At 55.2% G+C, this 57,671-nt stretch carries 49 protein-coding genes (1 of these 49 running past the window's edge); 27 read left to right on the top strand and 22 right to left on the bottom strand.

Translation table 11 applies throughout. From position 1 onward, the window contains the following. The 3 genes in view from CLV58_RS21245 to CLV58_RS21235 are tightly spaced (at most 7 nt apart) and all read left to right on the top strand, a layout consistent with a single transcriptional unit that may run on beyond the window. Positions 1-1,968: the 3' portion of an ATP-binding protein gene (locus CLV58_RS21245; protein WP_106139847.1), read on the top strand. It extends 282 nt beyond the left edge of the window; only the last 1,968 of its 2,250 coding nucleotides appear in the window; its start codon lies beyond the left edge, outside the window; it ends in the stop codon at positions 1,966-1,968. Next, the gene (locus CLV58_RS21240; protein ID WP_106139846.1) at positions 1,961-2,377 is read left to right on the top strand and encodes a response regulator; all 417 of its coding nucleotides are present in this window, start codon (positions 1,961-1,963) and stop codon (positions 2,375-2,377) included. Before CLV58_RS21245 ends, CLV58_RS21240 begins: the two co-directional genes overlap by 8 nt. A gap of 7 nt (positions 2,378-2,384) precedes the next feature. Beyond that, complete coding sequence (locus CLV58_RS21235; RefSeq protein WP_170108752.1) at positions 2,385-2,969, top strand: biliverdin-producing heme oxygenase; 585 nt, start codon at positions 2,385-2,387, stop codon at positions 2,967-2,969. A gap of 10 nt (positions 2,970-2,979) precedes the next feature. Here the strand turns inward: CLV58_RS21235 and CLV58_RS21230 are convergent, their stop codons facing one another. Next, a complete protein-coding gene (locus CLV58_RS21230) occupies positions 2,980-4,548 on the bottom strand; it encodes a sensor histidine kinase (RefSeq protein ID WP_106139844.1) in 1,569 nt (522 codons plus the stop codon). A gap of 167 nt (positions 4,549-4,715) precedes the next feature. Here CLV58_RS21230 and CLV58_RS21225 point away from each other — a divergent pair, with 167 nt between their 5' ends. From CLV58_RS21225 to CLV58_RS21195, 7 genes are all read left to right on the top strand, one after another. Beyond that, on the top strand, positions 4,716-5,651 hold the full coding sequence (locus tag CLV58_RS21225) for a glycosyltransferase family 2 protein (protein ID WP_106139843.1): 936 nt from the start codon (positions 4,716-4,718) through the stop codon (positions 5,649-5,651). Positions 5,652-5,742: 91 nt separating this feature from the next. Then, on the top strand, positions 5,743-6,504 hold the full coding sequence (locus CLV58_RS21220; RefSeq protein WP_106139842.1) for a class I SAM-dependent DNA methyltransferase: 762 nt from the start codon (positions 5,743-5,745) through the stop codon (positions 6,502-6,504). A gap of 146 nt (positions 6,505-6,650) precedes the next feature. Continuing rightward, on the top strand, positions 6,651-7,244 hold the full coding sequence (locus tag CLV58_RS21215) for a riboflavin synthase (protein WP_106139841.1): 594 nt from the start codon (positions 6,651-6,653) through the stop codon (positions 7,242-7,244). A 75-nt stretch (positions 7,245-7,319) separates the two neighbouring features. Then, the gene (locus CLV58_RS21210; RefSeq protein ID WP_106139840.1) at positions 7,320-8,096 is read left to right on the top strand and encodes a PASTA domain-containing protein; all 777 of its coding nucleotides are present in this window, start codon (positions 7,320-7,322) and stop codon (positions 8,094-8,096) included. A 36-nt stretch (positions 8,097-8,132) separates the two neighbouring features. After that, the gene (locus CLV58_RS21205; protein WP_106139839.1) at positions 8,133-9,965 is read left to right on the top strand and encodes a T9SS type A sorting domain-containing protein; all 1,833 of its coding nucleotides are present in this window, start codon (positions 8,133-8,135) and stop codon (positions 9,963-9,965) included. Between the two features lie 137 nt (positions 9,966-10,102). Further along, positions 10,103-11,659 carry an ATP-binding protein gene (locus CLV58_RS21200; protein WP_146141496.1) on the top strand — a complete coding sequence of 519 codons (1,557 nt, stop codon included), beginning with the start codon at positions 10,103-10,105 and terminating at the stop codon, positions 11,657-11,659. Positions 11,660-11,776: 117 nt separating this feature from the next. Further along, positions 11,777-12,070 (top strand): rhodanese-like domain-containing protein, encoded by a 294-nt coding sequence (locus tag CLV58_RS21195; RefSeq protein ID WP_106139838.1) that lies wholly within the window; start codon positions 11,777-11,779, stop codon positions 12,068-12,070. Between the two features lie 99 nt (positions 12,071-12,169). Here CLV58_RS21195 and miaA read toward each other — a convergent pair whose 3' ends face one another. Then, positions 12,170-13,081, bottom strand: coding sequence for a tRNA (adenosine(37)-N6)-dimethylallyltransferase MiaA (miaA, locus tag CLV58_RS21190; RefSeq protein WP_106139837.1), 912 nt, complete (start codon positions 13,079-13,081; stop codon positions 12,170-12,172). Positions 13,082-13,231: 150 nt separating this feature from the next. Here miaA and CLV58_RS21185 point away from each other — a divergent pair, with 150 nt between their 5' ends. Next, positions 13,232-13,786: a hypothetical protein gene (locus CLV58_RS21185; RefSeq protein WP_106139836.1), complete on the top strand. Its 555-nt coding sequence runs from the start codon at positions 13,232-13,234 to the stop codon at positions 13,784-13,786. Between the two features lie 71 nt (positions 13,787-13,857). On the opposite strand, the gene CLV58_RS21180 is transcribed toward CLV58_RS21185, so the two are convergent. After that, the gene (locus CLV58_RS21180) at positions 13,858-14,631 is read right to left on the bottom strand and encodes an outer membrane beta-barrel protein (protein ID WP_106139835.1); all 774 of its coding nucleotides are present in this window, start codon (positions 14,629-14,631) and stop codon (positions 13,858-13,860) included. A 216-nt stretch (positions 14,632-14,847) separates the two neighbouring features. Between CLV58_RS21180 and lysM the strand changes: the two genes are divergently transcribed. The 7 genes from lysM to CLV58_RS21145 all read left to right on the top strand — a co-directional run bounded on the left by lysM (position 14,848) and on the right by CLV58_RS21145 (position 22,755). Beyond that, on the top strand, positions 14,848-15,315 hold the full coding sequence (gene lysM / locus CLV58_RS21175) for a peptidoglycan-binding protein LysM (protein WP_106139834.1): 468 nt from the start codon (positions 14,848-14,850) through the stop codon (positions 15,313-15,315). A 114-nt stretch (positions 15,316-15,429) separates the two neighbouring features. Then, entirely contained in the window at positions 15,430-16,794 is a 1,365-nt protein-coding gene (locus tag CLV58_RS21170) for an OmpA family protein (RefSeq protein ID WP_106139833.1), read from the top strand. A gap of 191 nt (positions 16,795-16,985) precedes the next feature. After that, positions 16,986-17,873 (top strand): S1 family peptidase, encoded by an 888-nt coding sequence (locus tag CLV58_RS21165; RefSeq protein ID WP_106139832.1) that lies wholly within the window; start codon positions 16,986-16,988, stop codon positions 17,871-17,873. Positions 17,874-17,924: 51 nt separating this feature from the next. Continuing rightward, the gene (locus tag CLV58_RS21160) at positions 17,925-19,004 is read left to right on the top strand and encodes a M20 family metallo-hydrolase (protein WP_106139831.1); all 1,080 of its coding nucleotides are present in this window, start codon (positions 17,925-17,927) and stop codon (positions 19,002-19,004) included. Positions 19,005-19,226: 222 nt separating this feature from the next. Further along, positions 19,227-21,176, top strand: coding sequence for a glycoside hydrolase family 88 protein (locus CLV58_RS21155; RefSeq protein ID WP_106139830.1), 1,950 nt, complete (start codon positions 19,227-19,229; stop codon positions 21,174-21,176). A gap of 102 nt (positions 21,177-21,278) precedes the next feature. Then, complete coding sequence (locus tag CLV58_RS21150) at positions 21,279-21,533, top strand: hypothetical protein (RefSeq protein WP_106139829.1); 255 nt, start codon at positions 21,279-21,281, stop codon at positions 21,531-21,533. A 241-nt stretch (positions 21,534-21,774) separates the two neighbouring features. Then, positions 21,775-22,755 carry a type I phosphomannose isomerase catalytic subunit gene (locus CLV58_RS21145; RefSeq protein WP_106139828.1) on the top strand — a complete coding sequence of 327 codons (981 nt, stop codon included), beginning with the start codon at positions 21,775-21,777 and terminating at the stop codon, positions 22,753-22,755. A gap of 87 nt (positions 22,756-22,842) precedes the next feature. On the opposite strand, the gene CLV58_RS21140 is transcribed toward CLV58_RS21145, so the two are convergent. After that, positions 22,843-24,165: an FG-GAP repeat domain-containing protein gene (locus CLV58_RS21140; protein ID WP_170108751.1), complete on the bottom strand. Its 1,323-nt coding sequence runs from the start codon at positions 24,163-24,165 to the stop codon at positions 22,843-22,845. A gap of 328 nt (positions 24,166-24,493) precedes the next feature. On the opposite strand from CLV58_RS21140, the gene CLV58_RS21135 reads away from it, so the two are divergent. Together CLV58_RS21135 and CLV58_RS21130 are read left to right on the top strand one after the other, a co-directional pair. Continuing rightward, positions 24,494-25,966 carry a gluconokinase gene (locus CLV58_RS21135; RefSeq protein ID WP_106139826.1) on the top strand — a complete coding sequence of 491 codons (1,473 nt, stop codon included), beginning with the start codon at positions 24,494-24,496 and terminating at the stop codon, positions 25,964-25,966. Between the two features lie 574 nt (positions 25,967-26,540). Then, complete coding sequence (locus tag CLV58_RS21130) at positions 26,541-26,846, top strand: hypothetical protein (protein ID WP_106139825.1); 306 nt, start codon at positions 26,541-26,543, stop codon at positions 26,844-26,846. A gap of 50 nt (positions 26,847-26,896) precedes the next feature. Here the strand turns inward: CLV58_RS21130 and CLV58_RS21125 are convergent, their stop codons facing one another. After that, the gene (locus tag CLV58_RS21125; RefSeq protein WP_106139824.1) at positions 26,897-28,864 is read right to left on the bottom strand and encodes a KUP/HAK/KT family potassium transporter; all 1,968 of its coding nucleotides are present in this window, start codon (positions 28,862-28,864) and stop codon (positions 26,897-26,899) included. 396 nt (positions 28,865-29,260) lie between these two features. Here CLV58_RS21125 and CLV58_RS21120 point away from each other — a divergent pair, with 396 nt between their 5' ends. After that, a complete protein-coding gene (locus CLV58_RS21120) occupies positions 29,261-30,028 on the top strand; it encodes an HpcH/HpaI aldolase family protein (RefSeq protein WP_106139823.1) in 768 nt (255 codons plus the stop codon). A 403-nt stretch (positions 30,029-30,431) separates the two neighbouring features. Further along, a complete protein-coding gene (locus CLV58_RS21115; protein ID WP_425443542.1) occupies positions 30,432-32,447 on the top strand; it encodes a hypothetical protein in 2,016 nt (671 codons plus the stop codon). Between the two features lie 332 nt (positions 32,448-32,779). Here CLV58_RS21115 and CLV58_RS21110 read toward each other — a convergent pair whose 3' ends face one another. Continuing rightward, positions 32,780-33,793, bottom strand: a complete 1,014-nt coding sequence (locus tag CLV58_RS21110; protein WP_106139821.1) for a transglutaminase domain-containing protein — start codon at positions 33,791-33,793, stop codon at positions 32,780-32,782. A 51-nt stretch (positions 33,794-33,844) separates the two neighbouring features. Between CLV58_RS21110 and CLV58_RS21105 the strand changes: the two genes are divergently transcribed. Further along, on the top strand, positions 33,845-34,333 hold the full coding sequence (locus CLV58_RS21105; RefSeq protein ID WP_245882404.1) for a PPC domain-containing DNA-binding protein: 489 nt from the start codon (positions 33,845-33,847) through the stop codon (positions 34,331-34,333). Here the strand turns inward: CLV58_RS21105 and CLV58_RS21100 are convergent. The 3 genes from CLV58_RS21100 to CLV58_RS21090 form a co-directional block, all read right to left on the bottom strand. Further along, entirely contained in the window at positions 34,330-34,923 is a 594-nt protein-coding gene (locus CLV58_RS21100; protein ID WP_106139820.1) for a bifunctional nuclease family protein, read from the bottom strand. The two genes, CLV58_RS21105 and CLV58_RS21100, sit on opposite strands and share 4 nt — an antisense overlap. A gap of 93 nt (positions 34,924-35,016) precedes the next feature. Then, positions 35,017-35,979 carry an electron transfer flavoprotein subunit alpha/FixB family protein gene (locus CLV58_RS21095; protein WP_106139819.1) on the bottom strand — a complete coding sequence of 321 codons (963 nt, stop codon included), beginning with the start codon at positions 35,977-35,979 and terminating at the stop codon, positions 35,017-35,019. Positions 35,980-36,111: 132 nt separating this feature from the next. Beyond that, positions 36,112-36,849, bottom strand: a complete 738-nt coding sequence (locus CLV58_RS21090) for an electron transfer flavoprotein subunit beta/FixA family protein (RefSeq protein ID WP_106139818.1) — start codon at positions 36,847-36,849, stop codon at positions 36,112-36,114. A 147-nt stretch (positions 36,850-36,996) separates the two neighbouring features. On the opposite strand from CLV58_RS21090, the gene CLV58_RS21085 reads away from it, so the two are divergent. Continuing rightward, positions 36,997-37,326 (top strand): enzyme of heme biosynthesis, encoded by a 330-nt coding sequence (locus CLV58_RS21085; protein WP_106139817.1) that lies wholly within the window; start codon positions 36,997-36,999, stop codon positions 37,324-37,326. Position 37,327: 1 nt separating this feature from the next. On the opposite strand, the gene CLV58_RS21080 is transcribed toward CLV58_RS21085, so the two are convergent. Next, a complete protein-coding gene (locus CLV58_RS21080; RefSeq protein ID WP_106139816.1) occupies positions 37,328-38,137 on the bottom strand; it encodes a hypothetical protein in 810 nt (269 codons plus the stop codon). A gap of 186 nt (positions 38,138-38,323) precedes the next feature. Between CLV58_RS21080 and CLV58_RS21075 the strand changes: the two genes are divergently transcribed. Next, on the top strand, positions 38,324-39,331 hold the full coding sequence (locus CLV58_RS21075) for an autotransporter outer membrane beta-barrel domain-containing protein (RefSeq protein ID WP_106139815.1): 1,008 nt from the start codon (positions 38,324-38,326) through the stop codon (positions 39,329-39,331). A 238-nt stretch (positions 39,332-39,569) separates the two neighbouring features. Here the strand turns inward: CLV58_RS21075 and CLV58_RS21070 are convergent, their stop codons facing one another. From CLV58_RS21070 to CLV58_RS21035, 8 genes are all read right to left on the bottom strand, one after another. Beyond that, the gene (locus tag CLV58_RS21070; RefSeq protein WP_106139878.1) at positions 39,570-40,772 is read right to left on the bottom strand and encodes an NRAMP family divalent metal transporter; all 1,203 of its coding nucleotides are present in this window, start codon (positions 40,770-40,772) and stop codon (positions 39,570-39,572) included. An 89-nt stretch (positions 40,773-40,861) separates the two neighbouring features. Further along, positions 40,862-41,449, bottom strand: a complete 588-nt coding sequence (locus CLV58_RS21065; RefSeq protein ID WP_245882403.1) for an HD domain-containing protein — start codon at positions 41,447-41,449, stop codon at positions 40,862-40,864. A 76-nt stretch (positions 41,450-41,525) separates the two neighbouring features. Continuing rightward, complete coding sequence (locus CLV58_RS21060; protein ID WP_106139814.1) at positions 41,526-42,095, bottom strand: Crp/Fnr family transcriptional regulator; 570 nt, start codon at positions 42,093-42,095, stop codon at positions 41,526-41,528. Between the two features lie 57 nt (positions 42,096-42,152). Then, the gene (locus tag CLV58_RS21055) at positions 42,153-42,344 is read right to left on the bottom strand and encodes a hypothetical protein (RefSeq protein ID WP_106139813.1); all 192 of its coding nucleotides are present in this window, start codon (positions 42,342-42,344) and stop codon (positions 42,153-42,155) included. Between the two features lie 68 nt (positions 42,345-42,412). Further along, positions 42,413-42,784: a hypothetical protein gene (locus tag CLV58_RS21050; protein ID WP_106139812.1), complete on the bottom strand. Its 372-nt coding sequence runs from the start codon at positions 42,782-42,784 to the stop codon at positions 42,413-42,415. A 155-nt stretch (positions 42,785-42,939) separates the two neighbouring features. Further along, positions 42,940-44,568, bottom strand: coding sequence for a carboxylesterase/lipase family protein (locus tag CLV58_RS21045; RefSeq protein ID WP_106139811.1), 1,629 nt, complete (start codon positions 44,566-44,568; stop codon positions 42,940-42,942). 31 nt (positions 44,569-44,599) lie between these two features. Further along, a complete protein-coding gene (locus tag CLV58_RS21040) occupies positions 44,600-46,156 on the bottom strand; it encodes a carboxylesterase/lipase family protein (protein ID WP_106139876.1) in 1,557 nt (518 codons plus the stop codon). A 7-nt stretch (positions 46,157-46,163) separates the two neighbouring features. Then, positions 46,164-47,039: an alpha/beta hydrolase gene (locus tag CLV58_RS21035; protein WP_106139810.1), complete on the bottom strand. Its 876-nt coding sequence runs from the start codon at positions 47,037-47,039 to the stop codon at positions 46,164-46,166. A gap of 132 nt (positions 47,040-47,171) precedes the next feature. On the opposite strand from CLV58_RS21035, the gene CLV58_RS21030 reads away from it, so the two are divergent. Beyond that, a complete protein-coding gene (locus tag CLV58_RS21030; RefSeq protein ID WP_106139809.1) occupies positions 47,172-47,861 on the top strand; it encodes an NUDIX hydrolase in 690 nt (229 codons plus the stop codon). Between the two features lie 57 nt (positions 47,862-47,918). Here the strand turns inward: CLV58_RS21030 and CLV58_RS21025 are convergent, their stop codons facing one another. From CLV58_RS21025 to CLV58_RS21010, 4 genes are all read right to left on the bottom strand, one after another. Further along, on the bottom strand, positions 47,919-48,398 hold the full coding sequence (locus tag CLV58_RS21025; RefSeq protein WP_106139808.1) for a Dps family protein: 480 nt from the start codon (positions 48,396-48,398) through the stop codon (positions 47,919-47,921). 129 nt (positions 48,399-48,527) lie between these two features. Next, complete coding sequence (locus CLV58_RS21020) at positions 48,528-49,418, bottom strand: 3-keto-disaccharide hydrolase (RefSeq protein WP_106139807.1); 891 nt, start codon at positions 49,416-49,418, stop codon at positions 48,528-48,530. 348 nt (positions 49,419-49,766) lie between these two features. After that, positions 49,767-53,573, bottom strand: a complete 3,807-nt coding sequence (locus CLV58_RS21015; RefSeq protein ID WP_106139806.1) for a hydantoinase B/oxoprolinase family protein — start codon at positions 53,571-53,573, stop codon at positions 49,767-49,769. Positions 53,574-53,806: 233 nt separating this feature from the next. Continuing rightward, positions 53,807-55,357 carry a S10 family peptidase gene (locus CLV58_RS21010; RefSeq protein WP_106139805.1) on the bottom strand — a complete coding sequence of 517 codons (1,551 nt, stop codon included), beginning with the start codon at positions 55,355-55,357 and terminating at the stop codon, positions 53,807-53,809. Between the two features lie 175 nt (positions 55,358-55,532). On the opposite strand from CLV58_RS21010, the gene CLV58_RS21005 reads away from it, so the two are divergent. After that, a complete protein-coding gene (locus tag CLV58_RS21005) occupies positions 55,533-57,092 on the top strand; it encodes a M81 family metallopeptidase (RefSeq protein ID WP_106139804.1) in 1,560 nt (519 codons plus the stop codon). Positions 57,093-57,671 lie beyond the last annotated feature (579 nt).

Genomic DNA, 57,671 nt, shown 5'->3' with positions numbered 1-57,671 from the left:
CGTATGTCGCTGAATGAGCAGGTCTGGAACCTGATTATGCACGAATACGACGGTATGATCGTCCTGGAGTGGGAGCCGGTCGGTGATGCGTCGATGCTGCCGTACAACCAGCAACTGGTGTCACACGCGCTCAACGAAGTGCAGGCGAGTCAGACTTTGTCGGCGCTGCTGGAAAATACCGCCCGGCGCATCAAGGAAATTATTGGATTCGATCGGGTAATGGTGTATCAGTTCGGCTCCGACTGGCACGGTATCGTGGTGGCTGAAGTAAAGGAGCCGCACCTCGAACCGTTTTTGGGGCTTCATTACCCCGCTTCCGATATTCCCCGGCAGGCTCGGGAGTTGTACAAAAAGAACCTGGTGCGGCTGATCGCCGATGTCAATAGTGAGTCGTCACCCATTCTGACGATCGCCGAATGGCCGGCCGACAAACCCCTCGACATGACGCATGCGGGTTTACGGGCCGTGTCGCCGGTACACATCGAATACCTCAAGAATATGGGGGTATCGGCCTCGATGAGTTTGTCGCTGATCTACCGGGGTGAACTTTGGGGGCTGATTTCCTGCCACCACTACACCCCCCGGTTTGTCGACTATACGGTGCGGCAAACGGCGCAGTTCGTGAGTCAGCTACTATCGTCGGCACTTGAGTTTCGGCGTGGTGAAGAAAATCACCTGCAACGCGACCGGAGTCGCGAGGTTAGCCGGGTGCTGCACGATCAGCTGGTCCTGGAGTCCGACGTGGTCAAAGCGTTGACGACGCAGTCGACCACGGTGCTTGATCTGGTCGAAGCGGGTGGCGTGGTGCTACGCTTCAACGGACAGTTTTATCAGTCGGGTAAAACGCCCAACGAACAGGAAATCGTGGCGCTGACCGATTGGCTGAAGACCGTCGACAGTGATCCGGTGTGGAATACCAACAAACTGGTCGATCATTATCCGCCGGCCCTGGAGTTTGCCAACGTGGCCAGTGGCTTGCTGGCGGTGACGCTGTCGCACGAGCTGGACGAATACATGCTCTGGTTCCGGCCGGAGCAGGTGCAGCAGGTGACGTGGGCCGGTAATCCCGAGAAGCCGGTGTCGGTCGATGCGGGTGGCCAACGGCGCATCAGTCCCCGCGAAAGCTTTGCCGCCTGGGTAGAAATCGTCCGGGCAATGGCGGATGAATGGTCGGAAACCGATGTCACGTCGGCGCTGAAACTGCGCGAGGATGTGCTGCAGGTCGTCAACAAGCAGGCCAATGAAGTGCGGCTGTTGAACAACCTGCTGAAAGAAGCATACGACGAACTCGACGCGTTCAGCTACACCGTTTCGCACGACCTGCGTACCCCGCTGTCGTCCATTCGGTGCTATTCGGAGATTCTGATCGAGGAATATGGCAAAGAGTTCGATGACGATGCACGGGGCCTGCTCCAGAAAATTATCGACTCGTCGGACCGGATGCGCTCGTTGATCCGGCATATTCTGTACTATTCCCGGATGGGGCGGCTGGAACTGAAGCGGCAGTCGGTCGACATGAGTGGCTTGCTGAAACAGGTGCGGGAGGATGTACTGCTCGACGAACGGGGCCGTACTCTGACCATCACGCTTGGCGATATGCCACCGATTCAGGGCGACCCGACCATGGTTCAGCAGGTGTTCCAGAACTTGCTGACCAACGCGGCCAAGTACACCCGCCCGGCCGACGACGCGCAGATTCAGATCAGTGGAGAAGTAACGGACGATAGCGTCGTATACCACGTCAGCGACAACGGCATCGGCTTCGATATGAAACAGGCCGATCGTATGTTCGATCTGTTCAAACGACTGGAAAACGCCCGGTCGTTCGAAGGAACGGGGGTCGGGCTTGCCGTAGTCAAACGGATTATCGACCGGCACGAGGGCAAAATATGGTTTAACTCAAAGCCGGGCGTCGAAACTACATTCTGGGTTTCGTTTCCGAATTCTGTAGCGGTTGCCAATGACTGACGTACTTTACATCGAAGACAACGCCAACGAAGCGGACGTCTTTGCCCGGTTGATGCGCAAGAAATTACAGTCGATCGACTATAAAATTGCGAACAGCGGTACGGAAATGTTGCAGTACCTGCGCGAGGCAGATGAGCAGAACGATGGGTTGCCCCGGCTGATTCTGATGGATATCAACATGAACGGCATGAACGGGTTCGACGTTATCCGGGAGCTTCGGAATAACAGTCGGACCCGGCTGGTACCGATCATTGCATTCAGCACGTCCGACAGCCCAAACGATGTTCGAAAAGCGTATCAGCTGGGTGTCAATGCCTACCTGATCAAACCCGGCGGGTATCAGTCGACCGGCGAACTACTGGAACGTACCTTCGCCTTCTGGCTGGCCGATAACATCCGCTCTTACTAATTACCCTGTGAACGAACTGGCTTCCCGACTTCGGTCGCAGACAAAGGCGCTCCATGACGCCGTCGAACAACGCCTGTATACCAAAACCATGCTGGCCGGTCAGCTAACGGCCGAGCAGTATCGCCATTTGCTGCGTATTCATTACCTGTTTCACCACGATCTGGAAGCCGCCATCGACCGGCATCCGGACTTCTTTGCCGCTTACCAGCCTGATAGTCGCCGGAAGACGCCGGCCTTACTGGCTGATCTGGTGGTTACGCAGGAAGCCCTACCCGAAGCGAAGTCGACAGGCATGCGCGACTGGTCGGTCGATGCGCTGCTGGGGGCGGCCTACGTAAGTGAAGGTTCGATGCTGGGGGTGACGCAGGTGGGACCGCTGCTCAAAACGAATCCGGCCGTGACTAGTCTGGGCGGTACCATGCACTTCTACGCTGGTTACGGAGCCGACACCGGCCGCCAGTGGAAAGCATTCAGCCAGTTGCTGAGCGACGTACCCGCCGAGCGGCATGACGCCGTGGTTGCGGGGGCGGAAGCCGCTTTCCAGCGCTACCAGCAGCTTTTTGCGGAAACGCAGGCTACTGCTGCGGTATAGCCAACGAACATCAGGCGGGTAGGTACACGTCGAACGTGCTGCCGTGACCGGGGGTACTCCGCACATCGACGGTTCCCTCGTGGCTTTCGGCAACGCGCTGGGCAACAGCGAGTCCGATACCCGTTCCTTCGTAGAACTTACGTTCGTGCAGTCGCTGAAACAAGCGGAAGAGCTTGGCCCGGTACTTCTCTACGTCGAAACCGATTCCATTATCCGAGACGGAGATCAGGTGGTAATCGCGGTTGGGCTGTAGCTTGAGCGTTGTCGGTAACGTAGCTCGGTCGATGCGCTGACTGCTGACCCGAACGTGGGGTCGCTGACCGGTAGGCTGAAATTTGAGTGCGTTGGCGATCAGATTCTGAAACAGCTGCCGCAACCGCGATGAATTGCCGGTAACGGTCGGCAACGGAGCCACGTCGATTACCGCCTTCCGGTCGTTGATCAGCATGTCCAGGTCCGTACGTACGTCGGCAACGACGGCGTTCAGGTCGATTGGCCCAAAAGAAGCCTTGTCGCTGGTAAGCCGGGAGTAGTTCATCAGATCGCGAATCATCTGTTGCATACGGTGCGCCGATACTTGCAGCCGTTTGCTCAGGTCACGCTCTCCTTCCGACAGACTGTCGGCAAATTGATTCTGTAGTAAATCGCTGAATACCTGTATCTTCCGTAGTGGTTCCTGCAAGTCGTGGGAAGCTACCTGTGCAAACTGCGCCAGATCGAGGTTCGACCGTTCGAGGTTTCGGATGGCTTCCTGTAGCGATTGATTTTGCGTTTCGGCCCGCGTCAGTACCGCGCGAACCGCCGAACTGTTGTGCAGTGTCATGACGACACTGCCGGCTGGTGTGCGGCTGATCTGCGTCGCATACCAGTTTGTTGGCGTCCCATTACCGACGAGCAGTTCGCCTTCGTACGCAGTCCCCGTGGCGACCACCGCGCTCAAGTGAGTGAACAGGGCCGGTTGGGCGGAGTGAATGGGTGACGATAAATACAGACTGCCCGGCAGCGTTGTCCCGATCCGGGACCACACGGTTTCAAACGACCGGTTCGCGAAACGGAAGGTAAAGTTGATGATCTGGCGCTGTTCGGATGAGTCAGAAAACGTTGGTTCGAGCAGACAAAGCGCGTCAGGTAGCGTATTCAGCAGATCCGTAAGCGTCAGCTGACTACCAGCGATGGTATCGGTTGTGTCCTCACAGTGGAGGTGAATCTGGTGCTCATGTCGGTCGACGTATACGCAGTACGTTCGCATAATCCCGTCGAAATCGGCGGAGGAAACCGGAAAGCGCTGCGGTTGTCCCGATTGGAAAACCGTCAGACAACGATTGAGCAACTCGTTGAAGGCTGACGGGTCGAAAAAGTCGGTGTAGCGTCTGTTGAGGAGTACCCGAGGATTGACGCCCAAAAGCCGGGCTGTCGACGAATCGACGTCGACAAATCGCAGATCGACGGATTCATTCAGCAAATCGCAGATAGTGCGTTCAGCCCGGATGGCGTAATCAATTCGGTCGGTGGCAATGTCAAGCGCACTGGAATCGGTCGTTGGGCAAGAAGAGATACGAACCTGGCTTGAATTGCCCATGCAGACGCTATGCTGATTAGTCGGAGCAGCAAACGTAGCTGCTGGAGTTTACAATAACTCGTAAACGAGATAAACGTTTTTTTACAGGCCGCATTCGCCCCATAGTGTCACGGCTGGTACCTTTGCGCCCGACTATCCGGAAAAGCAGGTGGTCGTTGAGCGTACCTATGGAGTTGACCGTCGTAATCCCCGTCTATAACAGTGAACAGACGATCGGACCGCTGATCGACCGGCTGCACGATTGCCTGTCGACCCGGTTGCTGGAAGTCATTCTGGTCAACGACGGTAGCGCCGACCGGTCCGGTCTGGTGTGCGATCAGCTTGCCGGTAAATATCCGACCGTACGGGCGATTACGCTGCGTCGGAACTTCGGTGAATTTAACGCCGTGCTGTGCGGGCTTACCTACGCACGGGGGGCCTACACGGCAATTATCGATGACGACTTCCAAAACCCGCCCGAAGCCATTCTGACGTTGCTCGACGCGGCTGTTGTGGGGCAGTACGACGTGGTGTACAGCCGGTATGCGCAGAAACAGCACCACTGGTTTCGCAATCTGGGTAGCTGGCTGGTCAACACGCTGACGACGGCATCGCTGGGCAAACCGCGTGATTTGTACCTGTCCAGTTTCAAACTGATCCGGCGCGAGGTTGTCGACGAAATCGTGCGGTATCAGGGGCCATACCCGTATATCGACGGGCTGATTTTCCGGGTCACCCGGCACGTAACGAGCGTCGTCGTACCCCACATGGCCCGCTCGGAAGGGCAGTCGGGCTACACGACCCGCAAACTGGTTGGCCTGTTTCTCAACGTGTTCATCGGCTATTCGCTCTGGCCTATTCGCCTGTTTACGGGCTTCGGGCTGGGCCTGACACTGTTGGCTGGTCTGCTGGGGCTGGTCCTGCTCATCGCCGGGCTGAGTCGCGATGCCGGCGTAGCGGGCTGGGTGCTCGTCGGCTGGATGGTCCTGCTGGGGCTGGGGGTACAACTGTTGTTTCTGGGCGTGCTTGGGGAGTACCTTGGCAAGCTGTTCATGAGTCAGAGCGGGTTACCCGCGTTTGTTATCCGGTCCGATTCGGGGGTAGACGAAAGAAGAAAGACGTGAGAAAAAAGATACGAGTTGCCCTATCCAGCAGACGCCTTTTCATCTGTCGCTTTTCACTTTCTTCTCACCTCTTTTCTCTTTCTTCCCTGCAATGATCGGTCTGACGGATGAGTATCAGAAAATGTTTCAGGTCGAACAGCAACTCTGGTGGTACCGGCAGTTGCACGAGCGCGTTGCCGCTGTGTTGACGACTCAGTTTGGTGACCGACGTGACATCCGTGTACTCGATGCGGGCTGTGGTACCGGTGGGTTGTTAAGCTATCTCCGCGATCGGGGCTACACGAACCTGACCGGTGTCGACGGGTCGGCTGATGCAGTTACCTTTTGCCATGAGCGGGGGCTAAACGTGTCGCTGCTGAACCTGAACGATTTGCCCGATCAACCGGAAACCGACCTGTTCGATGCCGTAATCTGTAACGACGTGTTCTGCTACATCGCCCCCGAACGGCTACCGATCTTGTTGCAACGGCTGGCCCGACGGCTGCGACCGGGTGGCGTATTCGTTACGAACAACAACGCGTTCGCTCTATTCCGGGGTCAGCACGATCTGGCTGTCGGGAGTGAACGCCGGTTTGTTCGGGCCGATCTGGAACCGCTGTTTCCGCCCGCTGGTCTCCGGCTGCGTCAGTCGACGTACTGGAGCCTGGTGCTGTCGATACCGATTCTGGCGGTGCGGCTGCTCCAGCGACTGGAACTGGCGCTTGGGCGCAAATCCAATGCCGCTCGTTCCGACGTGTACCTACCCAGCCGCTGGGTCAACGAAACGCTGTACCGGATCGCCCAAATGGAAAACCGACTGCTGCCCCGAACCCCCTTCGGCAGTTCCTTGTTCCTGACAGGAGAACGGCTGTAAGGATATGTGTAGGCTGGACGTCCACGTCCGGGTGCCCGTCAGGGCAACTACGTCATGCGGCAGCTTTTTGGTCGCTATCGCGCCCACCCGGACCGGGAGGTCCAGGCTACACATATGCGCAGACCGTCGAATTCAAAAACAATCCTATGTTTACTGGTATAGTTGAAACAACCGGCGTCGTGTCGGGTATTGAAGCAGAAGGAACCAACCTGACGTTTCGCATCGAAGCCGCTATCAGCGCCGAACTGAAAATCGATCAGAGCGTTAGCCATAACGGCGTTTGCCTGACCGTGACGAGCGTTGCCGACGGGAGTTACACCGTTACGGCGGTTGATGAGACACTGAAAAAAACCAATCTGGGCCTGCTGAAAACCGGCGATCTGGTGAATCTGGAACGGTGTATGCCCGCCAACGGCCGCTTCGACGGACACATCGTGCAGGGCCATGTCGATCAGACGGGTACCTGTACCAATGTGCAGGATATGGATGGAAGCTGGCTGTTCGATTTCCAGTACGATCCTGCTGTCGCCGACAACGTAACTGTCGAGAAAGGATCGATCTGTATCAACGGCGTCAGCCTGACGGTTTTTAATGCACACCCCGACGGTTTTCGGGTAACGATCATTCCGTATACGTACGAACATACCGGTTTTCGAACCCTGAAAGCGGGCGATACGGTGAACCTTGAATTCGACATCGTGGGGAAGTACATCAAAAAAATGCTGGCGGGCTATCGTTGAGGGCGGTAGTTTCTCGTTAGTTTTGAGACATACTACCCCGGCTCAACGGTCGGTATTCACGCACTGGCAACCTGAATGGCTAAAATCAGTACCCGCTCATTCATCGATCTGCTCCTTCAGGTCGGTATCATCGTCGCCGTTATCGCGGTGCTGTTTCTGGGCTTTTTCTTTGTTTACCTGCCGTATACGACCAATCACGGTCAGACGATTACCGTGCCCGACGTGTCGAAACTGAGCATGGACGAGATGCGGAACATTCTGAACGACCGCAACCTGCGTTACGAAGTTACCGACTGTACGTTTGTGGCCGGCGCGCAGCCGCTGACCATTATCGAGCAGTACCCACGAGCCAACGCGAAAGTAAAGGAAGACCGCAAAATCTACCTGAAAGTAACCAAGCGTGTTGCACCCATGGTCGCCATGCCGTCGCTGGTGGACATGATCGACCGGAGTGCCGTGCGGATGCTGGAGTCGATGGGCTTGCAGGAAGGCGAACGGACCTACGTGCCCGACGTGGCTAAAAATTCGGTGCTGCGGCAATTGTACAACGGAAAAGAAATTGCGGCTGGTACGCCCATACCCAAAGGCTCGAAGATCGATCTGGAGATCGGCGATGGGCTGGGGAATACGATGTTCGACATTCCGAACGTTGTAGGGCTGCAACTCGACGAGGCCGAAGCCGCAATTCGGGGGTCCAACCTGAAAATCGGCACGAAAATTTCTGTTGACGATCCCGAGAAGGAAGTCGGAACGGTGGTACGCCAGCGGCCCGAAGCCCGGCCCGGCGAACGCATCCGCGTCGGCGAGACGATGGACCTGTGGGTGGTGGGGCCCATCGAATCAAATCAATAGCACCTGTTCACGACCCCACCCGGTCACCGCTGTTCCATGAAGTGTCTGCTACCTGTATCCATACCGAGCTGGATTCGCGCCGGGCTCCTACTCCTGCTAATCGGGCTAAGCCTGACGACCAGCCGGGCGCAGACGCCACTGCAACTTCCCTTTTTCGAGGATTTTTCGACCGCAGCGGGCTACCCCGGTATCGATAAGCCCAGTTCGGACCGCTGGCAACCGGGCAGTGGTGTGTATATCAACAACACGATGGCGGTCAACCATCCTACGGTGGGTGTTGCTTCGTTCGACGGACTGAATGCCAACGGCAAGCCTTACGTGCAGAACAATCAGCTGGCACAGGGGTATACCGATACACTAACATCGCTACCCATCGACCTGAGTGGGCTGACTAAAGCGGATAATGCGTACCTGAGCTTCTACTGGCAGAGCCGGGGGCTGGGTGAAGCACCCGATCCCGGCGATTCGCTGACGGTACAGTTTCTTCTTCGTAGTGGCGTCTGGAAAACGGTTTGGACGCAGGAAGGCGGTACTCCCAGCAACAACTTTGCGCAGGCCTTTATTGAGGTTGATACCTCCCTTTACATGCATGCCGGGTTTGCCTTCCGGTTTCGTTCGTACGGACGAGAATCGGGTCCGTTTGACACCTGGAACATCGATTACATCTACTTAAATAAGAATCGTAACGCTGACGATCGGTTCGTGCGTGATGTGGCGATGCGGCAGGCATTGACGCCACTGCTTCGGCGCTACACCGCCATGCCGCTCTCGCAGTACGTCGTGAACCCGGCGGCTGAAATGGCCGACTCCGTACGGACGGATATCAACAATCTGTTCAACAACTTTAACTTCACCACCTTTCGCTTTACCGTGCGCGATGAGGTGTCGGGTCGGTTGTTGCAGGACACACCGCAGAATAAATCCGAACAGATCCTTTCGCTGAGCTCGCAACGCAAGGCGGCTCAACCGCTACCGATACTCAGCTTTGGCACGTCGACCTCGGCGGTGCTGCGCTATACGTTCAACGTGCTTACGACCGATGATCAGAACCCGTCGATACCGGGCGTGAACCTGCGCCAGAACGATACGCTGTCGGCCCGTACAACGCTGGCCGATTACTACGCCTACGACGACGGTACCTGGGAGTACGGGGTGCAGGTGGGGCCGCGCGAACGCTGGGCCGTACGCTTTGTGGTCAGCAAGCCGGACGTGCTGGCCGGGTTCCGAGCCTGTATCGTACCATTTCGGACCAATCAGTCCGGGCAGCTGTTCTCCATGTTCGTGTACAGTAACGCCAACGGCCGGCCGGGAAATCCGGTTTACCAGCAAACATTCACGACGCAGTACCCCGCTACCCGGAACGGTTTCGTTGACTTTATGTTTACCAAAGGCGTTGCCGTCAGCGACACGTTTTACATCGGTTATCAACAGATCAGTAGCGTCGATACGACCATCTTCCGGCTTGGCTTCGACAAGAACAGCCCGTTTGGTAATCAGTTGTTTTACAATGGAGGAGCCAGCTGGGAGCAGAACCTGAATCCGAATTCGCCGTCGCTTGCGCTCAATGGGGTCTTCATGATCCGGCCTGTCATGGGGGGGAAGATCGACACGACACCCACCGCCGAGGAGCCTGAACAACTGGAGCTACTGGCTGTTTACCCAAACCCCACAACCGGGCAAATTCGCTGGGACAATCCACGGCTTCGGCAAATCGACGTAGTCAGCAGCAGCGGGCAGCTCATCCAGCGAATCGAACCGGGGCGGGGGCAGCAAACCGCCGATCTGAGTCAGCTCCCCGGTGGTTTTTATGTGCTCAGGCTGTCGACGGACAGGCAGACGGTCACGCAGAAACTGATTCTTCAGCATTGAGTCGATTGCGCCAACGACCGGTGCAGGCGTACTCTGCACAAGGACAGACGGTCGGAAGCTGGCCGGTATACGATTGCCGGAACCGGTAGTGCCACACCTATAGGTTATGTAGTTAGCGTACTGGAATCCGCTTCGTTATGGATGCATCAAGTGCTGCCGGGCAGGCGCAACTTTTCGAATACATTATCAACAGTAATCAGACGGGAGTCTGTGTGTTCGACGCGGTACGCGACGCGGCCGGTACGTTTCTGGATTTTCGCTTCAGCTACGTCAATCCGGCGGGGGCAGCCATAATGGGTAAACACCCCGAGAAACTGATCGGAGTAAGTTACCGGACGTATTTTTCGCAGGCAGAGAGTAGTGGCCTGCTGGCCTTTTACCGAACCGTACTGGAAAGTGGGCAACCGGCGCGTCTGCTGGAAGTACCTTACTTTGCCGACGGTATCCGGGGCTGGTTCGACATCAATGTCGTAAAATATCAGGATGCTGTCGTTGTCAGTTTCGTCGACATATCGGTGCTGAAACGGACGCAGATCAGCGAACGCAAGCAGGCAACGTTTTTCAATCAGCTGCTGCAAACAACCCCCAATGCGGTAATTGCCTACGAAGCGATTCGGCAGCCGACGACCGACGGAACGCCGGGGGAAATCGTTGATTTCAAAGCGGTATTTTTCAACCCGAAATATGAGCGATTATTCGGAACGCCAGCTGCCACGATTCAGGGGCAGACGTTTCGGGCGCGGTTTGATGCGGAAGATAAATCGCTGTTCGATTACTACAAAGGTGTCGTAGAGCGTGGGGAGTCGTTTCAGCGGGAGCGGTACTACAACGTCATAAATAAATGGTTACTACTGTTAGGCGAAAAGCTGTACGACGGGTTTCTGTTGATTATCAATGACATTACGGAGCAGAAGGAAACCCAATTGGACCAGCAGCAGCTAACGAATGCCTTGCAGACGGCCAACCAGGAACTGCTTCGGTCGAACGAAAACCTGCAACAGTTTGCCTACGTCGCCAGCCACGATTTGCAGGAGCCGTTGCGCAAGATTCAGCAGTTTGGCGATCTGCTGAAAGCACGAACCGCCGGCGCTTCCGAAGAAGCCGTTGATTATCTGGAGCGCATGCAGTCGGCTGCCGGGCGAATGTCGACGCTGATCAAAGACCTGCTCAGCTACGCGCGCATCTCAACCCGTCAGGACGAAAATCAGCCGGTACCGCTGGCACAGGTTGTCGGTAATGTGCTGGATGATTTACAGGTGAGTATCGCTGAAGCGCAGGCTACTGTCCAGGTCGATGAACTCCCCACAGTTACGGGAGATGCCATGCAGTTGGGGCAGTTGTTTCAGAATCTGATCGGTAACGCGCTCAAATTTCGCCGGGCCGATACGGCGTTGCACATCCGCGTTCAGTGTCGGCTCGTCGCGGCTGCTGCTATACCCGGCACGGTCCGGATAGCTCGTCAGCCAACGGCTTACTATCAGATCGATGTAATCGACAACGGGATCGGCTTCGAAGAAAAGTACCTGGATCGTATTTTTCAGGTGTTCCAGCGGTTGCACAGCCGGCGCGAATTTAGCGGAACGGGTATCGGACTGGCCATCTGCGAAAAGGTGGTTGCCAACCACGGCGGGGCGATTACGGCAGCGAGCCAGCTAAACCACGGTACAACGTTCAGTGTATATTTGCCGGCCTGACCGACGACGTTGCCCGCGCAGCACATACCCGTTCGGGTCGTTACAAAAGTAGGGGTGGTGGGCACCTTGCCAGGAAGCACCGTGTTACCTTCCCGTCGCATCTAACCGAAAAAACCAATGGACATTACCGTACAGGAACTGAAAGAACGGCTCGACAAAGGGGAGCAACTGAACCTGATTGACGTGCGCGAGCCGAACGAATACGAAGCCGATAACATCGGTGCCAAATTGATTCCGCTGGGCGATCTGCCCTACGAACTCGATCAGCTCGACGGTTTGCAGGACGAAGAAGTAATCGTGCATTGCCGGTCGGGTGCCCGTAGTGCCCGTGCGCAGCAACTGCTGGAAGAAAACGGCTTCACCAACGTCCGCAACGTGACGGGCGGCATGCTGGCTTACCGGGCGCAGTAAGTCTTCTGGATGGCGTAGAAGAAAGAGGAAAGATGAAAGAAGAGAGACTGGTTTGCGCCAGCGTCTCTCTTCTTTCCTCTTTCCTCTTTCTTCTCTTATCTATTCTCTTTCTTCTAACAAAGCCCGAATCCCCGCTTCTTCATCCGGAGCAAACCACTGATAGTTGGCCTGATTGTGAAACCAGGTGAGCTGTCGTTTTGCGTAACGCCGGGAGTTACGCTTCAGTAGCCGAACCATCTCGTCGTAGTCGTACGTGCCGTCGAGGTACGGGAAAACCTCCTGATAGCCTACCGTTTGGAGGGCAGGCAACTGCCGATAGTCGTACAGACTACGCACCTCATCGAGCAAACCATCGCTCAGCATCTGATCCATGCGGGTGTCGATGCGGGCGTACAGTTCCGGTCGGGGGCGGTCGAGGGCTACGAGTACCGATTTGAACGGCCGGTCAGCCGGTTTGTCCTGCCGGAACGATGAGTAGGGTAAACCCGTACCCAGACACACTTCCAGCGCCCGCGTTACGCGGACCGGATTTTGCAGATCGGCCGTTTGCGCGTAGACCGGATCAAGTTGCCGTAACTGTTCCTGTAAAGGAGCCAATCCGTCCTGCTGCCACCGGAGTCGGAGTGTTTCGCGTAATGTGGCGTCGACCGGCGGCATGTCATCGAGCCCGAAGCAGACAGCGTTGATATACAGGCCCGTTCCACCCGATAAAATCACGACCCGGTGCCGGGTAAACAGCTCATTCAGTAGCGTCAGACACTCCCGCTCGTAACGCCCCGCCGTGACCGGGTCTGTGATGTGGTGCGAGCCGATAAAATGGTGCGGTATACCGTCCATTTCGGCAGGCGTCGGTTTGGCCGTGCCAATGGATAACTCCCGATACAATTGCCGGGAGTCGGCGGAGACCACTTCTGTACCAAGCTGTTGGGCTAGTCGGACGCAGAGGGCCGTTTTGCCGACGGCAGTCGGACCGGCCACGACGAGTAGTATATTGGCATCTGTAACGGGCATAGTGCAAACGGGGCCTTGGTAAGACCCGTGCAAAAATAAGGCTTTATGGGTAAGGCCGTTGGTATACCGTCGGATCGCTTACGTCCGTTCAAAACCTGTACCCGGCTGCGCTGGTTAGTTAGATAGTTGCCTATTTGACCCATATACTACATGAACGTTTGGCTACTCTTTCTGCTGCTGCACCTAAGCGGAGCAAGCGCTGTTCCCGCCCCAATCACGCAGCAGGAGTCGCCCCCGTTCCAGAAAACAGTACGATTCAATGTCTACACCTTCGTCGTGAAAGCAATCGATACCGACTCGATTCAAACCGTAACGGTGGCTGCCTACCGGGGTAGTCTGTTGCTGACCCGCTTTTCACAACCCGTAAGCGGCCGACTGACCGGGGCCGAAGTCGGCGATTTGGACGGAAACCGACTGCCCGAACTGTATCTGTACAGTACCGATACAAACGCGGGTTTGGCCGGTCGGGTGCGTGGCTGGCAGTTTCTGCCCGAACGGCTGGCCACGATTACGACGGTACAATGGGCGGCCCCCGGCGCGGGCTACATGGGTCTCGATACGCTCTGGACAACCAGACAGTCGCTGTGTCGTCAATTTCCCGTCTACACGATCAACAATAGTGACGCCCGGCCCACCGGTACAAATCGGCGTATCTGTTACCGGCTCCGTCCATCGGGGCTGAACTACCAGCTACAAGCCGAATAACGGCCGGGCCGGTTGCCCGCAGCCTTGGAAGACTACCGACAACCGGCCCGGTATGGTCAGTGCAAGGTCGATTAGAAAAGCTTCAGACCCAGTGAGAGCGAAGCGATGCCGAGATAGCCTTTGATGTCCTTGTTTTTGTAAATCCCACCGACCGGAACCGCGTATCGGGCATCGATGTCGAGGATGCGGGCCAGCGTGTAGCCGACGCCGATTTCAGCCGCGTACGTGAATGGCTTCACTTCCAGCGCCACCTGTGTGGGGTCCTGCCGGTTGGGGTTTTTTAAATCCGACGTCGTTTGCGGAAAAGCCAAACTGGTGTTGCCAATGGTCGCTGTTGTATTACGGGTAGCTTGTGCTTTCGTCGTGAACAGCAGGTTTGGTCCAACGAAAACCCGAACCCGGTCGTTGACAAATCGCTTACCGAACAGAATCGGTACGTTGACCGATTCCAGGATCGACTCGGACGTGATGGCAATGCCCGTTGGCGTGTTAGCCGGTATACCTGATGGCTGTGACGTACCGGCAAGCGCAAAGGCGAGTCCGGCCGGGATGGTCAGGTCTGCTTTCTGGTATAGCTTGTAGTTATTGTAGGTAGCCTCGACCTGCACGTAGAACGAGTTAAAGTTTTTCCGTCCCCACAGACCAAAGGAGTAGCCGGTACCGGTGCCGTTGCCTTTGTTTTCAATTTGCGGAACGGTGGCTATCGTCGAAATGGCAACTGGCGGTATGGTTGTATGGCCGTTGGTAAACGTGCCGGCCCCTTTGATGCCTCCTTCAATTGTAGACTGTGCCATGGCTGCCGAGCCAGCCAGCAGCGCCAATACTGCGAGTGTTACGTTTTTCATAAGTAGTGCGCGAAAATGAGTTATAGGATACGACTTGATTAGCTGTCAAACGTCAGAACGGCGCTATTTGTGTTGAACGACTGAAGTTTTTCGTCGAACGATAGCTTACCGATGACTCAAAAATTGAACATTCAGGAAATCGGCCGGTTGTTTATCCGTCGGTAGTTTTCGTATTTACCGGCCAGTTTTATCTGTTTCATTAAACCACCTAATACAATGGGATTACTGTCGTTCTTCAAAGGCGTAGGCGAAAAAATCTTTGATCACAAGGATGCCCCTGCCGACCCTGCTCAGGCTGAAAAAGTTGAACCTGTGAAAGCGCAGGCACTTCTTGACCACGTTAAGCGACTGGGCCTGGCTTACAAAACCCTGACGGTGAAGACCAAAGGTGATGTCGTAACCCTGACCGGTTCGGTGAAGTCGCAGGAAGACGCTGAAAAAATTGCGCTGGCTGTCGGCAACGTGGAAGGCGTAACTTCGGTCGATAACCAACTGACGGTTGATGAGCCCGCCCCAGAAGGCAAGTTCTACACTGTTAAATCGGGTGATTCGCTGTCGAAGATTGCCAAGGAAGTGTACGGTGATCCGATGAAGTACGGCGTGATCTTCGAAGCCAACAAGCCGATGCTGTCTGATCCCGATAAGATTTATCCCGATCAGGTGCTGCGCATCCCGCAGTTATAACAAAACGGCCCTGAATTGAGTAAGTAGGGAGTGAACGAACGGTAGCCCGAATGGCAATCGACTCGTTCACTCCTTTTTCGTTACAAACGATTCGTATACTTCTTCGACGTTATCATGGCCGTTCACCTCGTTTCCTACCTGAAAGATCAGTTTACGCCGGGTGTTATCGATCAGCTTAGTACTGAGCTGAGCGAACCTCCCGAACGTGTTGCCAAAATTGTGCAGGGTGTTATCCCAACCTTGCTGGGTGGGTTGACCCGTCGCGTGCAGGCATCAGGTGGTGCCAGCGCCGTATATTCATTCCTGGAAAAAGGCGACTACGGCAAAACACCCTTCGACGTAGGGCAGGTTACCGATACGCACCAGGAAACCATCGAAACAGCGTCGGCTGGGCGTGACTTTCTGGAAACCGTATTCGGCGACAAGCTAAATCAGACGACGGAACTGATCGGTACGTTTAGCGGAGCCCGCGCGGAATCGGTGCGGGTCGTGATGAGCCTGGCCGGATCGGTGCTCATGGGGGTGCTGGGTCGGCAGGAGCAGGAGAAAGGACTGACGTCGCACAGCCTCAAAACGCTGCTGGAAGGGCAGGCTACGCTGTTTCGCACCGCTCTGCCTGCCGGTCTCGCCAGTGTGGGTAGCCTGCTGGACTTCGACGAACTCGAAACACCCGCCGGCCCGCCAACGGCCGTACAGGGAGCCGATAACTTCAGCGGTACTGTCGTGAATCCGAACATACCCAAAAGTCCCGACGGTGACCGGCAACGCGAGAACGTTCGCTGGTTACGCTGGGCTATGGTGCTGATGGCCATTCTGGTGGCGGCTCTGATCGTGCAGAAATGCAGCGAAAATCAGAACAGCGTCGACGGTGTCAGTACCGACAGTACGGCGCGGGTTGAGCCGAATGCGGTTGAAGACACGTCGGCCGCTACGAAAAACAGTGTGCTGGAATCACACGGACAGGTGGCTGATTCCACCGCGCCCGGTGCGCTCGGCATACGCGACGACAAACCAGCCAATGTCGCTGATGTGATTACCCAGGTTGAACTGCCGGGTGGCCGTAAGCTGAAACTGGCAGAACGGTCGTTCAATGGTCGACTGGCTCGCTTCCTGGCCAGCAAGCCCCAGCGTCTGGACCGTACGTTCACGTTTGAAAACCTGACCTTCGACATCGGATCAGCGAAGATTACGGCGGAGTCGCAGCAGAACGTCAACGACCTGGTCGAGATCATGAAAGCCTATCCGACCATGACCATTAAAGTGGAAGGGCATACCGACAACACGGGCAATGCCGATACCAACCTCCAGCTTTCGCGCGATCGGGCAGCTTCGGTCCGTACGGCACTGGTAACGGCTGGTATTTCAGGCGACCGCGTGACAACGCAGGGATATGGTGATTCGCAGCCGCTGGCCACCAACGACAATGCCGAAGGACGTCAGCGCAATCGTCGTATCGACGTTGCTGTAACGAAGATCTAATTCGCTGTTTGCGCTACCTACCGATACGAGAATCCCCTGTCGACAGGGGATTTTTTATACCAGTTCAGGGGTTGGGGTGACTAATGCTGCGATTATGTATATGATCAGTTCTGCATTTGAGCCGGTTCAACGGCAAGCCGTGTGTATATTGCAGGCCCATTATACTCACCGATACTTATACGCGTTCTTTTATGTTTGTTGATGCCATCGAGCGCATTAAATCGTTTACCCGCCCTATCCATTCCATCGCCCGGTTACACGGGTACGGCCCTATTGTGCCAGGTAGTGCTACCCTGTTTTTTATCAACGAGTTGGGGGATGCGCTGACTTGCCGACACGTGGCGGTCAACATCGAGCGATCGGCTAAAATCAACCGGAATTACAAGCTGTACAAGGGCAAGGAAGCGGAATTCAGAAATCACCCCGACAAGGCACGGCTTCAGCGCGATCTACAGAATCAATACGGTATCAAAGACGATACGATCAAGCAGTTGCACCACGCGTATATCAACTGCGTGGAAGGGGGCGATGAACCCACGATTATCCTGCATCCCAGCGAACACATTGATCTGGCCATCGTCCGCTTTCGAAACTACGCCCGGCCACTGTACACCTCCTATGCTACGTTTTTGAAGGATAGTGTCCGCATCCGGCCCGGTCGTACGCTGTGCCGACTGGGTTTTCCCTTTCCGGAGTTTTCCAACTTCAAGTACGACGGCTACACCGACGATGCGGTCTGGACCGACGAGCCCCCCCGCTACATGTCGTTTCCCAGCGACGGAATGATTACGCGGCTGTTGCGGAACAAGGGCGGCATTACCGAGATCGAGATGAGTACGCCCGGTCTGGTAGGGCAGAGTGGCGGTCCGCTGTTCGATACCAACGGCCTGATCTATGGCTTGCAGTCGGCGACTGATCAACTGCACTTAGGGCTGGATATCGAAGACAAGGAAGTGCTCGTGAAGAACCGCCGGAGCCGGGTGTCGAACTATCCGTTTCTGCAAGTGGGCATCTGCGTGCACGTCGACCGGATCAAGGAATTCCTGCGGGCCAGCGATGTGAAATTCTATCAGGCCTGACCCGTACGGCGTTCCCGCGTATCTTTACCCCGCATTTACTAGCTACCCCGCATGCCTAGTCTGTTCACTACCGACGTCGATACGCTGGCGGCCGATGCGCTGGCGCTGCTCAAACAGCTCATCGCTACGCCTTCGTTTAGCCGCGACGAAAACCACACCGCCGATCGGCTCGAAACGTTTCTTCGGGAGCGCGACGTGCCGACGCAACGGCTGAAAAATAACGTCTGGGCCGTCAATCGTCAGTTCGATCCGGCCAAGCCAACGCTGCTGCTCAATTCCCACCATGATACGGTAAAACCCAACACCTCCTGGACGCTGGACCCTTTTTCTCCGCTGGAGCAGGACGGCAAACTGTTTGGGCTGGGCAGCAACGACGCGGGTGGTTGCCTGGTGTCGCTCATCGCAGCCTTTCTCCATTTCTACGATCGTACGGATCTGACGTATAACATCCTGCTGATTGCCAGCGCGGAAGAAGAAATATCGGGGCGCGACGGACTGGAACTGGTATTGCCGCATGTGCCAACCATCGACTTCGCTATCGTGGGCGAACCAACGGAGATGCAACTGGCCATCGCCGAGAAAGGCTTGCTGGTGCTCGACTGCACCGCCCATGGCATCAGCGGTCATGCCGCACGCGATGAGGGAGATAACGCCATTTACCACGCCCTACAGGACATCGACTGGCTACGTACGTATCAGTTTCCCAGGGTGTCGCCAACGCTGGGGCCTATCAAGATGTCGGTGACGATCATTCAGGCCGGTACGCAGCATAATGTCGTCCCGGATGCCTGTACCTTCACCGTCGACGTGCGCGTCACGGAACAATACACGCTCGAAGAAGTCATTGCCATTATCCGGACCAATATTCGTTCCGACGTAAAACCCCGGTCGATCCGGCTGACGCCATCGAGTATTCCCGTCGAACATCCTATCGTGCAGGCTGGCCTGGCTCTGGGACGGCACACGTACGGTTCACCCACCACGTCCGATCAGGCGGTGCTCAGCTGTCCCTCACTGAAGTGTGGTCCCGGTCATTCCGGTCGGTCGCACTCGGCCAACGAATTTCTGTACCTCCGCGAACTGGGCGAGGGTGTCCGGGGCTATATTCAAATGCTGGAACAGGTTGTATAGACAGGATTACAGCCGGGCCGCCGGGCGGATAGACAGGATTTTATAGCACGCGGATGACGCAGATTCTGGCGAATAAGCGCAGATTCTTTCTGTTGACAGAATCAAAATCAGTGATCATTCGCTCCATCCGTGTTATCCGCGTGCCATCGAATCCTGTAATCCTGTCCATACCACTTGTGAGAAATGAGGGTTTTTCCGCTTTCTACCAAAAGCCACATACCTATGCCCTTTCGATTACCCCGCCCGTTGCTGCTTGCTGCACTGCTAACCACTTCCATCGTGTCCGTCCGGGCACAGTCGCCTGCCGAAAAGCCCTGGTCGGTGCGGATGGCAGATGCCGTCATCAAAAAATATCCCGACTCGATTGCGGTAAAAGAAAATAAGCCCGCCGGTTGGGATTACGAACAGGGGCTGGTGCTGAATGCGATTGAGCGGGTCTGGGAGCGTACCGGCGACGGTCATTACTACGACTACATCCTGCACGACATTGACCGGTATGTCGGTAAAGACGGGCCGATTCGTACCTACCGGATGGATGAGTTCAACCTGGATAACATCACGACGGGACGGGTGTTGCTGATGCTGGCCCAGCAGACGCAGCCGGGACGCGAGAACTACAAACGAGCCGCCGACACGCTCCGTGCCCAGCTGGCGCGGCAACCCCGGACGAAGGAAGGTGGATTCTGGCACAAGCAACGCTATCCGAACCAGATGTGGCTCGACGGCCTGTTCATGGCGGAGCCGTTCTACGCCGAATACACGAAACTGTACGACCGCTCGCCCGATTCGGCCAATCGCCATTTCAACGATATTGCCCATCAGTTCGCCCTGATCGAGCAGCACCTGATCGACCCGAAAACCGGCTTACTGTACCACGGTTACGACGAGAGCCGACAGGAGAAATGGGCGAATTCAAAAACAGGTACATCGCCCAGCTTCTGGGGCCGTTCCATGGGCTGGTATGCTATGGCGCTGGTCGATGTGCTCGACTACTTCCCCGAAAACCACCCCCGCCGGGCCGATCTGCTGCGGTATTTTCAGCGGCTTATGCCTGTGCTGGTACGCTACCAGGACCCGAAAACCGGTGCCTGGTATCAGGTTACCGATCAGGCTGGTCGAAAAGAAAATTACGTAGAAGCGTCGGCGTCGAGCATGTTTGTATATGCGCTGGCGAAAGGCGTCCGGCTGGGCTATCTGCCTGCGTCCATGCTGTCGGCCGCTACGAAAGGCTATCAGGGGATTCTGAAAACGTTTGTCACGACCGATCCGGCCAGTCAGCAACCCGTACTCAACGGTACCGTCAGCGTTGGCGGACTGGGGGGCAGTCCGTACCGGGACGGTAGCTATGCCTATTACCTGAGCGAGCCGATCCGGCAGAACGATCTGAAAGGAGTGGGGCCGTTTATCATGGCGAGCGTCGAGATGGAGATGGTCGATGAATACCCGCTGGGTCGGGGAAAAACCGTCGCCGTCGATACGTACTTCAACAATGAAACCCGCAAAGGCGACAGCGGTCCGGAGCCGTTCCACTACCTCTGGAACGACCGGATGCACTCGGGCTTCTGGCTATGGGGCAAGACATTCCGGGAGCTGGGTGCTACTACCGTGACGCAGCCCAACGCACCGACGGCCCAGACGCTGAACGGTAAGGACGTGTACATCATCGTCGACCCCGATACGCCGAAGGAAACGCCCAAACCAAACTACGTTCAACCTGCTGACGTCGATGCACTGGATGCCTGGGTGCGGGCGGGGGGCGTGCTGGTGCTGATGGCCAATGACTCCGCCAATGCCGAGTTGCCCCGCTTCAACCAACTGGCGAAGCGGTTTGGTATGCAGTTTGGCTATGAGCAGGTCAACCCTGTGCAGGGTACGCGCTGGTCGGATGGAAAGTTGACAATTCCCGCCAACGACCCGATCTTTCCGCACGTCTCGACAATCTACGTCAAGGAACTATCGCCCTTAACGCTAACCGCTCCTGCCAAACCCGCCCTATTGAAAGGCAATACCGTGATTATGGCGACGGCCAAAGTAGGGAAGGGTATCGTATTTGCCATCGGTGATCCGTGGCTCTACAACGAATACACCGACGGACGTCGAATTCCAATCGAGTACCAGAATTTCCAGGCCGGGAAAGACCTGGCGACCTGGCTGCTGAAACAGACGAAGTAAGCTGTTGAAATACGGTAATGACAAGGAACTTCCCGGCTGGTGAGTTTGAATCCAGAGTAGGAAATGTGCCAGTAGATAAAACTGTTTGACCTGACCAGTAATATGCTTCCAACCAAAGATTACACCAGCATGACGCTAGACGAGTTAGCGCTGGAAGAGAAAAAAGCGAAAGGGCAGCGTATTCCGTTTGCCTTTCTCATTGGGCTCATCGTCGGTATCGCTGTATGGTCAGCTGCTCACAAAGGATTTTTGTTGCCTGTCGCTCTGATGGGTGTTGCCCTACTTGTTGGCTCCCGTCATTCAAAAAAGTTGAAGGGTATCCAAGCGGAAATTAGCCGAAGGGAGACACTCGGTTGAGCCGCGTTCCGGTCCACTCTTTAGCAGTCGGGTTCTCCCTGACTCTACAAGTCAGTAGATCGCTGAAACGAGCGCCCTAATCAGCGCTTATCTACCCAATCCGTGACATTCGTGGGCTATCAAATCCTGTCCATCCTGTAATCCTGTCTGATAAAAATCTGTAGACAGTTTAGTGGGTTTGCGGTTAATTAGCGAAGAAATAACCTGCATAACGGCTGCAAAGCCACAATCAATTCAATCAATGCTGTATCCGCTGACGTTCGATACCATTTTCAAAGACAAAATCTGGGGTGGCCAGAAGATAAAAACCGTACTGGGCAAAGACTTCGCTCCGCTGCCAAACTGCGGTGAAACCTGGGAGGTCTCCGATGTCGAAGGTAATGTGTCGGTGGTGAAAGAAGGCAACCTGAAAGGTAAGTCGCTGCGCGATCTGGTTGCTCAGTACAAAGACGAACTGGTTGGTAAGCACGTCTACGAACAATACGGCGATCGCTTCCCGCTGCTCATCAAATTCATCGACGCCAACGACGACCTGTCGATTCAGGTGCATCCCAACGATGAGCTGGCCAAACAGCGTGGCAGCGGTTACGGCAAGACTGAGATGTGGTACATCATGCAGGCCGACGAAGGCGCTAAACTCAATTCGGGCTTCAACCGGGAAGTGTCGAAAGAAGAGTACGTACAAGCCGTTGCCGACAATACCATTCAGGACATACTGAATATTGAACCAGCCAAACCCGGCGACGTCTTTTTCCTGCCTGCCGGTCGCGTACACTACATTGGTAAGGGTCTGCTGCTGGCTGAGATTCAGCAAACCTCCGACACAACGTACCGTATTTACGACTTCGATCGTGTCGATCAGACGACGGGTGAAAAGCGTGAACTGCATACCGAACTGGCAGTCGACGCGATCGACTATCACCACTACGATCAGTACAAAACGCAGTACAAATCGGAAGAAAACGCCAGCGTTAATGCCGTCAAGAGCGATTACTTCGTAACCAATGTGCTGACCTTCAACCAGGAAGTAGCGCACGACTACACCCAGATCGATTCGTTCGTTATCCTGATTTGTGTGGGTGGCGGCCTGACCATCGAAGCCGAAGGCGGTTATCACGTATCGCTGAAAATGGGGCAGTGCGCGCTGATTCCCGCGTCCGTGCAGCAGGTAACCCTCGTCCCCGACGGCGACATGACCGTGCTCGAAACCTACGTACCTTAGTGTGTAGCCCAGACGTCCACGTCTGGTAGACGCGACAGCGGCTAAAGTTAGCCTGACGGCTACCAGACCTGGAGGTCTAGGCTACAATCAATGCAACCTGTTTCGCAATAATAAAATACCCGCGCCGGGTTGTCGCCATTGATTCATCAGGTTGGCGTGGCGTGGGTGAGTGGGGCGGAAGAATGACCCCAATAGCAGGTCGAGGTCTCCGTCCTGATCGATGTCGCCGGCTTCCAGTGTCAGCCAACGCCCCCGGCTATTGTTTACGAAGGTTTGTGGTAAAAACTGTCCGTTACCTTTGTTCTCAAAATAGGCGAAACTGGCGTTTGGTTGCCGGTCGTAGTCGGGAAACTGGGCGATAGTTGCCATATCTAAATCACCGTCGTTGTCGAAATCCCGCACCAGCGTCTGCGTGGCTCCGTAGAGCGGATAAAACCAGTGCTGTTTAAAGTGAAAGTGGCCATCGTTGCGAAAAATGCGAACGCCGTGGTAGGGTTTGGCAATGATTGAATAATCAGCATTGTCGCCGTTGGTGTAGATCAGGTCAGGTGCCCCATCCTGGTCGATGTCGGCCAGTTCAATGAAGCTGGAGCCATACACTGGTGGAAAACGTAGCAGTACAGTTTTGCGAAATGTACCGTCGTGCTGATTGTAGTAGGCTGCAATCTGCTCGTCGCCCTGCGTTAGCAGCGCCAGTATATCGGGCCAGCCGTCCGCGTTCAAGTCACGAACAAGGGTCTGTCGCGCGCCCGGTACCGGATCGAGAATATGTTCCCGATAACCATTACTTGTTTGCTCGAACCAGCTTAGTTTACCCAGGTAGTGCCCAAACTGGGCGATGAGTTGATCGTCCCGTCCGTCGCGGTTCAGGTCGGCTGTCGTTACCTGCACCGGTCGGTTGAGCTGCTGAATTTGTGGCGTCACCGTTTTGCGCTGTGTATCAACCCGTCCCCAGCTACCTGTCAGTCGATCGTTTGGATTCAGCAAGCCAACCAGTAAGACGTCGAGCATTCCATTCTTCGACCGGCGCAAATCAACCGGTGGACTACTGAACTGGATGGAGTCAATACGTCGAAGCGACTGATCGAGTGCGACTAACTGCCCTCGCTGTGTACCTGCCCAGACGCGATTAACTAACGAATCGTAGCGCAACAGCGTAACCTGCGCATCAACTGACCGGGGTGACGATTCAGGTTGAAATAGCGACAGGTTTGTGCGTAAGGGGCTATGCGCCGGCTGAGCCGGGAGACTGTCCGGAGCCTGCGTCGTATAATAGTCGACAATTTTCTGCCAGTCGGTGGATGCCAGTGTTGGCTGCTCTGGAAAAATGCTGGCGTCAATAATGCGTGTTAGTTCGGCCTGATCGCTGAACTGCCCCAGCGCCTGCATCTGCTGCGTGGACTGTCCCATGCGAAGAGCCATTTGTGGCAGTACACCCAGCCGCCACGTTCTTTTGTCAAGTAAGGCAGGAGCGGGGAAAGCGTGACAACTAGTGCAGTAGGTTTGTGCCAGTTGTTGCCCCGTCAAGGTGGTTGGCTGTGGTGGGGCGGGGGGATCAGCTGTGTCGTGAGTCGAGGACGACTGGCAAGCATGATACAGAAGCGGTAACGTCAGAAGAAGAGCTGCCAGCCAGAGAAGTCGCATGGACAAAGATAGCTTGGTCGTGTTTTTTAATAAACTTCGCCAGCCGGAACGCTCGGAAAAGAGTTGTTTTACCTACTAAATAAACCCACCTATTATGGATTGTTTTGTTGGGGTCGACGTAGGGACAACCAACGTTAAGGCACTTGCGCTGTTACCATCCGACCTGAATACCATTCTGGCACACGCGTCAGCCAGCGTCGATACGATAAACCCCGAACCGGGTCAGGCTGAGCAGGATGTGACGGCGATCTGGAATGCCCTGGTAACCGTGATGGCGGATGTCAACCGGCAACTGGCAAGAGCGGGTCACACCGCTTCACATGTAGCGTTCAGCACGGCCATGCATAGTCTGCTGGCAATGGACAATGCGGGGAAGCCCATGAGCCATGCCATTCTCTGGTCTGACAACCGGGCCGAAGAACAGGCGAATGCACTACGCACCAGCCAGAAAGCACTGGGCGACGCCATCTATCAGCAAACCGGTACGCCCATTCACCCGATGATTCCGCTTTGTAAGCTGGCGTGGTTGCAACAGCACGACCCCCGGCTCTTACGTCGGGCTGCACGCTTCGGCTCGATCAAAGAGTATTTGTGGCATCGGCTGACTGGCGTGTTCGAAATCGATTTTTCGATGGCTACGGCCACAGGTCTTTTCGATCCCGCCAAACAGCAGTGGTCTCCGCAGGCTATCGCGTTTGCCGGTGTTCGCACCGATCAGTTGTCGGCCTTTGTGCCAACGACACAGCAACGGCCCCTGCAAATCAACGACGATACCGCGCAGCTTGGCTTTTCGGCGAACGTGACGCTGGTCATCGGCGCGTCGGATGGCTGTCTGGCTAACCTGGGTGCGGGCGGGATTAAACCGGGCGTGACAACCCTGACAATCGGTACCAGCGGAGCCATTCGGCAAACCGTTAAAGAACCACTCCGTGATCCCCACGGCCGTTTGTTCTGCTATTGGCTCGACAAAGACCATTACGTGGTTGGTGGCCCGACCAATAACGGTGGTAACGTGCTGGAGTGGATCGAGCAGCTGGTGCAGAAAAAAACGCAGGCCGTTCTTGACGAAGCCGAAACAATAGCGCCGGGTGCCGATGGCTTGCTGTTTCTGCCGTATCTACAGGGCGAACGCGCCCCGCTGTGGAATGCCGCAGCCCGTGGCGCTTACCTCAACATTGACTTTCAACACACACAGGCTCACTTCGTGCGGGCCGCGCTGGAGGGGGTCCTGTTCAATCTGCTTAGTATCAATCAACTGTTGACCCGGCAGATTGGACCGTCGCGGGTGATTCACGCAAACGGCGGCTTTGCCCAGTCGCGACTGTGGGTGCAGATGCTAGCCGACATGGCGGGTATTCCGGTACGACTAAATACCAGTAACGAAAGTGGGTCGATGGGCGGAATTTTGCTGATTTGCAAAGCGCTGGGACTCGCAAAATCGCTGGACGAAGCGGCCGATCGCGTTTCATTTGGCGATACGATTCAACCCGACCCGACCCGTAGTCGGGCTTATCAGCAGGTTTTCCGAAACTGGGAAAAGGCAAGAACACAACTGCTCAACGACTGAGCCTTACTTGCCAAAAAAACATGAACGGTCTTCACGGGTAGATGCTCCCGAGAAGGCCGTTTTTTTGTCCGGTATTATCTAAGCTGGCGAAAGCTTGTCTGTGAAAAATTATAATTTATCTGTTTACAGGGACAGCGTAATAATTTGATTATCAAAATAGTACAATACTATTTATTGATACGAGTAAGGAATCTGTTGTACAATTCGGCTATTCAGTGAAAAATAAAAGGCGATTTTTGTACTATTCTAATTTTAGTAAACTATCCGTGTAGACCTTTTAGTTATTTGTGTGTCTAATGAAGTAGACGACATCAGCTTTCTGTCTGTTGATTATAAATAGTTTAGGTACGACATGAGCACATCATTTGTTATAAAAAGAGAGAGTAACCCCAAGGGGGCACTTTATAAATTTTTTACGTTGGCTGTACGGCGTATGACTGTTTTTGCCGCGCGTAATCAGGCAATTTTCAGAGGAATTGCCTACACGAACGCTCCGTTTGGCGGCAACCTGTTAAACAGCCGCTTGTAATTCATTCGACAAACTCGTTCGGTATCGAACATAATCACTACAACCATGAATCGTTTCTCAGTTATCTATCAGTACAAAGGACAGTATCACCACGTCGGCCGGCACACGCTCGATGAGGCTAAGGCGACACTTGACACCATCGCCAATTCGGGTACCCGTAAAGCCATCGGTATCTACGACGATAAAACAGAACTGTTTAGTTGGGAGCCAAACCGGCAGGGACAGTACGATCAGTCGCCAATCGAAACACAGGGTCGGCTGGGGGAGCAGATCATTCACATTGCTCAGGCGCTGCGCCGACGCGATATGAACTGGCGGGGTGAGTTCCAGCGTCCCAGCCTGTTCGCCTAGCGTATATAATTCAGTCAGGCGGGCAGGTCATACACCCGCCCGCCTGATTGTTACAGTTTGAACGGGTGCTTCAGTTTCGACGGTACCCGGCTCATCGATAGCCGTTTCGGAGCGCGAATGAGTAGGGGAATCGCTTCGGTAACGACATTACTGGTGTCCAGCCCGTACGCTTCTTTTGTTGATAGCGCAATGCGCTTCAGCAGCAGATAACCGGTCATGATCAGTTTCTGTCTGAACGTAAGTTCATTGTCGTACGACAAAAACTTGCGGAACAGCACAAAGCGAAAATCACCACCGATCCGGTGCAGGTTCAGCGACCGGTATTTTACATCGATTGTCACTTCCTTGTCATCTACCATATCCTGTACAACCTGACGAAAGAGCAGATTCAGGCGTGGTTCAACGCGGAAACCCAGATAGAACGTGACAAAATAAGCGTCCTCCGGCGCTAGCGTATCGACCTTGTAGCGCATCTCGTACGGAGTGTCTTCCACGCAAACGTGAATAAACCAATAGATGTCGGCGCGTTTGGGGGCCCGGTTCAGGATCGAGAACAACGTTTCGTTCTCGATTTTATCGTATGAGTCGGCTGAGGTCAGGTACACCAGATGCGTTGCGTACTTGGGAATGCTGAGGTCGTTGCTCAATTCCTTCAGGGCGGGCAGGTTACCCGGTAAGGTGTCGTAGCGGGTCAGGCTGCTAGTCAGTGCTTCACCCTGGTACCAGAAGACCATCATAATCATCAGCAGCAGCCCCAGCGTAACCGAGATCCAGCCACCTTCTTCAAATTTGACAAGGTTGGCGATCAAAAACGTGACTTCGACGGTGAGGAACAGACCAGTGATCAATACGATCAGTATGGTGTTGATCCGTTTGACGCGCAGGTAAGCACTAATCAGCAGGGTAGACATCAACATGGTAAGCGTAACGGCTAGTCCGAAGGCCGCTTCCATGTTTTTCGATTCCCGGAAATGCAGTACGATCAGGATACAGCCAACCATCAATCCCCAGTTCACGAACGGAACGTACAACTGTCCCCGTTCGTCGGATGGGTATGCGACGCGCTGCCGTGGCCAGAAATTCAAACGCATAGCTTCGCCGACCAGCGTGAAGGCTCCACTGATAAGTGCCTGCGACGCAATGATCGTAGCCATTGTCGCTATAATGATGCTGAACACTTTCAGCGACTCCGGTACCGTGCTGTAAAACGCGCCGGTATCGTCGATCTGCTGCCCCAGATGCTGCATCAGGTAGGCCGTCTGACCAGCGTAGGAGAGAAGTAGGGTTATTTTGACGTAGACCCAGCTCACCCGAATATTGCCGCGTCCGCAATGCCCCATGTCGGAATACAGTGCTTCCGCCCCGGTTGTACACAGGAAAATACCGCCCAGCAGCCAGAACCCGCCCGGATAGTCGCGCAGGAAACGTAAGCCGTAGAGCGGGTTGATTGCTTTCAGTACCGATGGCTCACTCAGCAACGCATACAGGCCAATCGCACCGATGAAAGTGAACCAGGCCAGCATAACGGGGCCGAATAAACGGCCAAGCTGCTGGGTCCCGAACTGCTGACTTACGAACAGCGCAATGAGAATACCGATAACGATTGGAACCGTATTGAGCGTTGGGTAGAAAATAAGTAAGCCCTCGATTGCCGACGATACGGAGATAGGTGGCGTGATTAGGCCATCGGCTAGCAGAAAGGCACCGCCAACGATAGCCGGTACCATCAGCCACTTACCTGAAAAGCGTCGTACCAGCGCATACAACGAAAAAATGCCTCCTTCGCCGTTATTGTCCGCCCGCAGCGTGATGATAACATATTTGATTGTCGTCTGTAGCGTCAGTGTCCAGATGATGCAGGACAAGGTACCTAGTACCAATGTCTCCGTCAGCGACTTACCACGTACGACCGCTGAAATGGTATAAAGCGGAGAAGTGCCGATGTCGCCAAAAACGATGCCGATCGCAACTAATAATCCTTGCGGAGAAATCCTGTCAATAAATGTGCGGGAGGACATATAGTAAATAAAATGCAGTCTATTTAGTCAGACTACCCGCAGAATGGGTTGTAGGTTTTTAAAATTCCATTAATGATGTATGCACAGCTTCTACAAGCTGTAGAACAATAATAAAACTTGGTCGATTTCGGCAATTTAGCGCCGGGCTATCTCATCTTTTTTTAGAAAAGAAAAGGCTACTTACTTAATTGGATAACGCTATTAGCTGAAACAGCTAAAAATAAGATTGAGTGGTTGTCGGTAAATAACGGAAAGCGATCACCTTTGCCGGTTAGGAAAGATAGCGGGCTGGTCGTGTATATAGCAGGCACGGCAACTTGTGGATCAACCTGATTCGAATAGATTGCAGACAGAACACCTAATGATTGGTGGGCGTAGCCATTGTTTCATTCACGTATGAAAAATAATATTGTTAAAACCCGGCTGAGTAGCAAACAGCCCGTTGTCGGCGTTTTGTCGAACAGCGCAGACCCAACGATTGCGGAGTTATGCGGCTTTTCCGGACTCGATTTTTACATGATCGACGGTGAGCACAGTCCCGTCACGACCGCGCAGGTGCAGGATATCGTCAGAGCCTGTGAAGTAAGCGGCATTACACCACTGGCGCGCGTACGCAGTAACGACCCCAAGCTGATTCTTCAGTTTCTGGATGCGGGGGTGATGGGTATCATGTTGCCGGGTGTGCGAACAGCCGCTGAAGCGGAAGCATTGGTAAAAGCGATCAAATACCCCCCTGCCGGGAAGCGTGGTTTTGCACCGGTGCGCTCCGCCGACTACCTGTTGGGAACGATGAACCAGGGCGAGTACGTCGAATTCGCCAACGAACAGATCCTGATATTGCCGCAAATCGAAGATCAGGAAGCGATCGACAACCTCGACGAACTGATGGCTGTAGCGGGTATCGATGGTTTTGTGATCGGTCCCCGCGACCTGGCCATGTCGATGGGATACTACGACGGCGCAAGCCACGACGAGGTAAAAAGGACCATCGCCGGGGCCGTTGAAAAAATAAATCGTTCCGGTATGATTGTTGGAACGACGGCTATTAGTGGCGATCAGGCCCGTGCACTGGCGGATCGGGGTGTGCATTTTTGCCTAGTTTCACTGGCGGGTCTTATGCACAGTGCTGCCGCTGATTTCGTAAAAAGTCGACAAACGGTTTAGGGTATATTCCAAAAAAAAGTATCCAGGCGTATATAAATTTTGCCAGATATTATGAAAACTTTGAAGGACAAGTGGCTATGAAATCGGATTTTAGACCCGGTAACGCTGATTTTATTGGGTTATTTCAACTTAATGCCTATACTTGACCGGCCCAAACGTCATGTGCAGGTCGGCGGAATGCCGCTATTTAATAGATAGTGTCCGCACCTGAACCGGGCCTTTTAGGGATTTCCAGCAATTGATCGATCGCGTTTCTGATGCCTAGATCAAAATGAACTATCCGGTAAAACATATTACAACGCTTCCGGTTAATGTGGAAACCGTTCCCTAAGTTTGCCCCATAACTAGCGAACGTCATAAAGTTTAGTTTGAAACATTGCGTCTAAATTCAATTACGTACCCTATGCGAACATTTATCCAACGACACCCCCTGCGGATGCTGGCTGGACTCGTGTTGCTGAGTTGCGCTGCTCAAAACGGCGTTCAGGCTCAATCGTCGGCCGATACGGTTCGGACTACCACCCCAACTAATTCGGCTTATCCACGCGAAAACATCTACCGGCTTGGTAAAGGCGTTTACACCGACACGCTCCGCCGTGACGAGTTTAAAGCGCAGGCCAGCGATGTTGCCGAACTCGACGATTGCGACACCACCTTCCAAACGTTTATTCTGGTCCGCCGTCTTTCTCCGTGGCGCGTTGGTCTGTTTGCCGGTCCCAACTTCGCTTACTGCGGAACCTGGGAAAACACCTTCGGGCCGACGAAACGCGACAATACGCTTTACAACGGCGCCGGTTTCAACATCACCGGAAACATTGATTACTACCTGACTCCAGCAACGCGTCGTCTGCGTTTCGGTCTGGGTACTGCCTTCGGTTATCAGAACTACTACACCCGGAGCATCTATCGTGATTACCTGTATGGTCTGGCTGCTTCGCGTGGCTTCAACCGGGATCAGGTCACGATCCGGCAACGGGCTTCGGAAGATATGTTCCTGACGGTTGGTCCCGTTCTGGCTTTCACGATTGCGCGTAGCCGTCGGAACCCAGAAGCAACGACTTTCCTCGAACTGGGTCTGCGCGGTGGTCTGTTCCGTACGGAAGCCGCTACGATTGCAGCTTACACCCCCTCGACGCTGTCGCTGCCCGGTACTCCGTCGTTCGTTGACGGTGGTGGTCTGATCCGGTCGGTTAACCCAAGCACTCGGGTGTATCATCCCGGCGGTTTGCTGTCACTGGGTGTTTTCTTCCCACTGCGCAACAACTGGAATATCGGTGTACAAGCACAGGGATTCTTTACACAGCTGAACTACTACATCATCAACGGTGTAGACGATCAACTGTACGAATTCAAACGGAAACACGGTGGTTTCAGTGCTGGTCTGGCCGTTCGGAAAGGCTTCGTTCAGAAAAAGCTGATCCCGAAAACACCAACGGTTTGCCCAACCTGCGAGCAGATTCCGGAACTGAATGTTCAATTCAACAACGCGTCGCTGAAAGGCGCATCACTGGCCTACCTCGACAGTGCATCGGCACAACGTACGGGTCAGACGATCAACACATCGGCTACGGCACCAACGATCAGCTGGCGCAGCACGACGCCGAACCCGAAGAACGAAACGTTTACAGCTCGTCTGTACTACCGTCCGGATTCGGTAACCACCAGTGCTGCTGATCAGGTTATCGCACAGGTTGAGAACAGCACGGATACCACGCTGACGTTCCCACAGACGTACTTCGCAAACGGTCAGATGAACCCCGGTTTCTACTACGTAACGGTTCACAACCGGCAGACGGCAAAATGCGGTACCTGTATGAGTGAAGTCGCTACGACGAGCTTCTCGGTATTGCGTCCGAAAGCCGGCAACACGGATTGCGAATACCGTCACCGGCTGGAGCGTCTGGAAGTATACTACCGGACCCCATACACCCGCGAAGTTGCTAACGTCTGTTACTGTAACGGTACGATCACATCGGTTGGCGATACGGTTACCCGCCTGCGCTACCGTGGTCTGAACCGTCAGCTGGCTACGAGCGCTATCGAGTTCGACACCAACACGGTTATTCTGAACCTGAAAGATCTGCCAGGCAACCTGGCGCAGCAACTACAGGCTGAGAAGTCGAAAATCGAAAGCGGCAACGCGATTCGCTTCAAAGGTCGCCGGGTACGCCCACAAGTACAGTACTTCCGCGCTGTGTTCTCGGTTACCAAACTGCCTTGCAACGGTCAGCCTGAGCAAGCTGTGGGTAGCTTCAACACGACGATCAGCGACAATAGCTACAGCATCACTGATCTGAAACCACTGACCGACGCTCAGAAAGCGAAACTGCTGGCTCCGCCTGCACCTCGCAAGAAAGCGGTTCGTCGCCGGGCTGGTAACAGCGGCCGCCGGTCGGACGTAATGTTCGGTGTGGAATAAGCGACTGCACAAAACAAAGAAAGCCGGGGCCAACGCTCCGGCTTTCTTTGTTTTATAAGGATTTACAAAGAACAGATTTAGGCAGCCCGATGGATTTTATGGGTACTGTGTCTACTACCGGTTTTCCTCCAGTGTGACAGAAATTGTGGCTCTCTCCCAGCAGATGAGTGGCTGGGGCCGAGCTAAAGGAGACAACGGCTTTCGCAGGCTACGGCCTGGCAGGCAAAACCGCGCAGGCAGAATACGATAAAGACAGAAGCCGGGGTGCATGGAGCCGTTCCTCTGAGACTACAGCCCTAGGCGCGCCGTAGTAGCGATACGCCTAAAAGTGGCTAATCCCGCATGACCGTAAAGGAGAGAATACCCTCGTACGATTTGATTCGCTCGGTTGCCCTGCCTTTTGGCTTGGCGAATAAACACAGCGTCGATTTACCCCGTCGGTTGATTGGAATCGATAGCTGGTAAACAGAACCGGATTGCCGGACACTGATAGCAGATGACGTCAATACAGTGCCATTGTAAGGGCCGGTAGCGCAACTAAACTCGATAGGCTGGTCGCTGGTAAGCGATAGCGTTAGTACCTCGCCTGATCGGAGCAACCCTTCTTTGGGAAAATCACTGTCGAGACCAAGCCGGAAATAAGCGTCGTACACTTTGGGGAAACGGTCGAACTGGGCTTTGCTGGTGGATTTGTCGAGCAATTGCCAACGGGAGTCGACCGGAAAATGGTTCGCTGCAAAGGCCACCGGTTCGGTTAGAAAATAAAAATCGTTGGGCGTGCCGGGTGTTTTAGCCGTCGATTGAGCCCAGGCGAGATCGACTAGAAACCAGTCGCCCTCCAGCTTAACGGCATTCCACTCGTGATCGACCCGCGTGATGGGCAATCCTGACTCAAAATCGTTGGTACGGGCGTATCCCTTAATGTTGGCAGTTTCGATCCCCGCCCGGTTCAGCAATTCCTTGTAGAGCAAGGCAAAGCCGGTGCACACCGCCTTCCGACTACTGAGCACCCGATTAGCGTAGACTGTTTCCGATGAATACATACGGCCCTGAAAAGCCGCCATATCATACTGTACGTGCGAGGTAATCCAACTGTACACCGACCGCGCTTTCGCCAGGTCGCTGCGGGCTGGTGCCGTCAGGTATTGACTTAACCTGTCCAGTGACTTCGCTTCCGATTCAGGCGTGTTGCGGGCGTACTTGTCGATCGTACTGTAATCGATGGAAACGTACTTCGATGGACGGGGAATATCAGCCAGCGCAGCCGGAAGCTGGCCGGTAAAAAGGAGCAGATGAACCAGTAATGAACTGATTGTATAGATTCGCGTACCACTTAGCTGTCTCACAACGTGATAACAAGTATGCGGTTGATTTTATTGCTTTTTTGGAGTCTACTTATGAACACGCCAAACGTGTCGGGACAACCGGCAGACAAGCCTGAAACCAAGGTGCATACGCCAATGGCGACCATGCACACCTACACGATTCGTCTACGGCCGGGGCAGGACCTGAAGGCCGAACTGGATGCATTTGTTACGGCTAACCAGATCAAGGCTGGTGCGCTACTGACCTGCGTGGGTAGTCTGACCGACCTGAGCCTGCGACTGGCGAATCAGGAAGCGCCGACGACATGGCAGGGCCACTTCGAGATTGTTTCACTGGTGGGCATGCTGTCGGCGAATGGAAGCCACCTGCATCTGTCCGCTTCCGACTCCACGGGGCGTACACTGGGCGGGCATCTGATGGCGGGTTGTCGAATCTACACTACCGCCGAGCTGCTGATCGGCATAATGCCCGACATCGTATACAGCAGAGAACCCGACCCCACGTATGGGTATCGGGAACTGGTTGTTCGTAAGAAAGTAGTCCGTAAAAAGCGTCGTTAGTTGCGCTTGCTCATTTCGTCGCGGATCTTGGCTGCGCGCTCGTACTCTTCGTTGCCAAGAGCAGTGTCGAGCATGTTCTGAAGTTCTTCCGACGACGCGTTTTTCAATTGATCGCTGAACGAGCGATTCGACGGCCGGTTCGTTGAGCGAACCAATTCCTCCTGACTTTCTTCTTCGCTGGGGCTGTTGGTAATCCCGGCTTCCGACAGTACGGATTCATTCGTGTAAATGGGGACTCCGAATCGGATACCGATCGCAACGGCGTCGGACGGGCGGGCGTCTATCGACGTTTCGCGAACACCATCGAAGCAGACGATGCGGGCGTAAAAGATGCCTTCCCGCAGGTCGGAAATGACGATCTCGCGCACCGTAAATTTGAACTGCTCGGCCATCTGTTTGAACAGGTCGTGCGTCATCGGGCGATTGGGCACAATCTTTTCGATCTCTATGGCAATGGCCTGCGCTTCAAACATGCCGATCAGAATTGGCAATCGGCGGTTTCCATACTCTTCACCGAGCAGCAGCGCAAACGAACCCGTCTGGGTCTGGCTTGGTGAGAGGGCTAATATTTCCAGTTTAATCTTATCCACAGCGCAAATTTAGCAGTTTTGATCGTTCGGTACGCGTCGATAATCACGGGTAATTGGCCTTTTCTCCGCGATTATCGACGCGTACCGATCAGACTACAATGCCTTTACTGCCGCAGTCAGGCGGGGAAGCACCTCAAACACGTCACCGACTATGCCGTAGTCGGCCGATTTGAAAAACGGCGCGTCGGCATCCTTGTTGATAACTACGATGACCTTCGATGAGTTTACGCCAGCTAAATGCTGAATGGCCCCTGAAATACCACAGGCGATGTACAGGTTCGGACTGATTTTGATGCCCGTTTGACCAACGTGCTCGTGGTGGGGACGCCAGTCAAGATCGGATACGGGTTTCGAACAGGCCGTTGCCGCATGCAGCGCGTGGGCAAGGTCTTCGACAAGCCCCCAGTTTTCTGGCCCTTTCATGCCGCGTCCGGCCGAAACCACCAGATCCGCTTCTGGCAGCAGGATGTCGCCGGTTGCTTTCTCTGTGCTCTTGACACTGATGACAAAATCGCTGTCGTTGAGTGCCGGAGAAAACGAATCGACCGTAGCAGAAGCATCCGTTTCTTCGGGCGTGATCGTATTTTTTTTGATAGCCAGAATTTTTATGCCGGCCTTCAACTCATTGTACGCGAACGCCTTACCGGTGTAAATGCTGCTTTTGACAACGAAGCCATTGCTCAGGTCCGGTAGTTCGATGACGTTAGCCGCCAGACCTGCTTTTAGCTTACCGGCCAAGCGGGCAGTCATAGCGTCGGCTAATGACGACTTTGCCAATACGACAACGGTACTGCCTTCCTGTTGCGCGGCTGCGGCAACGACGGTAGCGTAAGCCATGCCATTCGGCTCATTGAGTCGGGTATCGCTGGCGTGCAGTACCTTCGTCGCACCAAATCGGCCGGCAGTAGCCAGTTCGGAATCGTCGGCCTGACCGACGGCAATGGCAGTAGCCGTAGTGCCGGTCATCTCGGCTACTTTGGCCCCGTAGAAGATGGCTTCCTGCGACGACTTCTTGAGTTTCCCTTCGTCTAATTCAACAAATATGAGGACAGACATGCGTTCAGTTTACGTTTTAAAGTTGTAGGGTTGTAAAGTCGTAGAGTTGTAAGGTTGTAAAGTTGCTACCGCCGGTATGGCTTGCGCCAGCCAACTCTACAACTTTACGACTCTATAACTCTGCAACTTCTTTTAAATAACCTTTGCTTCGGTGTGCAGGAGTTGGATGAGCTTTTCGGCTTCATCGGCAGGGATCATCTTCACGGCACCGCGCGGAGCCGGCAGTTCGTAGTGGCTAACGGCAGTGAGTTGTTCGTTAGCAACCGGCTCAACTACTTTCAAGGGCTTGGTCCGGGCGGTCATAATACCACGCATATTCGGAATCTTCCACTCGGCAATTGGCTCTTGACAACCCAGTACGAGCGGGAGTTTAGCCTCGATTTCTTCCTTACCCCCTTCTATCTCACGCGTAATCTTGGCGGTGTCGCCGTCGATGTTTAGTACCATAACCGGTGAGATCGACGGTAGGCCTAACAGTTCGGCGACAATGCCGTGAACCTGACCGCCATTGTAATCGATCGATTCGCGACCCATCAGAATCAGCTCGTACGACGCGTCTTTGGCAATAGCCGCGATCTGTTCGGCGACAAAGTACGCATCGGTCGGCTCGGCGTTGACCCGGATGGCATCGTCGGCACCGATCGCCAGACACTTGCGAATCACGGGTTCAGCATCGGCTCCACCTACGTTTAAAACGGTTACGGTACCGCCCGCCTGTTCTTTCAGTTCGACGGCCCGCGCGAGCGCATAGTCATCGTAAGGCCCCGTGATGAAGGTTACGCCTGCCTTGTTGAGCTTGGTGTTATTATCCGTGAAGGTGATTTTGGTCGTCGTGTCGGGTACACTCGTCACGCACACTAGAATCTTCATACCTGTGAGGTTTGGTTTGATAGATCGCGGGCAAACTGAACTTTGGCGCAGAAATGGCCGTACATTGGTCGAAAAGCCCGTTAATTTGGCGGCTAAATTACAAACAGTTAGAAAAGAAAGTATGCATGCATACTATTTTTCTCGTCTATGAATAACCAGCGGGTCCAACAATTAATTCGTTTTGTACAGGAAGAACCCAACGAGCCGTTCAATGTTTACGCGCTCGCGATGGAGTACGTTGCCGACGATCCGGCTCAGGCTCGCACCTATTTCGACGATCTCCTGACGCGCTTCCCCGACTATCTGCCAACGTACTATCATGCCGCAGCCTTGTACGCCGAATCGGACGACCGGGAACGGGCCGCTGTTTTGTATGAGAAAGGCATTGATCTGGCCCGGACGCAGCGGAACCAGAAAACCCTGCTGGAACTGCAACGCGCGCAGCAGGCTTTCGAGGACGACGAAGATGAATGGTGAACTACCGCCCGCGTCGGCGTTTCGATACCGTTTGCGTACCTAATTCCTGCTCGAAGAGTAGCGGCACTGACGCCTGATCCGGAATCGTGTAGTCGATAGACAGGTACCGGGCTGCGGTCAGTTTGGGCAGGTACACCAGGCCACGGACGGTTTCGTTGGGCTGTAGCGTACGTGCGCGCAACGCCAGTTCGCGCCAGCGGTAATCCTCGTAGTCGAGTCGCTGCATGCGGTTGGCGAAGTTGCCGTAGTTGACGGCCCGTTTCACGGCAATCGCCTGGTAGGCGACATCGTGTGAGATGCGGTTGTTGACAAACTCACCGTACGACTGGTTGCGGTTGCTCGATGAAATATCGGAGGCAATTGCCGCAACCATCAGCACCGTGTTTAACACTTTGGCGCGCTTCAGCCGTTTCTCTTCCGTTTTTCGGGCCTGTACGACGCGACCTGACTCGTAGGAGGGGTCGGCGGCTTGTCGAATCAGGGGTAGGTCGTTGTTAGCGGGGTCCGTCAGTGTGTCGCGTGTTTCGCCAAGTGCGATCAGCTTGAAATCGGCCGGGTTGACCTCGATGACGTGATCGGTCAGGTTTTTAACTTCGACGTCGAGCGCCACAAAATCGTCCTCTTCCCGTTCGAACGACGCAATCACAGCCACACCGTTCTGCTCAGCGCGGGTAACGGGCTTACCGTCCAGCGTGGCTACATCGCCCGATATAGGTCGCAGGCTGTACGTGTTCGTTATGATTGTCGATGGCGAACAGGCCGTCAGCAGACCAATAATCAGGAGCGGAAGAAGACCGGTAGCGTGCTTCATATCAACGGGTGCGTAGACGGTAAAGACAGAGGGTAAAGGTACATAACAGGCTGACAGCAAGCTACAAACAGTGTTATGAATGGTTAATTTATGGGTTGGTTGAAAAATGTGTCAGGGATTAGCCTTCGGATGAATATATTGGTAACAAAATTGATATGAATATAGCGTCAAAGTTCCGTACATAGTATGAAAAAATGTCTCCTTCCCTGCTTGCTGCTGATTAGTGCTCAGTCACTGGTACTAGCGCAAAGTCAGATCGTTACGCCTGACAATCAGGTTGTCAGTATTCAATCGGTTAGCGGCAACGTCAACCTGTTTATCGGGCAAAGTACCAGTGCCGTAATTGGGGGTACCTATAACACATTCGTGGGTAGTCAGTCGGGGCAGGGCAACACCAGCGGATCGTACAACACATACCTTGGTTACAAAGCCGGAGCGCCCAACACGGTTGGTAGTCACAACACGTTTGTCGGCTATGAAGCGGGGAAACTTAATACCGATGGTAGCGATAACGTGTTCATCGGTTTCAACGCGGGCAGCGGTAGCCAGCGGGGTAGCCGTAACCTGATTATCGGACCCAATGCAGGTTTCGACGCCATTGGTGGGGGTGATAATACGCTCATCGGCTCCAACGCGATTGGCGTGGGCGCAGGGCTGTCGAACGCAACGGCGATCGGAGCTAACGCCCGGGTGCTAAGCAGTAACGCGATGGTGCTGGGTAACAACGTCAACGTAGGGATCGGCACGTCGGCTCCGCAGAACCGGCTTGAACTGACAGCGGGTGTAGATGGCAGCAGTGGGCTGCGGCTGACGAATATGACGGCTCATTCGCCTGCGTCGGCAGGTACAGCGGGTAAGTTTCTGACGGTCAGTGATAAAGGCGACGTATTGTTGGGTAGTCAGCTGTCGGCCGTTGCGACACGCGTGCAGCCTGCCAGCGAAAGCCAATGGGCCGACTACGTGTTTGAGCCGACCTATCAACCCCAGCCGTTGGCGGAAGTCGAGCAGTATGTGCGGCAGCACCGGCACCTGCCCGGCATTCCCAGTGCCAGTCAGATGGTCAAGGAAGGCACTGATTTGATGACGCTGTTGACAACGCTGGTACAAAAGAATGAAGAATTGACGCTTCACCTGATCGAGCAGCAGAAGCGTATCGATCAACTGGAAAAAGAAGTGAAAGCCCGCAAAAAGTAATCAGCATCAGTCCTGTATTTTCGTAGAGACGCGATCCCTAGCGTCTCTTTTTTTGTGGTAGGATTCAGCTGGTAGATAATGCCGTCCATTTTGTGTAGACCGTACTGGCGGAACGGCAGTTCTTCGCGTCTCATCCTACGGTAGCTAAACAATCTGGTAGTTGATACCTCCGGTGGTGAAACGCGAGGGATCGCCGGTCCGGTCTCTACACAGCGTCAATCCAATACCGAACTGTGCATCAGAATGCCTTGATTGCCAACCAGACGTTCCACAGACCCAGTACTGCGGTTACGATAACGACCAACCCCATCGTCAGGTTTTGGGTCAGTGTGTTGCTGTATTGGCCCAGCAGTTTGCGGTTGTTGACCGCGATGAAGAGGAAGACGGTGACGAAGGGAAGCAGAATGCCGTTAATGGCCTGTACCGCCAGAATAACGGGAATGGGCGTTACGTTCAACAAGCCAAATGTCAGCCCTGTAGCCATGACGATGAGCCAAATAGCCCGGTAAGCTAGTCCGTTTTTGGGGATGCCTAACAGACTACCAGCCGTTACCGACGCAGCCAAGGGCGCTGTCAGTGACGACGCGAATCCGGCTGCGAATAGGCCAAAGGCAAACAATGAACCCGCCCACGGACCGATGCGGTCGGCCAGTACCTGCGCCATGTGCGGGTAGGAAAAGTCGGTGGGGATAAGCAGTCCGGCCAGCAGCAGCACAACGGAAATGATGCCGCCGAGGATTACCGCCACCCAGATACCCAGCCGCATCTCACTCAGCGATTGCCCATTCGCTGAGTCGGTCGGGACAATGCTGGAACCGAAAAACAGGTTGTACGGTACGATCGTCGTGCCGATCAGTCCATTAATCAACAGCAATGACCCCGTGGGAATCGCCGGGGTGATGAGCGCTTTCGTTAGTGCGGCTGGGGTGACGGGCGTACCGAAGGCGACGTAGACGAACGCGCCCCCCATCGCAAAAACGACCAGCCCCAGCATATTGGCCAGCCCCTGCGTCGACCCGATCCAGAGCAGGACGATGCAGACAAGCCCGACGGCCAGCGTGATAACGGGAGCCGGTAAGCCCGTTAGTAGCACCAGACCCGACACTGCCCCCAGAATGTTACCGGCCTGATAGGCTGCGCATCCCAGAAAAATAGCGCCGAACAAAGCCCAAGCTATGCGTCGCCCCCGTGCGCCCGTGTACGTTTGTGTGATAACCTGTCCCAGATCGGAGCCGGTAGCGATGGTCAGGCGGGCAGCGGCTTCCTGTAGCCAGACGGTGCCCAGCGTCGCAAAGGTCAGCACCCAGAGCAGTTGCAGACCATACTGTGAACCGGCAATGGCGCAGGCCGTTACTGATCCCGGCCCAATGAAGGCGGCTGAAATAACCGACCAGAACAAAATACTACCCAGACCCGAGCGAAAGGAAACGTTTTTAGGCATAGCGACAGCGAAGGATTTCGCAAAATACGCCGTATGCATACGTTTACAAGCAGTCAAGGCTGTTTTCGTGCAGGATAACTTGCCGGGTTTTACTTCTTCAAAATGCCCTTTTCGACGTTTTCGTTAAGCAACTGCTCGGCGTACTGCCAGATGGTGTCGGAACCGTTTTGAATGACCTTCTTCTTGGCGTACACGGCGTCATAACGCACGTCAAACTCGGCCCATGTGCCGCCGTTGTTCGAGGAGTTCTGTAGCAGCGGTTCGAGTCGGTCCATGGCGCGGGCGAATTTGGCGTCGGCTGTCTGCCCCGCTTCAAATTCTTCCCAAACGGCGATCAGGTCACTGGCTTGTTCGTCAGGTAATAGCCCAAAAATCCGGTTGGCGGCTTCGCGTTCTTCAGCGGTATTGTCGTGGCTTTTCTGTGTGTCGTAGATAAACGTGTCGCCCGCGTCGATCTCGACAATATCGTGGATCAGCAGCATTTTGATGACCTTGAGCAGATCGACCGGCTGGTTGGCATGGCCGGCCAGCACAAGAGCCATCAGCGATAAATGCCAGCTATGCTCCGCGTCGTTCTCGTTGCGGTTGCTGTTGAATAGCTTCGTCTTGCGGAGAATGTACTTGAGCTTGTCGACTTCCCTGATAAATGCCAGTTGTTTCAGCAGATCGTCTGTCATAATGGTATCGCAATGATTACCAGACAAAATTGACGCATGACGGCGGGAGCGCCATTGCCATTTGGCAAGAAATGCGTCAGGGAATATTTTTTCGAATGCGGCTCAGCGATGACGGGGTAATGCCCAGGTACGACGCCAGCATATGCAACGGCACACGATTCGCCAGCTTCGGGTAATGGTCCAGAAAATTCAGGTACCGTTGCTGCGCGTCCTGAACGAGCATGTTACTGGTAAATCGCAGTTTGTTTTCCAGTACGTACGACGTGATTTTGACGAAGATGTCATCCCAGCCGGGTATGCGGGCAGACAACTGAATAAAGTTTTCTTTGGTGAAAACCAGTAGCGTACAGTCCGTAACCGCTTCGATGTACTCGGCTGAGGGCAGCTCGTCGCGAAAGCTGTTGATGTCGACGACGAATCGATTCTCATAGACGAAATAGCGGGTAAAGCTGTCGCCCCGGTTGTCGTAGTAGCAGACCCGGAAAACGCCATCCGTTACGTAGCCTATTCGGTTGGACACTTTCCCCGCTTCGGCAAAGTACGCTCCCCTGGGAATGCGTTCAGGGGTTGCGGTCGCCTGTATCAACTCCCGCTGCTGCGCGTCGAGCTGCCCAAACTGACTCAGGTAATCGATGAGTTCGTTCATCTGCCAAAACTACTGCGTAATGCGCAGCGAATGACTTTGCCAGGAAAATGTGGGTCACTACAGCACAAAGTAATAAGCAATGCAACCAGCACTAACCACAATCCACAGCGTAAAGAACAGGTTGATTCTCCAGAACGAGACAAGGCCGATAACCGTAAAAGGAAATAGTAGGAGCCGCCTGTCGGGAAGAACTTTGTCCAGCGGATTCAGGATATACAACGCCAGCAACGCTACATACAGTAGCGTCATAAGAACAGCTACGATTCCCTTCCTAGATTCCGACATGGCAGGCCAATAAATTTTGCTGAAGTATACGACTATTTTGTCGCTTGAATTGATACCAGCTCAAGATTGTTCTGCGCGCTCATGCCAACCAGTACTTTGGTAACTTTGTGATTATGAAACGCATTTTTAATGGCGTTTCTGTCTTTAGTTGGCTTCCCGTTAAGCAGATAAGTTATTGATTCAGACGATTTGGGGAATAAGGGTATTCGGTTCTCGTACCACGAGCTGGCATCATTGTTTAAAAAAGCGTAAGCCGAGTCAACGTCTTTATTCGTACCCCAAAAAACGAAGTTTGCTTCCCACATGGGGCCTTTTGTCGACAGCATCGGCTCAATCTTTGGGCTACAGGATAAGAGTGTGGTCAGTGAAAAAATCGCCAGAATGCTCAGTCGGTTCGCTTTCATGCTAGAGTGTGTTTTGTGGACTAAGCTATAACGAGCGTTTTTACCTGTTCGGGAAAAGATTGAGTAGGCGGTAGGGGCGCAAAAAAGCCTGTACACGCTGCTCAATGATGGCAGCGGTACAGGCTTACTGAATACGTGAAGGGACGTCGGTTGGTTTACATCGATTTGCCCATGGCGGCACTGAGCACGTCTTTGTCGGGATGGGGTTTCACCTGACAGTTCCGGTCGAACAGCATCGTAGCTCCATTATCCTGGTTGTAGACAGGCCAGTTGGGCAGTCCTTTGTGGTTCGGATTACCGGTGCGGGCGAAGGCAACCCAGGCCCGGCTCATCTTGTCGGCCAGCGTATGCGCTTCCTGACTGCCGCCCGTCATTTCTTCACACCGGCTGATGTTGTCGAACATAAACGGCATTTCCATGCAGTGCATCGATTTGTACATGCCATCGTTGACCGGAGAACTCCAGGTGAAGAGGTACATATAGACCGGCGCTTTGCCTGAACTGGCTTTCTGATTGGCCTGCTGAATGGCCCCCGCCCGGAAGCCGGTGTCGATGTTGATGTAATCGGCGGGCAGCGTCGTTTCGGGGTAATCTTTCCTGACGGCAGCCAGGTACGCGTCGGCTCTGTCGCCATAGCGTTGCTGGGCGATGGTTTTTACCTGCTCCATCGTTGACGCACGGTTCGCTGGGTTGAAGGGGCCGAACTCGGTTTTGGTCGAGCCAACCAGCAGCGGAATCTGGGTCGACAGGGCGACGGCTGCGGCATCGGCCGGCTGATAAGGCAGGAAGTTGTCGTCGTGGATGGGGCCCCAGGTTATACCGAATGCGCCCCGGTCGCTGGGTTTCGCCTGAGCGTTTACTTTTTGCAGCGCTTTCCGGCTAGCTGCCAGCAGGCGCTCGTAGGACATTTTCTGCAACGAATCGACCTGATTGGGTTGCAGGTTCAGTTCATCGAGCATGGCCGCGCTGACCTGCCGGGCAACGCTGGGTTCCATGAAGCTTGATACGTAGCTGCCACTTTGTACGATGGCCTTGTGAAACAGCCCTTTCGCCGAGGGGGCGTTCATCAGGCAGGTAACCTTACCACCCCCGCCCGACTGACCGAAGATGGTGACGTTATTCGGGTCGCCCCCAAACTGGCTGATATTCTGCTTGACCCATTGCAGGGCCGCAACCAGATCCAGCAGACCGGCGTTTGCCGAGTTTTTGTACTTCTCACCATAAGCCGACAGGTCCAGAAAGCCCAGTATGTTCAGCCGGTGGTTCAGCGATACCATTACCACGTCGCCTTTCTTAGCCAGGTTCTCTCCGTCGTATGAAGGCAGTTCCAGCGAGGAACCCCCCGCGAAGCCCCCGCCGTGGAGCCACACCATGACGGGCCGTTTTTTCGCAGGGGTCGCCTGTGGCGTCCAGACGTTCAGGCTCAGGCAGTTCTCGTTCGTAACGCCCCAGTTGTGCTGGAAGGCAAACTCGATATCGTCGGCACCGGCACCGCTCTGCGCGTCGATGGGACAGACCGGTCCGTAAACCAGTGACGAACGAACGGCAGTCCAGGGCGTGGGCTTTTCGGGGGCCATAAACCGGTCGGCACGGGCGTAGGGGATGCCTTTGAAGGTCGCCGTGCCGTTGTGGATATAGCCGCGCACCGGCCCCGATTCTGTCGAGACGGTGGCAATGTTGGTACCCGCCTGAATGGGCATTGCCGTTTGACTGGGCGTTTGGGCTGAGACCAGTCCGGCGGTCATCGTCATCGCAATGAGCAGGCCGAGGGTAGGGTGATTCATGGAAACAGGGTTTAGCAATACGATGTAAACATTAGGGGGTTTGCAGAATGCTGAAGAGCAGGGAAAGCGCAGCACGATCAGGCAGGGGGCGGGCCCGAATCACCGTGTCGAGCTGCATGATGGAATCGCTGGGCGCGGTGAAAGCAGGCCAGTGGGCGAGCCCTTTGCCGTTCGGATTACCGGTTTTGATAAAATTGGCCCAGTAGGCAGCCATTGCGTGCGCCAGTTCATCGTCGGCTTGGCGCAGAGGGCGCAACTGTTTGTCGACGAACCGCAGGTTATCATAGGCATACGGTACTTCGGCCGTGTGGAAAGCGCCATAATTGGCATAGTCTCCCGTGGCTGGTACCTTTCGCATAAACCGGTAGACGAAAACCGGTAACCGTTGCTGCGCCTGCGTGACCGCCCAGTGGTAGTTCTGCGCACCGAAAGTCTGGTCGCGGGACAGGTTGCGCTGCGATTGAGCAGCTTCTGCGTCGGTGTTTGCCGGGTAATAGCGCAACAGCGCTTCGGCCTGTGTACCATACCGCTGATTGACCTGCGCCGTATAATCAACCGCATTTTTCAACGGGCCGAACGCCAGCCCTTCGTCTTCGTTCCAGCCCGTCAGCAGCGTCACCGGATTCTGCCTGCGGTCGGCGAACAACTGGGCGATAGAAGCGGGTAGCACATAGCCATCGATGATCGGGCCACGCATGGCCTGGGCTTGCTTCAACAGTGCTTCGGCCGGAAGCGCCCGCAAGTCGGCCAGTGTCGACGCCCCCAGCGCACGGGCCGTTTTTTTACCGTCGTCTTCGGCTTCCCGGAGCGACGGGTAGGGGGTGGCAAAACGGGCACCACTCTGGGCGATAGCTTTGGTGAACAACCCGCTCGCCAGCGGAGACGCAACCAGGCAGTTGACACTCATCGACCCAGCCGACTGCCCCGCAATCGTTACGTTGGCCGGGTCGCCCCCAAAGCGGACGATGTTTTGTTGTACCCACTTCAGCGCGGCAATCTGGTCCATTAGCCCATAGTTTCCCGACGCCTGATTGCCTGATTCGCCGGTCAGTTCGGGGTGGGCGAAGAAACCAAACGGGCCTACCCGGTAATTGACGCTGACAAACACGATACCGTTCCGGGCGGTCGCTTCGCCGTCGTAGATCGGAGCGCCACTGCCCCCGCTGCCAAAGCCCCCGCCGTAAATCCAGACCAGTACCGGCTTCTTCCGGGTGGCTTGCTTACCGGTCCAGACGTTCAGGTACAGACAGTCTTCGCTGATTGGGGTTTTCGGAATCAGGTATTCTGCGCTCCACGGACCGAACGGACTGGGTGCTCCCTGTACCGGACTTGGCCCAAAGGCGTCGGCCCGGCGCACACCCGACCAGGGCACAACGGGCTGCGGGGCTTTCCAGCGCCGTGCGCCAACGGGTGGAGCCGCAAACGGAATGCCTTTGTAGCTGTACACGTCGCCCGCCCGGTTCAGTACGCCTTCGATTCGGCCACCGGTGACCTGCACAACCGGTTCGTTTTTAATCGACGGGCTAACCGCCAGCAGACTGGTCAGTATTGTACCCGTTAGGCAAAGCGCTGCGATGGCTTGTTTCATGAGCAGGTTACGGTACGTTGACCGCATTGGCTTTCAGGATCTTGCTGAAGAATAATAGCTGGTAGGGCAGGGCATTCTCCCAGTATTCCCAGGTGTGAGCGCCGGGCCGCTCGGTGTAGTCGTGGGGTGTACCATTGGCTAGTAGCTGCCGGTGCAGATCGCGGTTGGTTTCGATCAGGAAGTCATCGACGCCGATGTCGAAGATGAGGGGCAAGTTGTTGGCTTTCAGCTTGTCGGCCAGCGTTACCATCGTGTAGCCGGGATAAGGGTCATCGCCGGTTTGGGGTGGACCCAGCAGCCTGGTGAAATTGTCGGCGCGGGACTTGGCAAACTCCGCCGGGACTTTCCAGGTAGCGGTATTGATATTCATAACGCCACTCATACTCCCCGCAGCCGCGTACAGGTCGGGGTGGCGGCTGGCAATAAACATAGCGCCGTGACCGCCCATCGACAGCCCTGCGATAAGTCGGCCTTTCCGGTCGCGAACCGTCCGGTATGCTTTGTCGATCCGGTCGATCAGCTCGCGGCTGATAAACGTTTCGAATTGACTGGTTTTGACCTGCGGACTGTCGAAATAATAACTGGTCGGGTCGCCGTCGGGCGTAACGATGATGAGCTTGTATTGATCGGCCAGTCGGTGCAGCAGCGTTTTATCGGGTGTCTTGCTCAGCCAGTCGCGGAAATTACCCGTCCCGCCGTGGAGCAGGTACAGCACCGGAAATGCCTGCTGCCCGCCTTTGTAGCCATCGGGAACAACGACGGCCGCCCGGAGTGTGCGGTTCATCGATGCGCTTGGCACATCCAGCGTGTCGACGGTGGCGCTAAATACGCGAAACGGCAGTATACAGATAGTGGCTAGCAGCAGTAGACGAGACAAAAACATAAAACGAATAAACAGACGACGTTTATATTTAAGTCAAAGCTACGCAACTGATCAACACGTAAAAAATACGTAAAGACTTTTTTTGTGCTATCTCTAGCTTTTGTATAAACTTTGGGGCGTAAAAACGGGGGTATGACTGATTATATACACGCTTTGTCAATCGACGGCGTGATTTTTGGCTTTCACGAAAACGAACTCAAGGTGCTGTTGCTGCGCTGGAAAGGAACCGACGAGTGGAGTTTACCGGGGGGATTTATTCGCATGCAGGAGTCGGTCGACGTCGCTGCGCAACGCGTGGTGCAGGAGCGGACGGGGCTAACCCAGCTCTACCTGCGCCAGTTCCACGTCTTCGGCGATGTAAACCGTTACGACTGGACGGAGCTGCAACGACGTATCGGCTTTCCGCATGGCAACACAGAAGGCGAGTGGTGGCCCCGCACGGTGTCGATCGGGTATTATGCCCTGGTGGAACATTCCAAAGTCGAGCCTACCCCCGACCACCTGACGGAAGCCTGCGCCTGGTGGTCGCTCGACGCACTGCCGAATCTCCTGTTCGATCACAATCAGATCATCGAGGTGGCGCTACAGGCATTACGTAAAGATCTGAACGAACAGCCGATCGGTCATTTGTTGCCGGGAGCCTTCTCGATTCCTGAGTTACAGCGACTGCACGAAACGATCCTGGGACATCCGCTCGATGCCCGTAACTTCTACAAGAAAATCATGGCGTCGGACGAGCTCGAACGACTACCCGAACGACGTCGGGGGACACCCCACAAAGCACCATTTCTGTATCGTTTCCGAACAGAGGTAACCGTGTAAACAAAGCGGGCTCGCTGATCGAAACCAGCGAGCCCGCTTTATTGCTGTAGCCTTGCACTACGACAGGTATTTGCGCAGCATCCAGGCGTGTTTTTCGTGGTCTTCCATCAGGCCCGTCAGGAAGTCAGCCGTGCCGGCGTCGCCCAGTTTTTCGTCGGTCGTTTCTACGTCTTCGCGCAGTTCGCGGATGATCTGTTCGTGGTCGTCGAGCAACCGTTTGAACATATCAGGGGTGCTGATATGCCCGTCGTGATCTTCTTTCAGGCTGGTTTCCGCCAGGAAGTCTTTCATGGTAGCAACCGGCCGGCCACCCAGCTGACGGATACGCTCGGCTACCAGGTCGATTTCCTCTTCGAGGGCGTTGTATTGCTCTTCGAAAAATTCGTGGTACTCCTTGAAGCTTGGACCCGCTACATCCCAGTGAAACTTACGGGTTTTAATGTATAGTACGTGTAGGTCAGCCAGGAAGGCGTTCAACAGTTCATTCTCTTTTTTGAGTACGTCTGCGTCAAGACCAATATTGGGTTGCAATGCCATGGCAAATGTTGCGATTAGTGGTTGTGATGACGGTGGTGCATGCCCCGTCGTTTTCTGATAAACTAACCACTGTATCGGCGGTTTGTTTGCCCGGACCATTCCCGCGTCAGCTAACTGACGGACGATGACCTATTTATACCGGCATGCTTTCGGGTCTGACTCTTGGAAATAAGCTTTGTAGTTTTTGGCTTTCGGGTCCATGCACCCCTTAAGATCGAGCAGTTTGATGTTCCGGAAATCGATGGCGTGGCTTTCGCTTTGCAGGGCGATGTAGCCTTCTGTCAGGGCGGTGTTGGCTCGCCGAATCCATTCCGATGGGTCCGTAATGCCCGCCTTTGCCCAGTCGTAATCGGCGCTGACATAGCCTCCGCCAATCTGCGTTTTGCCGTAGGCCAGCACGGTCTTGCCGTTGACCAGGTGCCGAACTGAATCACCCAGTACGATTACTTCAACACTGACCCATTGATCGCCATCGTAGGTCTTCGAGTCGGAGTCGATGATGTGCTGCGTATTGAGTTTGCCGTTGTAGTAGACCTGCGTACCGGGCGTGCAGAGATTGGCCGTGTGCCGTGTGCCTTTGCCCAATCCACCCAGCAGTTGCACTTCCAGCGACACCGGGAAGGCTTGGTTCAACTCGTTACTTTTCGCCGACTGCGAATGGATCATAACGCCACTGTTGCGCACGTTCCAGCTATCGCCCCCCGGTACCTGCTCGCCCTGAAAGCGGTAGTCGAAGCGCAGGATGTAGTGCGAGAACGGTTTGTTATAGTATAGGTGCCCGTACTTACCGTCGAAACGATTGTAAACGGGTTGGTCGTAGACAACGCGCAGCATGCCGTTTTCGGCCCGGAACGTATTGCCGATATTGTCGTTGAGCGGATAACCGGTGATCTTGGTATCCCAACCCGTCAGGTCTTTGCCGTTGAACAGATTGAGCCAGTCTTTATCGGTTGCGCCTTTCTGCGCCTGCGCGGTTGAGACAAATGCGAGGATAAGGAGGAGGAAGAGATTGTGTTTCATACAAAGTGGAAACGTGTAAGCAACGTCAGTAACCTGATAATACAGATCAGCGCAAATTCTACCGACGAAGGGTCTGCTGCATGCACAAAGGTTTTGAACCGTGATTGTCTTGAACTGTGATTTATATGATTCGTCTGATTGCGTTGATTTTTAGATCATAGCCTTGAACTGTGATTTATATGATTCGCCTGATTGCGTTGATTTTTTAAATCACAGTCTATCAGCGTAATCAGACGAATCACAGTTCAGACAATCTTTGAACTATGCTTCGTCTGATTTTTATGATTTGCCTTGATTTTTTAAATCATAGTCCATCAAAACAATCAGACGAATCACAGTTCAGGACAATCACAGTTCAGAATCAGCACCCCCGCCACCGGGGGTTTCGAGCCGGATGCGTTCGCCGGGTTGCATCGGACGGGTGAAAATGCCGGGAAGCGCTTCGGTCGTACCATTCGGGCGAAGCAGCGTTTGCTGTCCCGTCGCGCCGGGCTGGGCACCGTTTAGTCCATAGGGGGCAACCTGCCGGTGCTGACTGACCAGCGTAGCCTGTACCGGTTCCAGAAACTCGATTTCCCGGACTATGCCGTCGCCCCCGCGCCAGGCCCCGGCCCCGCCCGACGCGGGTCGTATGCCGAACTGATGCAGGCGGACGGGGTAGCGTCGTTCCAGCTCTTCGGGGTCGGTCAGGCGGGTGTTGGTCATGTGCTGATGTACCGCCGAACGCCCGTCGGCCCCAACCGTCGCGCCCGCACCCCCGCCGATGGTTTCGTAGTAGCCAAAAGCACCCGCGTCGCCGGAGCGACCGAACAGAAAGTTGTTCATGGTTCCCTGGCTACAGGCGGCTAGACCCAGAGCCTTTAACAACGTATCGACCAGCCGTTGACTGACTTCGGTGTTGCCGCCAACCACCGCCGGGCAGGCTGCATCGTCGTCGGAAAATAGCGGGTTCAGGAATGAACTGTCGGGCAACACAATGTCGACGGGCGTCATCAATCCTTCGTTGAGCGGAATATCCCGGTCGACCCACAGCCGCAGCACGTATAAAATGGCGCTGTGCAGAATGGATACGTTGGCGTTAAGGTTGTGCGGATGAACGCCCGACGTGCCCGTAAAGTCAACTCGTAGCCGACCGTCTTTCACCTGCATGTTCACCTGAATCGTGTGGCCATCATCCAGCGATTCAGCCGCTGTAAACGACTGACCGTTTAGTGGGGTCAGAACCGACCGGATAGCCTGTGTCGCGGCCTGTTGCAACAGGACCATGTAGTGCTGAACTGTCGACAGACCATGCTGCCGAACGAGCTGCTGCAAGGCTGTTTCCCCCGCCCGCAGCGACGCCAGCCCAGCTTCGATATCGGCTCGGTTTTCGGCCAGCGACCGGGTTGGGTAAGGCGCGTCCGTGAAGCGACTACCCAGACCGGGTGTTCCGTCGGTCCGACTATTCCACTGAAAAACACCATTTCGGACAACATACTGCGGTTTCAGCACGACGCCTTCTTCGATCAGTGAGGTCGCGTCGGGCGGCATCGAACCGGGTACTTTTCCGCCGATTTCGGCATGGTGCGCCCGGTTGATGACGTAGCCGATCAGCTCGCCCGCATCGGTGAACGCACCTTGTAGTAACGTCACGTCGGGCAGGTGCGATCCGCCAAATTTGGGGTGATTCGTGATCAGTACGTCGCCGGGGCCGAGTGATAGTTCGGCCAGACACAGCCGCGCGCAAACGCCCAGGCTACCCAGGTGAACCGGAATGTGCGGGGCGTTGGCCACCAGCCGGGCTTCACTGTCGAGCAGGGCGCAGGAGAAATCGAGCCGCTCTTTGACGTTGGTCGAGAAAGCGGTGCGCTGAAGCTGAGCCCCCATCTCCTCGGCAATGGCCCGAAACCGCTGCGTAAACAGTTCCAGCTCAACCACTGTGTTCCGGGATGGTTGGTTGGTCGCGTTGTTCGTCTCCACGTCGGCCGTCTCCACGTCGGCAATGTAGTCGGCGATGGCGTCGCGGCTTGCCTGAACGATGAGTCGCCAGCCGGATTCGATAAAGGCCGACGAGGTGGTGTTGAGCAGTAGGGCCGGGCCACGGAACGTATCACCTTCCTGCAAACGTGTCCAGTCGTAAGCGGGATAGCGCCCAGCCTGAAACGCGGGTACAGCCTGCCGATGCAGTCGGGGTCGTTGACTGGCCGCGCCGGAGTCGGCCATCGTACTGACAACCACGCGCAGGCTGACCAGTTCGATCGGTCGGTCGGCGGGATAATGACCGTACAGTTGCTGGTACTGGCTGACGAAGTCGTCGGCTAGCCGATGGCTGACCGGAACGTCGACGGTCGCTTCCTGCCCCTGCAAGCGTAAGAAGGCCCGTGCCGACCGGGTTTCGATTGGCTCGGAAGACCCCACGTCCTGCCGCAATGTATCGATAGCTTCGTTGGTCAGTTGATCGACTAGTTCGTCAAGATCGTCGATCAACTGGTCGAGGGGGCGCAGTATGGAGCGAGTAGCCGTACGTTCGATACGTGCCTGACCGATGCCGTAAGCACTCAGTAAACCGCCGTCGAAGGGGAGAATCAGGCGTTCCATCTGTAACAGTCGGGCGATGGCACAGCCGTGCAGGCCACCTGCGCCACCAAACACCAGCAACGGGTACTGGGTCGGGTCGAAGCCGCGCGATACACTGATCTTGCGTATCGCCCCCGCCATAAGTTCGTTGGCGATTTCGTCAAACCCGCGCAATACGGTCAGCGGATCAGGTGCCGTGCCGGTCTGCTGACGAATCTGTTCGACAATAGCCCGTAAAGCTACCTGCGCCCGATCCAGAAAAATCGGGATGCCGAATTGCTGCGGGTGAAGCTTGCCCAGTAACAGATTAACGTCGGTGATCGTCAGCTGGGGCGTTTGGCCGGCTGGGGTAGCGCCGTAGCAGGCCGGACCGGGATTGGCTCCCGCGCTATGCGGCCCTACCCGCAGTTGACCGCCCGCCTGTTTGTCAGCACCTAATCCGTCAAACCAGCAAATTGATCCGCCACCAGCGGCTACGGTTTCGATGGCCAGGGCGGGCAGTTGCAGCTCGAACGGACCAATGTGCGTCGAGAACCGGTAGTCGGGTGTGCCGTCGATGCGGGCGACGTCGGTGCTGGTACCACCCATGTCGAGGGTCAGTACGCCCGGCTGATCGAGTGCGGTCGCGATTACTCCGGCCCCGACGACGCCCCCCGCTGGTCCGCTCAGTAGGCTATCTTTGGGCTGAAACAAATCGGCCCGAACCAGCCCGCCGGCACTCGTCATAATCCGCACCGGTTGCCCGCCCAGCTGCTGCCGGACGTTGGTCAGGTACGTATCGAGTACCGGTTGCAGATACGCATCGACAACGGTAGTCTGCGTGCGGGCAACGTAGCCCGGCGTGGCCGACACATCCGTCGAACAGGTGATTCGGTTGAAGCCAGCCTGTCGGAGTAGGTCACGCAGTTGCTGTTCGTGCGTCGGGTTGCGATAGGCGTGCAGCAGTGAAATGGCGATGGCGTCGGGCTGAAGCTGGCGTAGTTGGTCGAGCAGGGCGTCGGGCTGGGGCAGGGGTGTCAGTACCGTACCGTCGGCCTGCACCCGTTCGTCGATTTCCAGTACGTCGCTGTAGAGCGTTTCGGCGGGCGGGATAGCCAGCTGAAACAGATTCGGGCGCTGCTGCGTGCCGATTAGCAGCAGATCACGAAAGCCACGGGTAACCAGTAAGGCAACCCGCCCCCCGCGCCGTTCGAGCAGGGCATTGGTGCCTTTGGTCGTGCCCAGCCGCATGTCCAGCGTTGGAAAGGACTGATCGAGGGGCGTCTGCGTCAGGAGTCGGGCTGCCAGCACGGGTGCTTCTTCACCAGTAAATAGCTCAACCGTCGCCGTCGATAAGGCTAGTACAACAGGATTATCAACGGTCAGTTCGCCGTTGGCCGATAGTGACGTAACCCGCGTCGTCGCGTTTGTGTCGAGTATCCGAAGCTGGTAGCCGTCAAAAATGGAAGCGGTCAGCCACGGAGCCGTCAGCTTACCATCACGCCATTGTGCCCGCAGTCGGCTGCTGCTTAGTACTTTGGTGCGGTGTATGTGCCCGTTCGGGTCACGGGCCAGGCCGTCTGTAAACGTCCCGCCCGTATCAATCCAGATATGCCACATAAGGGGGTATTCGGTGTTCGGTATACGGTTTACGGTGGCTGACGCGAGGTGTAGGCGGCATGTGTAGCTTGGTGCGACCATGTAGCCTGGACCGGTCCGCCGGCGCGGGTCCACGTCCGGGTGCCCGTCAGGGCAACTGCTTCAGGCGGATGCTAACAGGCCGCTTCGCGTCCACCCGGACGTGGACGTCCAGGCTACATATACCACCAGCTACCGTAAACTGAAAACTGACGTTAATATTTCGCCGGCTGACCGGGTTTTGGGGTGCTTTTCTGGATGAATTTGCGGAGGTTCTCGTTGCTGCTGGCGAGGTCTTCCCGACGCAGGTAGAGCATGTGGCCGCTGCGGTACCCTTCCCACGACATCCGGTCGCGTAGCTTGCCGCTGGGGTCGATTTGCCAGAGGTTATACTGTGCGTTGTAGTAGTCGCAGGCTCCGTCGAAATAGCCCGACTGGACCAGCACGTGCAGGTACGGGTTCTGCAACATGGCCTGATGCAGGTTTTCGCCGGTGCGGTTGTTGGCGTTATCCCAGGGGAAGGTCGGGCCAAACATATAGTATTTCAGGTCGGTCTTGTAGTTCAGTTCGTCGCGCATGTACATGTTGATGGCGGGTGTGAACGAGTGCAGCCACGACGTAAGTTCGGCATTGTAGTCGGGGCTGGTACCGGCGTCTTTCGCGTCGATGCCCCGGTAGCGCGAGTCGAGTCGGCCAACGGTAAAGCCTTTATCCCGGAGCAGCTCTTTCCAGAAAAAATTAAGCGGAACGTCGAGGTTATTCTGCATCACGGCCGTAGTCGACAGACCTGAGTAGCGGGCCACTTTGGCGGCAATGTCCTTGCGTTTCTGCTCAGGTAGTGAGCCACCCATCGACAGCGCGGGCAGGTATTCCGACATCGTGAACGCTTCGACTTCCGGTAGCATGGCCGTCAGGTCTTTGTCCTGTAGATCGGCGGGCAGCGCTTTGTGGTACCAGGCCGTTGCCGCCATGTACGGGAGTTTAAGCGCGCCCTGTCCCGGACCGCCCCGCTCCAGGCCAAGGCCCGTTGGCGATACGAGTACAACCCCGTTCAAATACATCCAGTGGCTGTTCTGTAGCTCGTTGGCCAGCCCCGATACGCGCGTGGTACCGTAACTTTCACCAATCAGATACTTGGGCGACGACCAGCGGTTGTACCGGCTGACAAAGGTGTTAATCCATTCGGCGAGGTACTTAATGTCGGCGTTGACACCAAAAAACAGCTTGGCTGCTGGAACGTCTTTGTTGGCCGGACGCGAGAAGCCCGTGTTGACCGGGTCGACGTACACAATGTCGGCCACGTCGAGAATCGAGTGCGGATTGTCGCGCAGGCCATAGGGCTGTACCGGATAGCCTTCATCGTCGACTTTCAGGATACGCGGTCCGGTGTAGCCAAGCATCATCCAGACTGAGGCCGTACCGGGGCCGCCATTGAACGAGATCACCAGCGGGCGGCTGGTCCGGTCGGAAACGTCGGACCGTTCGAAGTAGGTGAAGAATACGCCTGCGACGGCCTTGCCTTCGTCGTCCCAAACCGGGATCGTGCCGGCGGTGGCTTTGTAGGGAACCCGCTGCCCTTTGATAGTCACTTGCCCGTTGGTAACGACCTGCTTGTCCAGATCGAGCGTGCGAGTGGTTTTCAGCGCCCGATCGGCGGCAAACTCCTTGTCGGCGGCTGGCTGAGCTTTGTCGGTGGTAGGCTTCTGGGCAAAGGAAGCCGATAGTGTTAACGCAAAGAAGGCGGTCAGGAAACGAGTCCGGTGCATAGGGTGATGGTTACTGGTCGATGAAACAGGATAAACGTTCGCAAAATACGGGTTATCCGTCGGTTTTGGGCGTTTAATCGGGCACCTGGCCGAATAAGCCCTAACTTGCGCTGAACCCCACCCCAACCCCTCCCTGACGGGGAGGGGTTGGGGTGGGGTCGTTAACAACTCCTCTATGAAACAACCAATTCTGACCCTGGTAAGCTGCCTTTTTGTGTGCAGTAACCTCATTGCGCAAACGGCTCCGTTACCCCGCATCGCCATCGCTGGGCTGGGCATTGAGTCGAGCACGTTTTCCCCCGCCCGGACCGAAGAACCCGCTTTTCACGCTCGCTACGGCCCCGAGGTGTTCAACGCCTATCCGTTTATGATGCCGATGGCTCCGCTGCGGAAGCAGGCCATGTGGTTGCCCGCTATCGTTGGTAAGTCGTTGCCGGGGGGAGCCGTTACCCGTGAGGCCTACGAGTCGCTGGTAAAAAAGACGCTGGATTCGCTGCGGAAATACGCGCCTTACGACGGCATGTATTTCGACATTCACGGCGCGATGAGTGTCGTCGGGCTGGACGATCCCGAAGGTGATTTTCTGCAACGCATCCGGGACGTGATCGGTTACAAAACGCTGATCTCCACCTCGATGGATCTGCACGGCAACGTGTCGCAACGACTGGCGCGGAATACCGACCTGATGACCTGCTACCGGATGGCACCCCACGAAGACGCCATGCAGACGAAAGAGCGGGCTGTCACGAACCTGCTCGAACGACTCAAAAGCGGGAAGGGCAAACCTGCGTACAAAGCCTGGATTCCGGTGCCGATTCTGCTGCCGGGTGAAAAGACGAGTACGCGTATCGAACCGGGGAAGAGCCTGTACGCGCAGGTCGCGCCAATCGCCGATCAGCCCGGTATTGTCGATGCCGCGATCTGGATTGGCTATGCCTGGGCCGATGAGCCGCGTAATCACGCTGTGGTGATGGTGACGGGCGACGATAAAGCCAAGGTGAGTCAGTCGGCGGAGCAACTGGCAAAGGCATTCTGGGACGTTCGGAATCAGTTCGCGTTTGTGGCTCCGACGAGTACGCTGGAGGCCTGTCTGACCAATGCCATGAAAAGCCCGACGCATCCGTATTTTATCAGCGACATGGGTGATAACCCGACTGCTGGCGGGGCTGGCGACGTGACCTGGACGATTACGCAGTTGCTGGCCCGTCCTGAGTTTAAACAGGCGAATGGTCCCGCACTAATCTACGCGTCGATTCCGGATTCACTGTTCATCAAAAAAGCGATTGCCGCCGGGGTAGGAGGAAAGGTCGATGGCACGGCGGGCGCGATTGTTGATCACCGGTTTGCTCCCCCTGTCCGGTTGACCGGGACGGTTGAGTCTATTGTACATGGCGACCGGGATGCGGAGGTAGAAGCGGTGGTGAAGGTAGGTAGTGCCCACGTGATCGTAACCAAAAAGCGGAAGCCTTACCACCGGGAAGCCGATTTTACCCGGCTGGGGCTGAAGCCGCGCGAGGCTGGTCTGGTCGTCGTGAAAATTGGCTACCTGGAACCCGAACTGTACGCTATGCAGAAAGGCTGGATGATGGCGCTGACGCCCGGCGGTGTCGACCAAGACCTGACCCGCCTAGGCTACAAACGCATTCAGCGCCCCATGTTCCCGCTGGATGCTGCGACCATGAAAACTCCCGACTTGTCGACGCGCTGGATACCCGTATCAGGCGACGCGAAGTAGACTTTTATAAAAAGGTTTTTAACACGGAGGCACGGAGATCACAGAGACATAAACTCCGTGTGCTCTGTGCCTCCGTGTTGAAGTAGACACTCTGTTGAGTACGATAAACTGACCGTTTCATCGTGCTCAATAGACTATGGAAGTGTTCTATAAAATGAGCGTTTTGATGAGATTATAGATCGTAAAGCCATCAGCCAGCCATTGATTCGTCACTGCGCCGGTAGTCCGGTTGGACAATGGCGTGCAGTACTGCTTATTGGCGTACGTACAGCGCTTGCGCCAAGCTACTGCGATTATCAGGATGACGGAGACACCCACTCCGCCAAGGCACTCTCATTGGAATTGCCTGACTCGGTCATCCTGAAATAATTTTGGCTTTACGCAGTCGGCTCACATACCCCAAGGATAGGGATCCATTTACAGTATGCGGGATGAACTCTATCGAGACACTCAAAGAAACTGGATACTCGGTTTTGCGTAACTCCTAGAGCCTGTGGACATTCACAGTAACAATATCATGCTTGACGCCAAATAGACCATCGCTAAAAAGCTGGTAGCGGTCTTTTCGTAGCGAGTTGC

Source organism: Spirosoma oryzae (assembly GCF_003002825.1).
GTDB lineage: Bacteria > Bacteroidota > Bacteroidia > Cytophagales > Spirosomataceae > Spirosoma > Spirosoma oryzae.
This window is presented reverse-complemented; position numbering and strand designations above follow the sequence as displayed.

Bases quoted from the DNA above. Each gene is read 5' to 3' on its own strand.
- CLV58_RS21240 (WP_106139846.1), top strand. From the start codon at position 1,961: ATGACTGACGTACTTTACATCGAAGACAACGCCAACGAAGCGGACGTC.
- miaA (WP_106139837.1), bottom strand. From the start codon at position 13,081: ATGCCCGTTACAGATGCCAATATACTACTCGTCGTGGCCGGTCCGACT.
- CLV58_RS21045 (WP_106139811.1), bottom strand. From the start codon at position 44,568: ATGAATCACCCTACCCTCGGCCTGCTCATTGCGATGACGATGACCGCC.
- CLV58_RS21150 (WP_106139829.1), top strand. From the start codon at position 21,279: ATGCTTCCAACCAAAGATTACACCAGCATGACGCTAGACGAGTTAGCG.
- CLV58_RS21090 (WP_106139818.1), bottom strand. From the start codon at position 36,849: ATGAAGATTCTAGTGTGCGTGACGAGTGTACCCGACACGACGACCAAA.
- CLV58_RS21205 (WP_106139839.1), top strand. From the start codon at position 8,133: ATGAAGTGTCTGCTACCTGTATCCATACCGAGCTGGATTCGCGCCGGG.
- CLV58_RS21105 (WP_245882404.1), top strand. From the start codon at position 33,845: ATGAACACGCCAAACGTGTCGGGACAACCGGCAGACAAGCCTGAAACC.
- CLV58_RS21215 (WP_106139841.1), top strand. From the start codon at position 6,651: ATGTTTACTGGTATAGTTGAAACAACCGGCGTCGTGTCGGGTATTGAA.
- CLV58_RS21085 (WP_106139817.1), top strand. From the start codon at position 36,997: ATGAATAACCAGCGGGTCCAACAATTAATTCGTTTTGTACAGGAAGAA.
- CLV58_RS21030 (WP_106139809.1), top strand. From the start codon at position 47,172: ATGACTGATTATATACACGCTTTGTCAATCGACGGCGTGATTTTTGGC.
- CLV58_RS21120 (WP_106139823.1), top strand. From the start codon at position 29,261: ATGAAAAATAATATTGTTAAAACCCGGCTGAGTAGCAAACAGCCCGTT.
- CLV58_RS21005 (WP_106139804.1), top strand. From the start codon at position 55,533: ATGAAACAACCAATTCTGACCCTGGTAAGCTGCCTTTTTGTGTGCAGT.
- CLV58_RS21010 (WP_106139805.1), bottom strand. From the start codon at position 55,357: ATGCACCGGACTCGTTTCCTGACCGCCTTCTTTGCGTTAACACTATCG.
- CLV58_RS21015 (WP_106139806.1), bottom strand. From the start codon at position 53,573: ATGTGGCATATCTGGATTGATACGGGCGGGACGTTTACAGACGGCCTG.
- CLV58_RS21220 (WP_106139842.1), top strand. From the start codon at position 5,743: ATGATCGGTCTGACGGATGAGTATCAGAAAATGTTTCAGGTCGAACAG.
- CLV58_RS21095 (WP_106139819.1), bottom strand. From the start codon at position 35,979: ATGTCTGTCCTCATATTTGTTGAATTAGACGAAGGGAAACTCAAGAAG.
- CLV58_RS21025 (WP_106139808.1), bottom strand. From the start codon at position 48,398: ATGGCATTGCAACCCAATATTGGTCTTGACGCAGACGTACTCAAAAAA.
- CLV58_RS21160 (WP_106139831.1), top strand. From the start codon at position 17,925: ATGCCTAGTCTGTTCACTACCGACGTCGATACGCTGGCGGCCGATGCG.
- CLV58_RS21180 (WP_106139835.1), bottom strand. From the start codon at position 14,631: ATGAAAAACGTAACACTCGCAGTATTGGCGCTGCTGGCTGGCTCGGCA.
- CLV58_RS21115 (WP_425443542.1), top strand. From the start codon at position 30,432: ATGCGAACATTTATCCAACGACACCCCCTGCGGATGCTGGCTGGACTC.
- CLV58_RS21130 (WP_106139825.1), top strand. From the start codon at position 26,541: ATGAATCGTTTCTCAGTTATCTATCAGTACAAAGGACAGTATCACCAC.
- CLV58_RS21020 (WP_106139807.1), bottom strand. From the start codon at position 49,418: ATGAAACACAATCTCTTCCTCCTCCTTATCCTCGCATTTGTCTCAACC.
- CLV58_RS21055 (WP_106139813.1), bottom strand. From the start codon at position 42,344: ATGACGCTACTGTATGTAGCGTTGCTGGCGTTGTATATCCTGAATCCG.
- lysM (WP_106139834.1), top strand. From the start codon at position 14,848: ATGGGATTACTGTCGTTCTTCAAAGGCGTAGGCGAAAAAATCTTTGAT.
- CLV58_RS21230 (WP_106139844.1), bottom strand. From the start codon at position 4,548: ATGGGCAATTCAAGCCAGGTTCGTATCTCTTCTTGCCCAACGACCGAT.
- CLV58_RS21135 (WP_106139826.1), top strand. From the start codon at position 24,494: ATGGATTGTTTTGTTGGGGTCGACGTAGGGACAACCAACGTTAAGGCA.
- CLV58_RS21040 (WP_106139876.1), bottom strand. From the start codon at position 46,156: ATGAAACAAGCCATCGCAGCGCTTTGCCTAACGGGTACAATACTGACC.
- CLV58_RS21145 (WP_106139828.1), top strand. From the start codon at position 21,775: ATGCTGTATCCGCTGACGTTCGATACCATTTTCAAAGACAAAATCTGG.
- CLV58_RS21200 (WP_146141496.1), top strand. From the start codon at position 10,103: ATGGATGCATCAAGTGCTGCCGGGCAGGCGCAACTTTTCGAATACATT.
- CLV58_RS21070 (WP_106139878.1), bottom strand. From the start codon at position 40,772: ATGCCTAAAAACGTTTCCTTTCGCTCGGGTCTGGGTAGTATTTTGTTC.
- CLV58_RS21125 (WP_106139824.1), bottom strand. From the start codon at position 28,864: ATGTCCTCCCGCACATTTATTGACAGGATTTCTCCGCAAGGATTATTA.
- CLV58_RS21140 (WP_170108751.1), bottom strand. From the start codon at position 24,165: ATGGGACAGTCCACGCAGCAGATGCAGGCGCTGGGGCAGTTCAGCGAT.
- CLV58_RS21170 (WP_106139833.1), top strand. From the start codon at position 15,430: ATGGCCGTTCACCTCGTTTCCTACCTGAAAGATCAGTTTACGCCGGGT.
- CLV58_RS21060 (WP_106139814.1), bottom strand. From the start codon at position 42,095: ATGAACGAACTCATCGATTACCTGAGTCAGTTTGGGCAGCTCGACGCG.
- CLV58_RS21065 (WP_245882403.1), bottom strand. From the start codon at position 41,449: ATGACAGACGATCTGCTGAAACAACTGGCATTTATCAGGGAAGTCGAC.
- CLV58_RS21185 (WP_106139836.1), top strand. From the start codon at position 13,232: ATGAACGTTTGGCTACTCTTTCTGCTGCTGCACCTAAGCGGAGCAAGC.
- CLV58_RS21225 (WP_106139843.1), top strand. From the start codon at position 4,716: ATGGAGTTGACCGTCGTAATCCCCGTCTATAACAGTGAACAGACGATC.
- CLV58_RS21080 (WP_106139816.1), bottom strand. From the start codon at position 38,137: ATGAAGCACGCTACCGGTCTTCTTCCGCTCCTGATTATTGGTCTGCTG.
- CLV58_RS21035 (WP_106139810.1), bottom strand. From the start codon at position 47,039: ATGTTTTTGTCTCGTCTACTGCTGCTAGCCACTATCTGTATACTGCCG.
- CLV58_RS21155 (WP_106139830.1), top strand. From the start codon at position 19,227: ATGCCCTTTCGATTACCCCGCCCGTTGCTGCTTGCTGCACTGCTAACC.
- CLV58_RS21210 (WP_106139840.1), top strand. From the start codon at position 7,320: ATGGCTAAAATCAGTACCCGCTCATTCATCGATCTGCTCCTTCAGGTC.
- CLV58_RS21050 (WP_106139812.1), bottom strand. From the start codon at position 42,784: ATGAAAGCGAACCGACTGAGCATTCTGGCGATTTTTTCACTGACCACA.
- CLV58_RS21075 (WP_106139815.1), top strand. From the start codon at position 38,324: ATGAAAAAATGTCTCCTTCCCTGCTTGCTGCTGATTAGTGCTCAGTCA.
- CLV58_RS21195 (WP_106139838.1), top strand. From the start codon at position 11,777: ATGGACATTACCGTACAGGAACTGAAAGAACGGCTCGACAAAGGGGAG.
- CLV58_RS21165 (WP_106139832.1), top strand. From the start codon at position 16,986: ATGTTTGTTGATGCCATCGAGCGCATTAAATCGTTTACCCGCCCTATC.